This is a genomic window from Pareuzebyella sediminis, from assembly GCF_008367235.1.
In the GTDB taxonomy this organism is placed as follows: domain Bacteria; phylum Bacteroidota; class Bacteroidia; order Flavobacteriales; family Flavobacteriaceae; genus Pareuzebyella; species Pareuzebyella sediminis.
Map to the genome: position 1 here is coordinate 749,728 of NZ_VTZS01000002.1, position 57,671 is coordinate 807,398.

A 57,671-nucleotide genomic window follows, 5' to 3' on the forward strand; every position below is an offset into this window, starting at 1 on the left:
TTAGAGAATGAAGAGCTAAAAATTGACGATGAAGTTATTATGTTTACGGGTCATATGATCGATGCCGAAGACCGTAAAGAACCCCGTTTTCCGAAAGATCGTGAGGCCGAAGTGCGTAAAAAGATCAAAGCTGCCGTAGAAGCAATCCGAAAAGCTTCGCCAGAAAAGAATTTTTTGGGGATTTCCGGCGGGGCCTGTGGAGGGGATATCCTTTTTCTTGAAGTCTGCAAAGAACTTGGTATTGAAATGAAAATGTATTTAGCATTGCCCGCAGAAAAATATATAGTGGAGTCCGTTCAGTTTGCCGGAAATAATTGGGTAAAACGTTTTTACGAGCTGTATGAAGATAAAAATACCGAAATTGATATTTTGGCCGAGACCAAAGAACTTCCTGTGTGGCTTCAAGAGAAAAAAAACTATTCTTTTTGGGAACGGAATAACCTCTGGTTATTGAATACGGCCCTATCCTTTGGAGGGCGTCACCTCAATCTCGTAGCGGTTTGGGACGGAAAGGGTGGAGATGGCCCCGGGGGTACGGAGCACATGATCAAGGAGATTAAAAGACGGGGAGCCTTGAGCGAAGTGATTCAACTGTAAAACACCTAAAACCTAGTACTATGAAGCCAGAAGAATACATTGAAGACAGACTGGAGAGCCAACGAAAATGGTATAGCGAAAAAAGCAGCTTGAACAAAGATTATTATAATGGATTCAAAATAGCTACCATTGTCTTCTCAGTGCTGATTCCACTGATTGCCGGATCAATGCAATTTGCTAGTGCCAAAGGCTCTATTTCTTTGATAGTTGGAATTCTGGGTACCTTGGTGGCCATTCTGACTTCGGTTTTGGAACTTATGAAATTCAAAGAGAAATGGATCAATTACAGAACCGCTTCAGAACGTCTTAAGCACGAAAAAATTCTTTGGGAAACGAAAACATCGCCATATGATCAACCGAATTCCTTTCAAGTTTTGGTAAAAAGAACCGAGGCTATCATTAATGGCGAACATAGTGATTGGAGCGAGTATATCGTGGAGCCAAAAAAGCAATCGGAATCTTGATTCCGAAGGTTCCGATTCGGTCGGTAAGATGTTAATTCAAGCCAACCGCACAATATTTGAGACCTTAGATACAAATTTTGATCGCTTGATAAGAAATTATCGTAATTTATAGTAAGACTAACGGTGGACCGTAATAGTCGGTCAGAACAAACTTTCTGTGCCATGCAGCATAATGCCAAGCCAGCCATATACATATCATACGCCTGGGGTTCGGAAAGTGAGAATATCGCTGGTGACATAGAGATGGAATTCGAAAAAAGAGGACTGCCCATCATTCGCGATAAAAAGCATTTGGGGTATAAGGGTCGCATTAAGGATTTCATGAGACAGATTGGTCGGGCGCAGTATATCATTTTGGTTATTAGTGATAAGTATCTGCACTCGGTTAACTGCATGTTCGAACTGGTCCAGATTTTTAAGAACGAGCACTTTTATGACCGTATATTTCCAGTGGTACTCGATGAAGTAAACATAGCCGATCCTTCGGAACGCATTAAATTGATGAAATATTGGGAGCGGGAAACCGAGAGCCTTAGCAATGAAATAAAGCAATTAAAAGATCTTTCGAACATTCAGGGCCTTACTGACGATTTGAATTTAAATTCCGAAATCCGAAATAATATAGCGAGGCTTACAGATATTTTGAAAGATACCAATACCTTGAGTATCGCTCAATTGAAACTGTCGAATTTTGAACAGTTATATGGGGCAGTTCGGGAAAGAATTGAAAGTGAGGTTCAAAATGAAACTCCTGCCGTTGAAAAGAACGATGAACTTGAGAGCGACGAACTGAATGGGCATAGCGATAACATATTCGTAAAAATAAAGGCCAAACTTTTTGGGACTACTGCTTTTTTCGAGGTTGCGAATAAAAATAGAAGGAGGGTGATTAGCTTTGGGATTACCGCTATTTTAGGTGTATGTGCTTTCTTTTTGGTGCTACCTTTTTTACGAAACAGTTCGCAAGCCCTAGATGAAAATATGGAGGCGCCCAGTGTACCCAAGAATGAATCTGCTGTAGAGGAAGATACTCTGAAGGTTTTTCAGAAAGAGTCCAGTAGAGATTCAGTGTCTCATAATAAGGACAAAGAGATCGAAATGGAAGCGCCCCTATCGAATGTGATCTATGATGTCGAACTTGTAGTACCCTCAGACATGGCGCAAGCCTATGTTTTTGTTGATGGAAAACCGGCCGAAATAATTGAAAGAGGTTTGATTTCGATTACCGTTAGGCTACATAAGAAGGAAAGCAGTCACCATTTTGAAATTCAGGATGGCGATAAAAATTGTCAAACCGATAAATTAATAGCTGAGAATAATACTCGGCTGACCCTATGTAATTGATAGGTGACAGTATAGGTAAGACTAAATAATTCCCCCGTAATTTTTTATTGTTACATGACCTAGGTATATCTAAACCTAGTTGATCAGATACGTTTAAAACCAATAGTATGAGTGTTGAACCAGGCCATTTGCTACATCCTATTCGGATGTTAATTTTGACGTTCTCGTTCTGGGCGCTGTTTTTTAACAATGCGCTTGCCAAGGAACAAAACATAGCTAGTAATGACTCCATTGTTTACGTTTGGGATTTTTCGGTAAGTGACCCTTCGATCAGGGAAATCGGAACGATGCTCACCAACGATTTCGAGACCGAACTTATAAACTCAGGATTGTATACCGTTTTGGAACGACGACGCTATAACAGGGTATTGGCCCATCAAAATTTAGAGAATAAGATAGCCGATATCCAAAATTTGCCAGCCGCTTCCATTGACAGCCTTAAGGCGAATAGGGCAGGAGTGGTTATTTTTGGGGAGGTCAAGGATGATATCGACAGCGGCGTCTATGAGGTTACGGTAACCTTTCAGGGTTTGAGTGAAGTTATTTTGAGAAAGGGGAGCGTGCTCATAGGAAGAGGGTTGATCCGCGATAATCAAACCAGAAAAGAGTATATGAAAGAGTTACTCGATAAGGTGCATCGTAAAGAATTATTGGCCGCTAAAAATAGCCAATACCATACCATTTCAAAACTACTGGAGACCTATATTATTCGGGTCAAGGATGTTTCCAAAGAGTTTAAAGATGTGACAAAGTACGCCCTTGACCATCCAGAATATACAGGTGAAATCGTCAAAGTAGTAAATAACTATAATACCATATTTAATGATATTAATGGTAATGGCTCCAAATATCTTATGGAATTTGGGCAATACTGGCCCCCCACAAAAAGCCAAGAACTACAAATTATTTTTAATAATATTCTTGACGAAACACATAAGACCCATATTTTAAAACTTGATAAAATTCGAACGGCAATTTTGGAATATCAAACCCATAGCGGAAGTAAAAAAGAGAAAGAAAAAAAGAAGGCCGATATTCTTAAAAATTTAGAACGGAACATCGATGATCTTAATAGACAAGTCGATATTCTAGACCTCAGAATACATACGTTTCTCTCCCACCTTCAAACCGAAATGAACAATGAACTAAATCGTTAATCTAAAATTCAAGTACATGAAAACTTCAAACGCACTACGGATTGTTTTGGGAATATTAGTTGTAGTCACATCCATTGGCTGTGGTTCTGAGGATGTAGGCGGAGGCGTGACTTTCATCCCGACCTTCAATGCTACTTGGCCCGTTGAGGGAGATGAAGACCGCCAAATTAGTCTGCAGCCCAATGAGGACAATAAGGGGGTGGAAAAAGGAATTTTTGAAGGGGCCGAAATACTTCAAACCGATAGTGGCGAAGTACAAAATCCGCTGGCGGGCAGTTTCAACGGTTTAAATATTGAGTTCACGATTACCCGGGAAAATAATGCTAAAGTAAAGTATACGGGTCTGATGGTTCCAGTAAGTGAAACCGATCATCAAATCGTTCGTATCGAGCTCCATTCCTCCGAAGGAAACTTGGCCTTGGCATTTTAGAAGGGTAAATCAAATATGGAACGTTTTTACTTCACTGGCACCCCAAGGCTGAAAATGGCCTTTTGGGGCAATATATTTTGTCGCTGGCAGGTAAGATTCCTCCAAGGTCTCCTGTAGGGTAAGTTCTTTGAAATGTCCAGTTGAAGGGGGGAACTCAAATTAAATGCAGAGTACTGCTGTTGAGTTGACTTTTAAAACTAAGTGAAGGCATTATAAGGGGAATGATGGCGGTATGCGCGGCTTTGTTATTCTGTGAATGGTTTTGCCGAAGTAAGATGAAAGCCTTGGCAAACCCCTATTTTACCCCCTGCAAATTTTTATGGGGAAGAGGATGGGTCAGCCGTATATAGTTACTTTTATGAAGAAGTAGTGGTCGAATTTTTGGAAACATGCTGCATATAACCCATGTTTTCAATATTGGCCACATGATATCCTATTAAACGGTTCAGCGACATCAGGTAGCCCATTTCCTTAATTTCTTTGCTATGGCTATCAGTGGTGGCAATCTCATGAAGATTTTGGGTAATCTCTTGCACGATAGAATCCGTAGTGTTCCCCGGGTTGACCTTGATGGCACTGAGTTTATCGGAAGTCTCTTCTTCGTTTTGACAGCTGAACTTTACATAATTCGCCAATACGTCTTGTGATTTTTTGGAAAGGAAGCTGATGTCACTCCCATTGAAATAGGTATTTACCTGTTTGGCTATGGCATATAAGTTGCTCAATTCTTTTCCTAAAAGATCTTTTTTGGTCATGTCTTGCGAAGTTCAAGTGATAGTTCCTTCTCGCTTACTTTTTCTGCGTATCAGCGAACTAACAATATGTCTTCCTAAAATACAGCGACTAGACTTTTTTAATGCGCACATTTAAAGAAAAAAATAGCGCTATTGGTCCGATGGGAATACCCTTAGGAAGTACATCGGGACTACCAAGCTTTATTTATTGGCCAAAGCAGGATTTTCTGGAGCTGCCGTTTGGGAAACATCGACTTCCCTCACGGTCCTTCCTTTGAGAAAATAAAGTCGGATATCTTCAAGGATGAGGTAAAGGCAAGGAACGATAACCAAGATAATCGTTGTCGCAAAAACGATTCCGAACCCTAAAGAAATGGCCATAGGTATTAGGTAGAAAGCTTGACTGGAGGTTTCGAGTATAATCGGGGCCAGGCCTCCAAAGGTGGTCATGGTTGTCAATATGATAGGTCGGAACCTTCGCAAACCAGCTTCATGGATCGATGCATAGATCGCCTCCCCTTTTTGCCTACGTTTATTAGCGTAGTCGATCATGATCAACGAGTCGTTTACCACGACCCCTGATAATGCGATGACCCCCATTAGACTGACCAAGGAGAGGTCATACCCTAATAAAATGTGGCCGATGACGGCACCAACGATCCCGAAAGGTATGGCAGTCATAACGATCAAGGGTTGTATATAACTGCTAAAGGCAATGGCAAGTAAAGCATAAATCAATAACATGGCTATGGCAAAACCGGCTTTTAAGGTATTCGTGCTTTCCCTCATGTCGGCCTGGCTACCTTCAAAACTCCACGTTATCCCAGGAAAATCCGCACGTAATTGGGGCAATGTTTCCTCTTGAACCGAAGCGATCACCCGCCCCACGCTATTCGCTGGTTCTACATCCATTCCGACGTTTACGACCCGACGCCCGTCCCGGCGATTTATGCTTGTGAAAGCTTCTCGTTGCTCAACTTCAACCACGTCCAATAAAGGAACTTCGGTGCCATTAGGAGTTTGTATAAGAAAATTTTCAAGGTTTTTGATGTTCTTTCGTTCTTCACGGGGTAATTTAACCCGAACCTCGATTTCGTTCATACCCCGCAATTGGCGCAAAGCCAACGCACCAAAAAAGGCATCACGGACCTGTCGACCCACGTCGTCTGAGGTCAGCCCCAAGTTTCGACCTTGTGGTAGCAATTTGAAGTCAAATTGCATTTTTCCTTTGTTATAATTATCGGTGACATCACGGGTATTCGAAAAAGCCTTCATGCGTTCGACAAAGGCGGCACTTGCCCGTTCCAAGACGTTGATATCGGAATGACTCAAATCTATACTTATGGCTTGTCTTGCACCACCGGGCCCTCTTTCTGCTTCAAATGTGATTTGGTCTACCCCTTCAATATCCCCGATGTTATCTCGCCATAACGCAATGACTGCAGCAGCGGTAATATCCCTTTGGTCGGGGGGCAACATCACAATTTCAACGTCTATGAAACTCTGTCCCCTTACATTGGTCTTAATACCTTCTGCAACCTCATATAGATTATGTTCTTCGAACATACGCTGTGTGGCCTCAGATATATCATGAGCGACTTTTGCCGCTTGGTCGGGGGTAGTTCCAACAGGTAAGCGTACACCTGCCTCAATTTCGTCCGCAGCTACTTCGGGCATCATAATCAAACCCATGTGGCCGCTTAGTCCATATCCACCGACCATAAGCAATAGCGCCACGGCAATACTTAGTGTTATATAACGGAATCTCAGACATAAATCTAAAAAGGGGCGATACGTATTTTCTATAAAGCCGTCGAAAGATTGGGCGAAAGCACGTTGCCAACCTTCAAGTTTTAACACCCATTTGTTCTTGTTTTTTTTCTTTTTCAGGTGTCCAAGGTGGGAAGGAAGAATAAATAAAGCTTCCAATAGGGAAACTGATAGAATCACGATTACCACCGCAGGTAAAGGCTTCCAGAATTTTCCGGTTTCCCCAGGCATAAAGAGTAGGGGTACAAAGGCGATAATCGTCGTAACAATACTAAAAGTCACTGGAAGGGATACATCTTTGGTTCCTGCAATTGCCGCTTGCATTGGGCTTAAGCCTTTTTGGCGGTATTCGTAAACGTTTTCACCCACGACGATAGCATCGTCAACAACGATGCCCAGAACCACCAAAAAACCGAACATCGAAATCATATTAACACTAATGCCTATGAGGGGTAGGAGTATCATTCCACCTACAAACGATACGGTCATGCCCATCATCACCCAGAAAGCAAGTCTATACTCTAGAAAGAGTGTCAAAATCAGCAGTACTATCAGAATGGCGAGCACTCCGTTTTCCGTCAGTAGAGAGAGCCGCTGCTGATAATCTTCTGCGCGATTGCTATCGGTCCGATATTTGATTCCGGGCGGCAGTTGAAAATTATCAAGAATATTTTCTACAGCATCGGCAATCTCGAGAGGTGATTGGTCTCCTATTCTAAATATGCGTAACTCTACATAATTACTTTGATTGAATTGCCCATGAAAACCGACCTCTTCAAAACCGTCTGTAATTTCAGCAATATCCTTTAGTGCCACCTTTGCCCCGGCCTCGGATGATACAATGGTGATATTGCCGTATTCCTCGGCCCACTGCTTACGTTCTTGCATACGTAGCAAAATTTCACCGCTTTGGGTTTGAACGGCGCCTGCAGGAACATCATTACTACTCTGTCTGATAATGTTTGCGACCTGACCCAAGGTAAGGTTGTACTTTTGTAAGTTGCTTCGAGGTATTTCGATACGTGTCTCATAATCGGGTACATTGCCCAATTCAACTTGAGTTATGGCGGGATTGCTCAACAATATGGTTCTTAGACGTTCGGCCAATTGCCGCAGTGTCCAAACATCAGCGTCCCCGTACAGACCGATTTGTAACACATCCCTCTGGCGGGACTGTAATCTCACTTCCGGCCGCTCGATATCGTCTGGGAAAGTACGTATACGGTTAATGGCTTGATCGATGTCTTGAAATGCCTTCATCCGTTCGGAACCTGCTATGAGCTCTATACTTATTTCCCCCGATCCTTCTCGGGCTTCCGAGACAATCTCCTTGATACCTTGAACTCCGCGAACAGCCTCTTCCACAGGTTGTAAAACACCTTGCTCGACCTCTGCGGGCGAAGCACCAGGGTAGGCGACCGAAACATCGACGAAATCCAGTTGAAATTCGGGAAAAACTTCTTTTTGAATGGTATACATCGTAAAGAGACCACCGCCCAGAAGTATTAACATGAGCAGGTTCGTGGCGATAGAATTTTTGGCCATATAGGCTATTGCCCCCTCTTTTCTCACTTTTCTATTTTTCTCTTTAGTACCCATAGGCTATTCTTTGTTCTCTTTTTCGGCCGTTTCCAAAGAAGTACGTAGTCCTATTCCGTTGGTCACTGTACTCAAATCGGTAATAACAACTTTTTCACCGTCTTCCAAGCCCTTGCTTATGTATGCATATTCATCATCGTTCAATACAATGTCAACATTGCGTATCTCTAATTTTTCGTCTTTCATGACCCAAACGGTCTCGTTACTTCTCAGATAATCCCGATTGAGTCTAATCACGTTCGGTATCGTATCGGCCTGAATTTGCACTTCTACAAAGGCTCCGATCATCAATTTCGGCATCCCTTCCGATTCTTTTTTTGTAGCCAATGGATCTGCTACTCTTATCAATACACGGGCTAAACGTGTTTGCCCATCGAGTGCCCCGATTTGCTTATCAAGATAACCTTCCCGGTACGTATTAGGCGACCATGCGGTTCTGTTTTCGATACGTACCTTGGCTCCTTTTTCAGTATCGTTTCTCGGAAAACTTAGCCATTGCAGTTTCGAAACCGGAACAGTGGCCGTCACCCAATAATGGTCGGTGCCTACGATACGCCCCAAATCATCGCCTGGTGACACTTGAGATCCCTTGGTCACATTTTGATTTAAAATATGGGCATCAAAGGGGGCCCTAATCGTGGTTCGTTCAAGATTAAGGCGGGCTTGGTCTACTGCCGCTTTTGAGGCTCCAATATTTGCCTTTACAGCATTGAGTTGGGGTTTTCTAAGTACTAATTGCCGTTCATCTTCGGAAAGGGGGCCACCCCCAAAAAGTGAATCATCGGCAATGAGTTGTAGATCTTGTTGGGCTATCTGTTGTCTTCCCATTTCTGTGGCCAAGGTGGTTTGGCTTTGCATCAGTTCACTCTTTCTCAACTCAAGCGTGTTTCTATAATCGGAAGGGTCTATCTGTAAAAGCACTTCATTTTTTTTCACGAATCCACCAGGAGTAAAAGCAGGGTCTCTTCGGATTATCTGCCCAGAGACCAACGGGCTAATAGTGACATCTTCTACGGGCTGCACGGTTCCCGTAGCTACTATAACAGGTTCAAAAGTGCCCCGTTTTGCTGAAACCACATCAACAAGCATGGCGGTTTCGACCGTAGCACCTTCCCTTTGTGCCTCAGGTTCGGTGGAAAAAATTAGTGTAGTGATAAGGATTCCGCCCAAAATAATGGCCAAGGAAATCCATAAAATTTTTTTGTTGCTCATATAGTTGTTTTCTTTTCCCTATCAATTATCCAAATTCCGTCCCGTATCGAATCCACCTGCTAGCGCCCTGTATAGGCCAATGCGAATCTGGATTTGTCGCAATTGGGCCGCTACAAGGTCTCTTCGTAACTGCTGTTCTTGATCAAGGCCTAAAAGCACATCTAAATATGGGCTAAAACCGTTCAAGAATTCTACACGCAACTGCTTGTTGCTTTTCTCCGCAAGTTCAAGTTGTCTTGCGATGTTTTCCAATCTGCTTTGTTGCATGATATCTTGCACAAGCCCGTCTTCTACTTCCTGAAATGCCGTAAGTGTAGTTTGCCCATATTCATAGAGTCTTTGTTGCTTTATAGCTTCATTTCGATTTACCTCTGCACTCAATTGCCCCCCATATAACAGAGGTGCCAGAATATTTCCTGCTAGCGAATAGGCCCAATTGTCGAAGAGGTTGTCAAAGTTGTTAGATCGTAATTGCCCTCTGGCATTCAAAGAAATTCTTGGGTATTTATTACGCACGGCAGAGGCCATATCCCTATCGGCTGCTAGTAGAAGGGCGAAAGATCTCTGAATATCGGGCCTCCGCCTAACCAGCTCCAATGGAAGTCCTGTTTCCGGCAATTCAGGCAAAGTAGGCAACTTAGATGTATCGAAATTTATATTTTCCTGAGGTTGGCTCCCTAGTAAAACGGCCAGTTGATTCTCTAAAAGGCTGATGTTGGTACTGAAAATTATTTGTTGTTCTTTAGTACTTTCCAATAACTGGGCTTGTCGTAAAATATCGACGGCCCTTATTTGGCCACCTACAAAGCGGGATCGTATGAGACGAATAATATCTTCGTTGGTCGCGATTTGAGATTCTGTAATGCGCAATTGTTCACGGGCAGCCAAGAGGCTGTACCATGTGGTGGCAATTTCTGCGGATAACGAAATAGCGGCGGTGCGATAGTCAAAAAGGCTGGCCTCGGCCCTAAATTTCTCCGCTTGAACAGCGGTTCGTATTCTTCCCCATAAATCGAGTTCATATCTCGCGGATAAGCCCAACTGTGTATTTTCACCTCCTACAAAATCCGGTTCCGGAAGGTTAATGGCGGATTGTGCAGAAGCATCGATTTGGGGCCATAAATTCGAGGCTTCCCTAGAAACGGTCGCCTTTGCCGCCACGAACTGCTGCCAGGTTGCCGCTAAATCAAAGTTCGATTGCATGGCGCTGTCTATCAATTGGTTGAGGGTCTCGTCCTCAAAAGCGGTCCACCATTCGTCCTCAATGACTTGTGCGCCATTATAGGAGAAATCTTTGACCTCTTCTATGGGTATCGCTATGTTTGAAAATTTGGGAGAGCAATCGAAAAGCAGCAAAACTGCACTCAGAATAAAAAGTATTTTAAGCGTTTTTAGAGGTCTAACGAGCATTCTTGTTTTGGAGGATTTCTAGGTCTGTGTGGGGGGGCACATTTTACGATTCCTTCTAAAATAGCTGTTTTTGACGAATTTAAATCCTAATAAAACCTTAATTGTTGCGTTCAATCGCTTGACATTATGACCTCAAGCCGTGATATGCTATCAAAACGGGGGATAAGGGTTTGCAGGTATCGATGATAAAAAGAGTCTGTTTTCTGCTGTAGTGAGTAGGTCGATATGTATTGAACTTTCCCACTTTTTGGTAAGGGCTAGAAGTGATACAAATAGGATTTTATAAACTACCCTCCGATAACTTTCATGATGAAAAATATGGAAATGGAAAGTACCAAACAACTTATGGCGGCAAGTATATTATCTTTCTTAGTGAACTCTTCTTTAACGAGTATAAGCAACGTTTTCATACGCTATTTGTTTCCTACAAATTTCGGATGCATTCATTGGTTTTATCAAACAAATCGTTTAAAGGAACACCTATGCGTTAAGTGGCTTCGACCGGTAGTTTCATCGGAAAATGAAGTCCATTTGCCAAATATTGAGTTCGCGATTAATCGATAAATAGGTAGATTTTATCTGTTCGTAATGGTATAAGCACCATTTAACTACCTTCAAAACCTATGATTACCTATTACCTAGGGTGTGAATGGTGTTCTGCAAGGTACCTGTTATAGGATTTCCTTGATGATCTAAAAGCGAATACTTGATAGTCATTACATCGGTGGGTTGCAAGTCTTGTATACGTAGGGATAAGAGATGCCCATCCGATGTCAGGGTCGCTTTCGATATTTTCAGTTTTTTTATATCGTAGCGATCTGAACCATAGGCACTACTTCTGATCAGTCTCCAGGTTTTGATTTCAAAATTAGATAGGTCCCTAACCGCGGAAGCATTTATTTTAGGCGCAAATTTTAAGGTCACGGTTTCTGGTGTTATCTCCAAGGATGTTGGAACGGTCAATGGTTTGCCGGTATATCGAATTCGGTAGAATCCTCCGCCCCTAAGCATTTGATTGGTTCCCCATGCCGACATACCACAAGCATAGAGTTGGCCGTCTGCCGGATTGAAACGCCCCCGCATCACACCGGTTAGAAACTTAATTCCAGGTAAATCAATAACCCCGCCTTGCATCGTATTGCCTATTTTTTCGTGGAGTACCAATTGAATTTTTCCATAGCCATAGGAAAGACTGAGGAGTGCACCGTTTAAAGGTCCCCATTTCTCACTTTTTACCCAGACCAACTCCGATGGGGATCGGTCGAACTCCATATCTACCCAGGCCAAGGGAGGCTGCATTCCCGTTGCGGTACTATCCTTTGGAGGGTTATACCCCCACATATTACCATAAAACTTGCCTTTGCCCTTCACCCAATTGATTCGATTCATAGGATTCCAGAACCCTTGCTGATCTGTGACAAAAAAGCTACCATCAGGATTGATACAAACCCCATTGGCCGCACGAAAGCCTTTGGCAATGATTTCAGTAGTCGATCCATCTTTACTGACCTTTAGTAAAGTGCCGTGCTGCGGCACAAGGGCTTCACGCGCATGTCTGCCACTTTTCGCATAATATAAATTACCAGCTTTATCTGCCTGTAGCCCCATAGCAAACTCATGAAAGTGATCGGTAACCTGATGGTCATGATTGAAGCTTTCATAAAAATCGGTTTCCTTGTCACCGTTAAAATCGTGCAGTCGTACCAATTGATCTCTACAGATTACATAGATGTTGTTCTCAACGACCTTAATGCCTAACGGTTGAAAAAGACCTGAGCCTATACGTTGCCATGTGAGGGCCCCAGTGTTGTTCATAAGTCCTTTTACCATCCAAACATCACCGTCCGTAGTACATAAAACGGCTTCGTCGGGATTTTCCAAAAAATCTATGCCGCTGAGCTTCATTCGGGAAGCCCACGGATTATCAAAAGGCGGTGTTAATTGGTCCACTGCAAACGGGCCGGTATCGGTGCCTATGGTAATAGTGCTTTTAAGCTTCTCCGGATAATGGGGCACCCCCCCTGTTGTGGTATATTTTCTTAAATCCTCGGGATCGTTCTGGCTATCGATGGCATCAGATAGGTGATCGAAAGTATCGTTGGCTATAAAAAGTTTGATTCGTGATGTCTTTGATGAATCAACAATAAGCATGTGAAAGCCATCCTCTTTTTCCAAATGGGCACCATCGCCTTTAAGGGCTACCTTTTTTGATAAAGGAGCTACACGCATTTTTAATTTTGAAGTAGAAGGGTCGATATTTAAGGTTCTTATAAATATAGGTTGGTCTTTGACCATAGTTAGCCCCAACTCTTCGAGTATCGAAGACCGACCTACGGTATACGACAATATCATATGATTTTCAAAATGATAAAGGCCCTTATAGTTGGCCCATGATTTGGGTAAAGGTCCAAAAGCACGCCCGTCCCTGGCTCTAAATCGTGGGTCTTCGAAAGATCCAGAACTTGGATTCGCCCAACCTGGGCCCACCGGAGTCTCAAAATGAAGCTCTCCTATCGTTCTTGGATAGGTTTCGTGCTTGTCATTCAGTAAAATACCGTTCCAGTCAATGAATCCTTTACCCGTCCATCCACCTGCGACGCGCATGAGGTCATGATCAAAGATCATCCATGCCTTGCCCTTTGAAATGCCCCCTTCACCGTTATCCAATCGAATGGCGATTCCTTTATATGCAAAGTTATTCTTGAGATAGTTTTCATCGGGGTAGGGAGACGGACCTGGAGAATGGTACCTTGGGATACCTGTTTTCTCATCTGCCAGTTCGTAAGTGTTGATTAAAAAATTACCATAGTCCATATCGGCCCAAGGTTGATAAGGCTTGGTTTCGGGTCCTTGAGATGTCCCTTTGGGCAGACCGGCCAAATACCCGGGCGAGTTTTCGACCAACTCGACCGTTGGGTTCTTTCTGACATAATTTTCTCGAATATAGGTAATGACATCGTACTTTTCTTGTGGGGTCAATTGTGGTTGGGGAGGCATCATACCATAGCCTTTGGTAATGGTTTGGTACATAGAGTAGGCATCATTACCGGCTTTAAAGGGCTGTTCCCAAAATTTCAGGGAAGCCGGTATGGAACCTTCAACCTCTTGGGTGCCATGACAATTGACACAATTCGAACTGTAAATACGTTCACCACGTTTCAGTGCCTCACGATCCTCACGGGCTATAATGCCGGCGTGGTCGATATTCGATTCGGAGTCGGGCAAATCTTTATCACTCAATACATAATTCAACGAAGAGCGATCTATTTTTGTTGAAAGGGTCGATTGAGATACCGCAGTGAAAGGGTGTTTTTGATCACCTATAACAAGCAAGCCTTTTAGATTTGGTTCGGAGATTTTCCCTTGAAGAAAGGCCTTCTTGCCAAAAAGTTTGAAAGTAGCGTTGAGACTGTCTTTATCGAAGATAACTTCTCCTAAATCGATGGTGCCCCATTGAAAAGAAAGTAGGGTGCCCTGATACGATCCGCCATCCTTCTCAAATTTCAGGTTTCCGGTGGCCATCTCATTTCCTAAGTCGACCTCATACCTCCATGTTTCTTTTTTATCGATTTGCTGACAGCCCAAACATAAGAGCAGCACCAAGTGCATCATGAAATTGGGTAGGATACTAAAATTTAGGAACTTGGAAACTAATGATTTTTTAGAGGGTCGGGTCATCATGTGGGCCAAATATATTTTTTAAATTCCTGGCAATTCAGTGGATGGAATCCCATGAATTTACGGTTTTTCATATAATGTTTTGCAAAAAACTTCGTAGGTCGGTCCAAAATAATAATAGTAGCGGCACGTTATACGTATTTTCAATGGAGTGAACTTTTTTTATGAATCTCGTTTGAATATACTTGGGTTCGATTTTATTTTTTAACTTTTTTTAACAGTGCGCACTTGTGGACAAGTGCGACTTGACATAATTTTGGCCACCGAATGAAAAATGCATTTTTAAAATATTCCCTTCTCATCCTTGTCCTTTTAATAAGTGGATGCCAAGGAGTATATGCACATTCGTCTTCCTACAGTGATACTCCAACAACCTTAAATTCCTCATTCGACACCTTTAGTCCGACAACCAAAGGAAACGACATGTTTGAAGGTGGGCTATCGGAAATCGATTTTCGTTCCAGACTTTTAGCTGAATTTACAGAGGCGGAAGAAGAGGCCAACGGTAATGAAAAAGTTGAACTTGCCTCGAAGAAAATAGAATTAGGAGGTTTTTTGACCGTCTTTTTTTATGTGCAACTCTGTGCGGAACTCCTTAGTATACTACAACAAAATTTAAGGCGGCTTAAGCCTTATATCCTTAAAGCGCCCTTTCGGCGCTATGTTAGGTTTCAGGTCCTCCGGATTTGATACCCTTTTTGAAATAGGCGAATCTTAAGTCTATTTCATTCATTTCCTTAGTGTTATTTCAAGTTATGGGTATGGCCAAGTTCTAGTAATAATGGCTTCACATACTATTCATTCCATTCAAACCAATTTTAATTTTTTATAAAACTATGAGGACAATTCCCATGTTTATAGGCCTATGTGTACTACTTGGCCTAGCGAGCTGCCAAACTAAAAAAGAAGGGCACAAAGAAGAAACCAACTATCTTGTCAGCAGCCCTGTACGAAAAGATACTTCTATTACCAAAGACTATGTTTGTCAAATACATTCCATTCGGCATATAGAATTAAGGGCCTTGGAAAAGGGTTATTTACAGAACATCTATGTAGATGAAGGCCAGTTCGTCAAAAAAGGCCAGAGAATGTTCTACATCATGCCCAACGTCTATCAGGCAGATCTTCAAAAGGCAAAAGCAGAGGCAAGAGTGGCGGAAATCGAGCTGCAGAATACCCAACTACTGGCCGAGGGTAACGTGGTGTCGCAAAACGAACTAGCGATGGCCAAGGCCACGCTCGACAAAGCAAAGGCAGAGGTCGCCTTGGCCGAGACGCATTTGGGTTTTACCGATGTAAGGGCCCCATTCGATGGTATTATGGACCATTTAGAGGTTCGGGAAGGCAGTCTTTTGGATGAAGGAGAACTATTAACGACCCTTTCCGACAATAGCAAAATGTGGGTTTACTTTAACGTACCCGAAGCTGAATATCTAGATTATATTATCAGCAAGGATAAAGATAGTAAGAAGGAAGTGCAACTACTGATGGCCAATAATAAGCCCTTCAATCAAAAGGGTATTGTAGAAACTATTCAGGCCGAATTTAACAATGAGACAGGGAACATTGCTTTTAGGGCTACATTCCCCAATCCAGATGGTATTCTTCGTCATGGCGAAACGGGGAGCATTCTTATGAAAGTACCCTTGAAAAATGCATTGCTTTTACCTCAGAAGGCAACTTTTGAAGTATTGGACAAAAAATTTGTTTTTGTAATCGACGAGGAGAATAAGGTATCTCAACGCGAAATTACGGTGGGTGCCGAGCTGCCCCATCTTTTTGAGGTAACAAAAGGCCTGTCGGAAAATGACAAGGTATTATTGGAAGGCATCCGTATGGTGAAGAACGGGGAAGAGATTCACTACACCTTTGAAAAGCCGGAATCGGTTTTAGCGAGTTTAGAGTTGTACACCGAGTAATCTAATCCCAAAATCTTCAAAAAAGATGTTCAAAAAATTTATACACAGACCCGTTCTAGCGATTGTTATTTCCGTAATTATCGTTTTTACGGGAATACTGGCCATTAATCAGTTGCCAATATCACAGTTTCCCCAAATTGCACCCACGACGGTCAATATATTTATTGCCTATCCTGGATCTAGTGCCGATGTATTGGTGAAATCGACCTTAATTCCCTTGGAAACCTCTATAAACGGGGTGCAGGGAATGCGTTATATCGCCTCCGATGCTACGAGTGCCGGTGAAGGAACCCTAAGGGTTATTTTCGAACCGGGCACCGATCCCAATCAAGCCGTAGTTCGTGTAAAGACTCGGGTAGACCAGGTCATGCCCTTACTGCCGGAGCTGGTACAGCGCGAAGGTGTTATTATCACGCCCGTTCAACCCAGCATGTTGATGTACGTAAACTTATTCAGCGATGATAAGGATAATGATGAGAAATTTCTCTATAACTATGCGTACACGAAGATGATTCCTGAAATACAGCGTATTGACGGAATTGCCAGTGCACAAATTCTGGGTAGTCGAAAGTTTGCTATGCGGGTCTGGTTGAAACCCGATCGTATGCGAGCCTATAATGTCTCCGCTGAGGAGATATTGGAAGCTATGGAGGATCAAAGTATTCTGGCAAGGCCGGGTAGATTGGGGCGAAGTTCAGGAAAGAAGGCCCAGTCCCTTGAATACGTACTGGTCTATGAAGACCGATACAGTGAACCTGAACAGTACAAAGACATTATTATAAAGGCCAATGAAGAAGGGGAAATCTTGAAACTTGGAGATTTGGCAGATGTCGAATTGGGCAGTGAGTTCTTCGATATCTATTCCAACCTCGATGGTAAGCCTTCTGCATCTATCGTCCTGAAGCAGACTTTTGGTAGTAATGGTAGTGATGTTATCAAGTCCGTTAAGGAAAAGCTTCAAGAATTGGAGGAAGATATGCCTCCTGGAATCGATTACAAAATCAGTTATGATGTCTCTAACTTTTTGGACGCCTCGATAGAGCAAGTGCTTCATACTCTTCGGGATGCCTTTATTCTAGTAGCTATTGTCGTCTTCTTGTTTTTAGGGGATTGGCGTTCGACACTGATTCCGATCATAGCGGTACCCGTGTCTTTGATCGGGGCGTTCTTTGTAATGCAACTTTTCGGGCTCTCGATCAACCTGATTACTCTTTTTGCCTTGGTTTTGGCTATTGGTATCGTGGTCGATAATGCAATTGTGGTGGTGGAAGCCGTTCATGTAAAGATGGAGGAAGAAAACCTGACCCCGTACAAAGCTTCAGCCGCCGTTTTGGAAGAGATCGGAGGGGCTATTATCGCCATTACGCTAGTGATGACTTCGGTGTTTATTCCGATATCTTTTATGACAGGGCCAGTCGGTGTTTTCTACCGCCAATTTTCAATAACGATGGCGGGATCGATCGTAATCTCTGCAGTAGTCGCATTGACCTTGACCCCTGTACTTTGCGCGATGATGTTGAAAAACAATCACGGGAAGCAAAGGAGAAGGTCTCCTATAGACAAATTTATCGATTGGTTCAACAGGGGCTTCGAAAAACTGACCGGAAGGTATGTAGGAGTGCTTAATAAAATAGTAGCAAGAAGAGCGGTTACGTTCGGCCTACTCTTGGCTTTCTGTGCAGGTATTTTCCTTACCAACCAAGTATTGCCGGCGGGCTTCATTCCGAATGAAGACCAAGGGATGATCTATGCCATTATTCAGACCCCTCCCGGAGCTACTTTGGAGCGAACCAATGAAGTGGCCCACAAACTGCAGAAGATCTGTGAGGAAACGGAAGGTGTCGAATCGGTATCTTCTTTGGCCGGGTACGAAATTATGACCGAAGGTCGTGGTTCGAATGCCGGTACCTGTTTGATCAATCTCAAGCCTTGGTCTGAGCGACATCATTCGGTTCATGAAATCATGGAAGAATTGGAAGAGGAAACGAAAGATCTCGGGGCGGTCATCGAATATTTTGAACCTCCTGCAGTTCCCGGTTTCGGTTCTTCCGGAGGGTTTGCCATGCGTTTGCTCGACAAGACCAATGGTACCGACTACCACGAGTTCGAGCGCATCAACAATGAATTTATGGATGCCCTCAGAGAGCGTGAGGAACTGGCGGGACTCTTTACCTTTTTTGCGGCGAATTACCCGCAGTACAAGTTGAAAATCAATAATAAAATTGCGATGCAGAAAGGGGTATCTATTGGTAAGGCTATGGAGAACCTGAATATATTGATCGGTAGTACCTACGAACAAGGTTTCATACGGTTCGGACGCTTTTTTAAAGTATACACTCAATCGGCTCCCGAATATCGGGGTATGCCATCCGATCTTGAGAAACTTTTTGTCAAGAACGAAGAAGGTGAGATGGTGCCCTATTCGGCATTCATGACCATGGAAAAGCAATTGGGTCCTAATGAGATTACCCGGTATAATCTGTACAACTCGGCTGCGATCCGAGGCCTTCCTGCCTCTGGTTTTACAAGTGGGGATGCCATCAAAGCCATTCAAGAGGTTGCGGAAAGAACCCTGCCCAGAGGGTATGATATCGCTTGGGAAGGGCTATCCTATGACGAGGCGCAGCGAGGTAACGAATCATTGGTCATCTTTATCGTGGTGCTCATTTTTGTGTACCTCGTGCTTGCGGCCCAGTACGAAAGTTTCTTGTTGCCCTTGGCCGTAATACTTTCATTACCGGTAGGGGTCTTCGGTTCTTTCGCCCTCTTAAAATTGATGGGGCTATCAAATGATGTTTATGCCCAAATTGGGGTCATCATGTTAGTGGGGCTTCTGGGTAAGAACGCCGTATTGATTGTAGAATTTGCCGTACAAAAGCACCGCGAGGGGGCTTCGGTACTCGAAGCTGCCATTGAAGGTTCCAAGATGAGATTTAGACCGATTTTGATGACCTCGTTCGCCTTTATTGCAGGTCTCATTCCCTTGGTGGTCGCAACAGGCGCAGGTGCCATAGGTAACCGTACCATAGGAGGTTCGGCCTTAGGGGGCATGCTCATTGGTACCATTTTCGGTGTCTTGGTCATACCCGGTCTGTATTATGTTTTCGCTAAAATGGCGGAAGGCAAGAGTCTGATCAAAGATGAACATCACGAGCCGATGTCCGAAGAGTTGTTTAGAATCAGTGAATCTGAAAGTAAAACAAGGGCGAGGTTGCGTGAAATCAAAAAACTTTTGAAAAAACTAACGAAAAGAAATAATGATGAATCTTAATATAATAGCTGGTGTAGGGCGACATAGGGTTCGTTTGCTGGGCCTGATCTCCATACTTGCGGTGTATTCCTGTGTGCCGTCCAAAACGCTAAAGGAAGAAAATAAGTCGTTGCCCGATGCATATCATGGAGCCGTTTCGGTAGATACCATGAACACGGCCAGTCTGAAATGGCGTGATTTTTTCTCTGACCCCTATCTAGTTTCGCTTATCGATACCGCACTTGTCAACAATCAAGAATTGAATGTGATGTTGCAGCGAATCGAGGTGGCCCAAAATGAAATTAGGGCCAGAAAGGGAGAATACCTCCCCTTTGTAGGCTTTCAGGCTGGTGCAGAGGTAGAAAAAGTGGGTGAGTATACCCGAAACGGGGCAGTGGAGAAGAATCTTGATATCATGGAAGACAAGGAATTTCCCGAACCCTTAACGGATTATTCATTAGGGTTGGTTGCCTCGTGGGAACTCGATGTGTGGAAGAAGCTGCGTAATTCAAAGAAGGCCGCCGTATTTGAATATTTGTCCTCTGTCGAGGGTAAAAACTTTATGGAGACCAACCTGATTTCCGAAATAGCCGATTCATATTATGAACTTTTGGCCTTGGATAATCAGCTCGCACTAATAGAGCAAAACCTGAAAATTCAGGAAAATGCATTAAAAATGGTTCGCATCCAAAAACAAGCGGCCCGTGCGAACGAACTTGCCGTACGAAGGTTCGAGGCGGAAGTGGCGAAAAACCAAAGCCATAAATTCGAGGTAAGGCAGCAAATTGTAGAGACCGAGAACAAACTTAATTTTTTGGTAGGAAGAACGCCTAGGCCCATAGCGCGGGTATCGAATAATTTTTTTGAAAGTGTAGTAGATACGATATATGCGGGTATACCGGCCCAATTGTTGCAAAACCGTCCGGATATACGACGTGCCGAATATGAGCTGGCCGCCAGTAAATTGGACGTAAAAGTGGCCAGGGCCAATTTTTATCCCTCATTCGGTATCAAGGCCGGAGTAGGTCTACAGGCATTCAACCCGAAATACTTGACCGAGACGCCGGCATCCCTATTATATTCTGCGGTAGGTGATATTGTCGGCCCTTTGATCAATAGAAACGCGATCAAGGCAGAGTACAACACGGCCAATGCGAGACAGGTTGCGGCTGTCTATGAATATGAAAAGGCCATTTTAAACGGATATATCGAAGTGGCCAACCAACTTTCGAATATCGAAAACCTCAAAAACAGTTATGGGTTGAAAGTGAAGCAGGTGGACGCTCTTACCGAATCGATAGACCTTTCTACACGCTTGTTTCAATCGGCACGTATCGAGTATATCGAAGTTTTGTTTACCCAGAGGGAAGCGTTGGAATCTAAAATGGAACTTGTCGAAACCAAAAGAGATCAACTCATGGCCCGAGTGCACATGTACAGGGCCTTGGGTGGGGGTTGGAACTGACAACAGTAAGGATTTTGCCCCAAGCCTGAAGACCGCGTTGCCCTTGCAGCGCGGTCTTTTTTATGGTTTCCATTGTGATTCATTTTAAGGAATCGTATTTTTAGAGGATGGGGCAGGCAAAAAAGAAAATACGTATCTTATCTTTGGACGGGGGAGGAATTCGTGGTATCATTCCTGGTATCATTCTTTCCTATCTTGAAGATGAACTCAAAAAGAAAACAGGGAATCAAAATGCCACAATCGGCCAATATTTTGATTTCATGGCAGGTACGAGTACCGGTGGAATTTTGTCATTGGTCTATCTTTGTCCCGATCGGCATGGCAATTTTAAATATGGGGCTCGGGATGCCCTTAGCATGTATATTGATCTGGGGAATGATATCTTCGACCTTTCTTTGCAAAAACAGATGCAGAGCCTGGCCGGTCTTATCGATGAGAAATATTCAGAATCTGAACTTGAAAACATACTTGCCCAATTTCTGCAGGAGATCAAACTTAGTCAAGCCTTGAAACCTTGTTTGATTACTAGTTATGACATTCGTAATCGTAAAAGTTTCTTCTTTACAAGCGCCGATGCCGATAGCAATGTTTATGATTTTTTGATGAGGGATGTGGCGCGGGCCACTTCGGCCGCCCCCACCTATTTTGAAGCGGCCCGCATCAAATCGCTTTTTGGTAGCCCTTATGCGTTGGTCGATGGGGGTGTCTTTGCGAACAACCCTTCTTTATGCGCATATGCCGAAGTACGTGGTATCGATTTTGGCACCGTACTGAACGACCCTGACAAACCGAACAAGCCAAGTGCAAAAGATATGCTAATGGTATCCATTGGAACAGGGTCGGTGAAGCGACCCTACACCTATAAGGAATACAAAGACGCCGGGGTCATTAAATGGATAAAACCTCTTATTGATATCATGATGAGCGGCAATGCTGAAACCGTAGATTTTCAGTTACGGAAAATTTATGAGACACTTTCTAAAAAGGATTGTGGCGATTATTATCGAATACAACCTAAATTGATCAACTCTAATCCGGATATGGATAAGGCGGACGCAGCGAATATTTTAGCCTTACAGGAAGACGGCCTTTTGGCGGTTGCAGACCACAAAGTGCTTCTCGATGAGATCGTAGATAAATTGATCGCGAACGAATGATATGCATCGTCAACCTAAAAATTCATTTTTTAAATGGGGTGACGCATACTTTCCTTGTTGAAAACTATGGGAAAGGATAAAAGAACTTTTGGGTCCGATTAGAAGTATTGAGGTAAGCTTATCCTTGAAACAATGACAAAATGTATTGTCCGGGCCAATTCTTTATCGACCCGGACAACGCTAAACAAACAACTCAAATGATTTAAGAATAGCACATACAAAGGGTCGATCTACTTGAACGATCCTTCCTCTAGGGCAAGGCCCCTAAAATCGAAAGGATACCCCCACCGAGAGAAAAGCAAAACCATATCCTGCTTCGGCAAAAGCGGCTATGCCATCGGTGAAGAACCAGCGTGCACCTACAAAACCTGAGGCTCCAGGCCGACTCCCATAACTCCCTGTTGATCCATTGTATGAAAGAATTCGATAAGATACCATGGCACCACCATAAAGGTCGAGATTCTCAACGTTCAGTCCGTTGTAATGGTAAGCACCGCGGACTCCAATAACGGTATAGCGCCAACGATCTCTTCCTCCTACATAATCGTAATCATAGGTCTTAAAACCGAGAAAACCTCCGAGGCTTACGACTCCGGGTCCGGGAACCTCCCAAATGCCCCTTTCGTAGCTGGCACTTAAACCTATACTTTGTGATGAGGTGGTATAACTACCATAGGCACCTCCAAGACCGATACCGGCGTTGATTACGTTTGTTCCCTTTTGAAACTCTTGGGCCGACAAGGTGGTAATTGTAAAAAATAAGATGGCGAAAAGAGTACTGTGTTTTTTCATGTTTCAAATAGTTTTAAGTGATGTGTAGTTTTAATTTATTCGGAATTCAAAGATTTCGGAGTTTGCACTATTGCCCTCGTTATCGATTGCCCTCACCCGCCAATAGTAGTCGGTGGCCTGCTTCACAGATATGTCATGGCTTTTTTTCGTAACTGTAGCCAATAAGGTAACATTTTTTGCTGTTGTTCCCAGATAAATTTCAAATTCCTTGAGGTCATTGTCGACATCATTCGCACTCCATTCCAGGGTAACCTCGCTTGTAGGGTCAAGGGTACTTCCTCTTTTTGGGGAAATTGCTTCCGGTGGAAAAGGCGCATAATTTTCTATTCCTGGACCTTCGTTGAAAAAGCGCCATTTCATGCTCTTGACATTTCCACTTTCATTTCTCGATTCTACAAACCATTCATAGGGCGTACCGCGCATTAGTCGAAACATTTTTTCAGTACCCCTTAGCGTCTCGGTTTGAACCGTATTGCTCGAAAGATTGATAACCGTTATCGTGTAGGAATCCGTATTTTCAGAGGTACTCCAATTGAAGGTTACTTCACTTTCGGTTACACTTACTATAGACCCTTCGTTACATTCGGTGTTATTCTCCGGAAATAATAGGGTGCTAGCCTCGGGTACTTTTGGGGTAGGTGTTGGTGCTGGGGGCCCAGAAGTACCTCCATCGTCTTTTCCACAAGAAAAGATAATGAACATCGATAGTAAAGGGATAAAAAAATGGGTCGTTTTCATCTTTTTACAATTTTATAGTTTGACCATCGCGAGCCTGAGCGGAGATGTAAAAAGTGCACACCTGTGGTTAGATTGCTAACATCTATTGAAATCGTACCCGTGGCGGTTTTGAAACGCTTCGCGAATTCCAGTACCCCTTCAGGGTTAAAGATGGAAGCTTCTATTGATTCGTTCTTGAGGGGAGTACCCATGACCACGGTCAACGGTTCATCGGAAACAGGGTTAGGGTATACAATGGCATCCGAAGCAAGTACGATGTGCTCTTCATAGGTTCCTTGGCACCCTTTATCCGTAAAAACGGATAACGAATTGACTGCTTCGGTAAGTGGTAAGGTGATTTCCGAACGATCCGTATGATAGGTTTGGCCATTCAAAGCTACTGCATACCTTTGCGCCCCGGACATGTTCAAAGTAATCTCTTTTCCCGTGATACTCAGTTTCGAAGCGACGGATAATGCTTCCGGTTCCTGAATCGTCACATTAAAGCATAGTTCGTAGTCGGACTGACCTTCAACGGTAATGCAGAGATCATAATCGTCCGCGGAAAGGTTTTCAAAAGAGGTGCTATCCGTAAAGTTATTTATTATGTTGCCTGAATTACCGCTCAACGTGGCAACGTACCCCATTGCATTTTCGGTGCTAATGGCTATGCTTCCGTCATTCGATGCGATACATGATTCCCCTACGGTTTTCACAATAAAGTTATCGGCCGGTAAGGAGAATATCTCACAACCATTGAGATCGACGACGGCTCCTACAGGTGTTTGTGGGCAACTGTCAACCTCGTCGTTTACGCCGTCATTATCGGTATCGTTTTCACAGATGTCTCCTATTCCGTTATTGTCCGCATCGGTTTGATCCGTATTGAAAGTAAAAGGACAATTATCGACTTCATTTAATATGCCGTCACCATCATCATCGTTCGGGTTTTTAAGAACGGTTACTTCTGTACAAGGAGAGATAACCGTTTCTTGGCCCAGGGTAATCCGTACGGCATAGCTGCCACTGATCAAAGGGGTAAAACTACGACCGGAGGTAGCTGTGCCAAAGATAGTATCATTGATACAATCGAACCATTGATAGATGGCAGCGGTATTATTGAAGTTTGCAGTAAGTGTCAAGTCGTTTACGGTTATGGAATTATCGATCCCATCCGAAGAGATATTGAAGTTCTTCTGATCATAGAGGCCCCATGTGCCGTTCGCTGTACGAACCCTTATATATACCGTATGTGCGCCGATTGCCAAATCGGTAGTGGGAAGAAGCAGCGGATGCTGAAAATTTTGGTCGTCGGTATCGAGGGCTATTTCAGTACCTTTCCCCAGACCGGGATCGGTGTCGAAAAAGTATTCGGCGAAGGCTATCGGCTCATTTTTGTCGGCGATGGCCCCGATAAAAAATATCGTCCGATCATAAAGACTCCAAGCACCTTCGGCATTTTGGGTTCTCATATAAAAGCTATGAAAGCCCGGGCCTAGCCCCGTTAAGGGAATTGTAAACTCGCTTTTTAAGGTGCCGGTGTTGGTGTTCAATGCCAGGGAAGTGCCGTTGCCTACACCTGGGTCGGCATCAAAAAAGTATTCTGCTTTGCTTATCGATTGTGTGACCTCAGAAAAAGAACGGATAAGAAAGATAGTCCGATCATAAAGGCTCCACTGACCGTTTATGGTTCTAGAGCGGACATAAAGGCTATGGAAACCTTCCGAAAGACCATCGGTCGCAATCGATGAAGTTTGTAAAACGTTCCCCGAATTGGCGTCGACGGTGATTGCATTTCCATTTCCGACCCCAGGATCGCTATCGAAAAAATACTCGGTAGCCACAATAGTCTGGGCACTCGTAAAGTTATACGATAGCATCGTAATAATGAGCAAGAGCATCTTTTTCATGCCACTAGTGGTTTGTAGTGCTAATTATTACATTCAGGTTTTGCCCGGGTTCCACAGTGGTGCTAATAGCCTGTATGCTTACGGTGGGAATACCATTGCTGAACCCTTGGTTGTTGAAGATGAAACTTCCCCCCCCATAAAGACCGATATCTTCTCCGTTAACACCTGCATTTAAGGCGGGAGAACTCGATTGTAAGCGGTAGTCGTCAATATCGGGTTCAAAGGTGGCATTGTCATTGTCTTCTACGAACAGTGGGTTTTGGTTGTTTAAGTTGTCGGTACCGTTCAAAGAGGCGACATTTCCGGATCCATTATTGTATGCCAAGCAATTTTCAAAATTAACCCCGTCGAAATTTGGGTCGAAGGTAGAATTACTGTCGAAGTAAAATATATTGTTTTGTACCGTAACACTTCCGTTGGTGGCTGAATAATTATATATAGGGCTACTACCCACTGGGTTCAAGAAAATATTGTTCTTGACCGTAATCGATTGATAGTTAAGAACGACCACCTCCCTTAAGATGAGATTATTTGTAATGAGAGCATTCGAATAAAGGGATGTAGTTCTTGAGAATCCGACGTAGTTTAGAATATTGCCGCGTATAACAATACCATCGGCCCCGGCATTGGCAAAATAAAGTTCTTCTAGAAGACAGTTTTCTACAATTAGACCGGTGAGGGGAACCGTGTTGTTTTTCACATAGTAGCTATCCGTTACTACCAAACCCGTTATTCTAGTATCATCGGCTCCTGTAGTCAGGGTAATACCATCGACCATTGTCCTTTTGTTCTTGTCACTATGTGCGAAACCGATTAGGGTTAATTTTTTTTCTATAGTGATGTCCCCATAATTTGTTTCTGAAGGAATTATGTGAATTATATCCCCGGAACTGGCTGCGGATATAGCACTCTGTAAGTTATTGAATTGGGCATTGCTGCCTTCCCCATTATCTACGGTAATAATATTTTGTGCGTTCGTTGCTACCCAGAGACCGAGCAGCATGGCCACTAAAGAAGTAATTTTTTTCATTTTTTACCAGGTTATCGTTTGTAATTATTCAATTGTCGGTACAACTTGCTTTCAACAAGGCAATATCCGCCCTCGTATCATCGTCGAGATAGGCCCTGCAATCCCTTTCCAGTTTTTCTAGTTCCTTCACTAGTTCGGAACAGCTTAAATCATCATCGTTATTGCTGAGCCTCGATGCCGTTTCGATGCATGCGAGCCCATCAAGGGCATCAATGGTTTCTTTTGCTTTTGAACAACCCGATACGGTTAAAAGAATACTTGAAATGAGGAGTACTGTTTTTTTCATTTTGAGAGTGATTGGTTATGTTATATAAGTTCAATACCAAACCTAATCGAACCCTACTAATAATTTGTACGGTTACCCGTAACAGTTCTTAAATTATGGGGTTTTTCGGTGAAGTGTGATATAAAGTCGACGAGCAGGTATGTGAGTATGACTCCTTACATCATATCTGGGTAGACACGGAGGTTTCCATATTTTGGTAGTATGATACTATAGGTAAGGTACACTTCGGCAATGAAAACAACTGGCCCTCATATCACGCTGAACGAGTACCTTTATAGGATTTCGGTATGCTTGAAGTACCGGGTCTAGGATTTCGAGGTACCCTGCGTTCTAATACCAGCCGTTTACATTGTATTTTACAATGGGTTGAGGTCGGTTCTTGGCGTATTCGAGCAGCACATCACGGGCGTATTCCGTCGATTGAATGTCGGCATCTACCTCTTTATAGGTTAGGTCCCATTCCTTATCGCTAATCTCCTTAACGCCCGCAGCAATTTCCATATACAAAGCTTTTAACTCGTCTTTACACCAAGCACGAGGTTCAATTTTGGCCAAAATTTCACCCGCTTCGTTGGCCCCTGCAAGAGATTGGTTGGCATACCAAACTGCTTTGGCGGCGTTGAGTTGCTGCCGACATTTCTGGTCTAAATAATTTTGGTAAAAGATGCCGATATCGTGTTCGTTCTTTGCGTAGCATTCACTTGAAATGGGAATATTGGCGATAATCTTCACGGCATCTTCGGTTTGATCCTGGGCTTTTAGGGCATAGGCCTTTTTCTTTACCTCTTCGCAATGTTGGTCGTAATAGGTAATAATCTCCTTTTTTACATTTTCCAAAAATGAAATTAGTTTCGGGTTTTTTGGGGCGATACTTTTAATGGCGGCCATATAGGCCTTTTGCTCGTTTTGCCCCACCCCTTTTAAATTGACAAACTCTGTATGAAAAAGATTTCCTTTTTCAGTTTCGTTATCCCCGATAATTAAGGTCATTTCCAAGTTCAGTACTACTCGGGAGGGAGCGGTACCCAACACCTCCTTGTCCAACACGGCAATTTTAGGAACTACGAAAAAGCGCGGCCTTAGAATATTTCCACTAATACCGTTTGCCGTGACCAATTGAATCATTCTGGTATGCAATAAGTTTCGGGCGTTACCCGGAAGGTTTTCGGCCTGTTCTGGAATATATACCCCCAATAAGATGTCGTTATTATCCTCTTGTCCGCGGGTAGAAAGTAGTACGAAAAGAGCCAATAGAAATGTGATGTTTTTCATAATAAGTATAAAATTTATCTGCTGCCAAGTATTAGGGTGACCTTACCCAGGCCCTCGGTTTCCAGTTTGTTGGGGATGTTATATGATGGTCCACTCAGTTTTTTGCTCAGGTCCCTAAAAAAGTTTCGTGCGGCCAAGGCTCTTCCATTATCGTCGAACAATGGCATTCTCACCTGATCGAAGAGGGCATAGGTACTGGTCACATCCGTGGTCGAAAAACGTCCTTCCACACAGTTGGCATCCAACCAATCTTCAATTTCAAAGCTCAGGTCGTCGAGATCACCGCTCCAATCTTCCCACGTCAGAATCTGAAGGGTAACCTCCCTGCCCTTATCGAACATATCTTCAAAATGTTGTTGCAGGGTATAGGTGAAATCGTCCATATTTTCAATGACGGCCTCTTCCAATAGAACCGGTAGTTCGGTACTGAAAGAGGGATTACCTGTACCTGCCGCAGTAGCGACTTGCTTGAACGTATAGGAATCCAATCCCTGGAGGTTATAGGTGATGGAGTTTTTAGGCCCCTGTTTATTCTCCGTCCAAGTGAGTTGGATAATGATATCGGCCTTGGCCGTCTTTACGATTTGGTCGAGGGGCGATTCGTTGATCGATGCACCTGTATCCCTTGAGGTACGTACTATATTTCGTGCACTCGAATTTTGAAGTCCTTTGAGTACCGTTTCCAAATTGATAAGCGGAAATTCCCGTTCTGCCATCAGACCATTTATTTTACTAATGACCAACAACAGGTCGGTATTTTCCTGAAAAGCTTTTGTGTAGTCGGGCACTTTCGTAGCGATACCTTGGTTGTCATAATGCTGTACGTACCCGTGTTGCACGCACCAAGCATCGCTTGGCACGACCATTAAGGTTGGCTTTTTGGCATTTTGCCCATGGACTGCAGTACACGTGAGCAACAGTAGGACGGTGAATCGTGAAATAACTTTTTTCATATTAAAAACCTTTTGCCAGTGCGTTGATGATACCTTCTTTTTCCAAGTGTTTTCGAAGCTCGTCGGTGGCGACGGTGACTACGACACCTATTTTGTATTGGTAGAACTTTTCCTTTTTTTCCTTTTTGTTCCGAACGAGTTTTTGCACCTCGGTACCCCCTTTGGTATCAGTGGCGTAGGTGACGAAACGGGCATAGCCCCCATCATCCAGGAAGAAATCCCTAAAAAAGTCTTTGTACTCTTTGTCGGTCATGTCGCGATTCATTAGAGGACGCGAAGATTTGCATCCGCGTCCATCACCGGTAAACCCTTTGAATATGATGCCATGTACGGCGTTCTTTTTGGCTTGGGAAGTGGCCACGCCCCGCTCTTTCGAGTACGACCATACCTTCACCAATTTATACCCCTGTTTGGCCGTGTTTCCGTAGCACTCGATATTGTATTCCCAATCATAGGTGTCATTGTCCGCTTTTTTCTGTTTGCCTTGGGCAAATATGGATGTGCCCAGTAAAAAGAAGAGTAAAAAAGGTACTGTTTTTTTCAAGCCATTGTCTTTCATTTGAATATGTTTTGGTTTCGTTTGAACCGTATCAGCATACCAGGGTATAGATTCTTGGCATTGCCTTTAAAAACGGTATATTTTAGTTCTGATTCCGGTGTTTCCTCGGGCATATATGAATTGTCCCAAATCTGGTCATGATCCACGGTGATTTCGGCGACTTTTTCGTAGTCGATTGTTCCATCATCATAGACCAGCTGTTCGAGCACCTCGAATCGGTCCCCTTTGACCAACCCTTCCTTACTGCCAATTTCTGCGGCAAGGGGGTCAACACTGATCAAGGGGGTTTTTGTTCGAAAGACTTCAAACTTCCGCTCTAATTTTGAGATTGCCGCATCGGTCGCTTTGACGGTCGCTCTAGCAATAAGTTCTTCATCTGATTTTAAGGTGTATTTGGTCGATTGCACGTCTGCCCACGAATCTTGTCGACCTATATACTCCAATTTGAAAAGGTCGGTAGTATCAAAAGAGTCGGCAATCCCTTTGTCAAAAGTTTCTTCGGTTACCCATAATTCTTCATAGAAGGTGGCAGCTGTGGCCTCATCCCAAACCAACCGATATAAATAGGAAGTCGCCTTGATGATGTAGCCCTTGGCAAGAATATCTGCGGCTTGGGCGGTTGTACTCCGAGAAGCCCTACTGCCGAAGAGGTTCGAAACATCGTTCAGCAGTTCCTTTCCTTTTGAAACCACCTCTTCTTTATTGGTGTACTTGTAATCATTTACGATAACGAAGGTATTGCCTATCAAATGTTCGCCCGCATCTTCGAGCATAGCATTACCACGTAATGTTTTTTTTGCAATTTCACGATCAAAGGCACTGGCATTATAGAGCCCCCTTTGCTTGATCAACTCTAGATCGAACGTACCCTTTTTACTTCGGCCGAACCATTTCGAAATCATCCTTTTGGCAATGCCCGCCTCTTTCAATTTTTCCGAGAGGATGTCGGAATGGTCCGCCGCTTCACTTTTCAGGGCGATAAACGAAACATCGAGGCTATGGTCATTGAACTTATCGGGAATGCCGATTTCTTTGAAAGTACCTTTAATAGTGTTCAATTTTTCCTTTTCAGGGGTTTCTATCATTAAAGTCAACAGGGAACTGCGTTTAAAATCTTTAATCTCGGATGAAAAATCCTCCTTTCGGAGCAACTTTTTTTCTTGTGCCTCCGAAGGTTGAATGAAGCCGTAAAAGATAAGGGAGTATAAAAATAAAGCTCGCCCTATTCTCATGTATTTTGACATATATATCTATAAATTTTTTTGCACTATGTCTCACACTGGGAATTTGGAGTGGGGCGCCCTAAAACTCGTTGGTGTTCTTGTGTTCAAACATACTAAATAGGGGGTTGAATAGGATACGGTTTCCCGTAAATTTCCGATTTATTGTCTGTTACATAAAAATTAAATTCCATAGTTAAGAATATGTAAAAATATTTTTCAGATTAACCCTACATCTTTGGCGTTGGCGACCAGATGAACATTGTTGTTCGCCTGAAAAATGTCTTTTAATTTGTTCAAGCGTTTTTCTATAGAGCTTAAGCTACTCGGTGATACCCCCTTCGAAGTAAAAAGGTTGGAAATCTGCTCTTGGGTAAGGCCGTTGGAAAGATAGATCAATAAAGAGACATCATATTCTTCGATTTCGAAGAGGTTTTTGCTATGCACCAACCGTTCAATTTTTGCGGAAAGAAATCTTTTGCCTTCAAACGCGGCCCTCACCGAATTTTTAAGGTCTTTAAGTCCATCACGACCCTTGAGCACATAGGCCGATATTTCACTAATTTCGATAAGGCGTTTGACCATATCGGGTTTTTCTTCGACCGAGCAAACGATGATAGGTATGTTTTGATCTTTTGAACGTATTTTATCGATCAACGATTTTCCTGAGGGTATGGTGAGGGGTCTATGGTCCCGTTGAAAGGAAAGATCCGTGATCAAAAGGTCGAAAGGGTCATTTTTCATTCGTGCCGCCTGCCATTTTGCATAGGCCTCATCGCAATATTGGGTCAGCACTACCTTTTCGATGTGCAATTCATTATTAAGCATGGCGGAGATACCGTAGCCTACCGTATCCAAATCCTCCACAACCAAGACTTTTTTAAACATATCAAAGGACTTAAACGGGAATGGAGATTTTTATTTTGGCCCCAGACCCTTGTTTGGATTCAAATATAATGGTACCCCCCAATGCCTGAATACGGTTTTCCGTATTCATAAGACCGATACCTCTTTTGGTCTTCTGGGTAAACCCGACTCCATTATCGGTATAGATGATTTTAATCTGCTTCTTTTTTTGTTCGAATTGGAGGGAAACCAAAGTTGCTTGGGAATGTTTTTTCATATTGACCAAAAGTTCTTGTACCGATCGATGAACCACAACACATTTATGTGTTTCGAGATGGGCCCAGTCAATGTTGCTCAAGCCTTTTACCAATATGACCATGCCATGATGTTGATAGTTGGCGATTAAACCATTGAGCTCTTCTTTGAAGTCTGGCCCCGTGCGTATTTCTGAATTTTCATGGGAGATCAGCCTCGTGGTCTGATATAGTTTTTCTAAATGGTTAATGATTTCGCTATCTTTTTTCTCCTTGTTTTGCAATTGGGTCATAAGGCCGAAAATATCATTGGCAAGACCATCGTGAAGATCTTGACTTATTCTTTTCTCGGTATTGTAGACTTCCTCTAATTTTTCTTTTCTGTGCCTTTGCTGAAGCAGGTATAAAAAGGCCGTACCCCCTAAAAGCAAAAATCCGGCAAGCGAGATCAAAATGATCTTTTGGGTCTTTTGCTCGGCAAGTTCTGCTCGGCGCAGTGATGTCTCCGCCTCCAATGCCAGAATCTTTTCTTTTTCTTGTTCATCGTCATATTTCATTTTGGCGAACTGGGTCTTCACCTTAAGTTCATTAGTGTACATGCTATCCTTAAGAAAAATATAACGATTTCGAAACGCTAAGTTTTCAGGAGCTAAGTTCATAAGTAGGTGTAGGGCATCGGCTTCGGCTTTGGGGGTTCGTAATTGTCGTGAAAGTTGAATCACGGTATCCAGATATTTTTTTGAAAGCTGAGGTTTTTCTTGTCCGAGGTATTCCCCCAAATGAGAGAAACTGGCAATCTGTCCCCGTATATCCTTATTTTCTTTGCGTATCTGTAGGGCCCTATAAAAAGGGGCTTCAACATCATTGTCACCGTTTTTCCAACGGGTATAGGTATAGTTATCCAAAATCCTGGCGTAGGTCGTCGATTTCCTGTTCAATGCGTTTTCTTGAATAATTTCTTCAAAAAGAAGGATAGCGCTATCGTAATCCGACATGTCGGTGAACAAGGTGGCCAAATTGTTTTTGTACTTAATGGCTTTATTCGGGCTATTGGCATTTTCGATAGCCCGTTGATAATACGTCACGGCATCTTTATAGTTTAGCAGTTTTCGATGGTTGGTAGCGAGCTCATTGTATATGGAAGCCCTTGACGTATCGTCGTTCGAAATGCTGATGGCTTCAGTAAGAGTCTCTTTGGTCCCAAAAAAATCATTCTGGATACTTTGCAAAATGGCAATATTTTCAAGGACTTCGAAAAGCCCCTTTCGATTTGAACTTTTTAAATAGGAATTTTTGGCTTGTTGATAATAAAAAAAGGCACTATCGGGTCGATGGGTCAACTCGTCAAAATAATAGCCCAAATTGAAAGAAGCTTTTCCTAATAGGTCTTGGCTGCCGTTCGTTAGGGCTATTTTTGCAAGTTCTTTGTTGGTATGGTAGAAGTTATCGATTTGGCCCGAGCTATAGTAGATCAATCCTTTGGCATACAAAATTTCCATTTCTAGGGAATCTTGGGCGGGGAAAGGCAATTTTAGAAGGCTACGGGCTGTATCTAAATAAGCCAAGCGCTCTTTATAATCAAGTTTTCTGTTCTTACTACGTTGTATCAGACCTTCTATTTGGCTGGTCACCGTAAGAGTGCTGTCTTCTCCGATAGGCTCAGAACAACCAAACCACATCAAAATAAGGGCTGATAATATTGTAACGGACCTTATATTCACCTTACGCATTTGAGCCGAAATATAGGAAATATATAATACCGATGTGTCATCCGGTGAACCCATCACCAAGTTTTTTCAACCGCGTATGGATCTTCCGAAACCCAAGAGAAAACAAAAAAAGACGGGCATTACACCCGTCTTCCATAGAATGGTATCTGAAATTAATCGCCTCCGGGCTCATTTTTATCTTTTTCATCATCACCTTCGGTTGCGACAGTTTCGATTTGGAGCTCATCTTCGGCCAAGTCTTGTTTGGAGCATGCGGTAAAAGTGCTTCCTACTACAAAACTCATTAAAATAATTCGCATCACATTTCTCATTTTTCTCTTGATTTAATGGTTATTAATTCAGTTAAAAAATGAGGGCCCTCAATTTGTAATCGTTTGCTTCGCAACGTCTTACGAACTAATTACACCACAAAGAAAGGGTATGAAGGCCAGTGGTTTAGGACATCTTGCAATGTCTGGGACATTACCCAATGTCTCCCTTCGTTATAATTTTTTTTATAGCGCTTAATTTTTAAATTTGGGACTAGCCAAGAAAGATGACCAAGGATAGTTTTATCGCTTACCTCTATTTGATGGAAAAGATTTTTCCGCCCGGAGCATCCCCAAAACGCAACTTGAAGACCAAAAAGTTGTTAGAAGACTATTACGCCCAACACGATCAAGAGGCCAGTGGTAAAGATTTTCGCAAAACTATCGATAGAAATCTTAACTATGTTGAGGCAATCCGTATAGGTTCCGTTAAGCAAATCTATAGTCCGAAACCGGGGTCGCTACAAGGTTTTATTGCGTACTGTAATGCGAAGGACCTGAGTGAACGGCCCATTTCACTGGACGATCTTACAGGGAAATCAAATTCGATTGGGGACTATACTTTGCAAGAGCCCCCCACCGAAGCAGTGATGGAGCGATTGTTTCCGAAACTGCCTGAAAAGCTTGAAGGCATTGAGAACCGTATTTCTAGAATTGAACAGTTTATAGCCAACAATGATAGTTTCGTAGAAAAGTTGTTAAACAAACAGAACGATGCATCAAACCCTACAACAGCCTATACGGATCAAAAACTTTCGCTCGATTTCTTAAACTTTCTTCAACAGGAGTTATTGGAGACCAAAAAGCAATATCAACGTGCCAAATTTCTTTATAGAAATTTAGGAGCTGTGGGGCTGTTTCTTGTTCCCTTAAAATATGCCCTATCGGATGACGCTTCTATTTTAGGGGGAATGCTTGAGGCATATCCGGATTTTGATGACGATTTCTGGGATGATTGGATTTAATCGAGACCATGGATTTAAAAACAGAGCAACTTATAAAAAGTAGACTTGGCCTAATATTAAAGGTACTATTGATTGCCGTGACGTTGTTCAAGTTGTCCGAATATATTTTTACTTACCATGGAAATACTTCCACTATGCCGGATACCCAGCCTAACAAATCCGCAATGGTCGATACCGTGAACGTGACAGATACATCTCAAGATCGTTCTATAATTGAAAAAGGTGAACCGATGCCGCACTCTGCGGGTGTTTACATATTTGGCCCTTCAGGACTCGACCGTCAAGCCAGCCGCCACATAGGCGATACTTTTTTTAAAGAATATAAGAGAATGGCCATACCGTCTGACTTACAACATGAAGCCTTGTTGTCAGGGAATTTTGAGTCGGCCGCCAATACCGAATGGGTGTGTGTGGGGACGATAGATTACCATTTTGATAACGACGGACAGAAAACGACCTGTGAAGTACGCTTGAATTTCGATACCTATAGTGCCCTGACCGGGGAAAAAGTGCAGGGCCTTTCCCAATCGATACTGCGTTATGGTATCGGCTTTTCGAATTCCCAGGCCAAAAGTGTCGCTTTAGAAAAGATACACCCGTAGTAAGGCGTAAATCAAAGTTTTCCGAGGCGCTGTGCAATATTGGCGTTCATCGGCAGGGTTCCGACGCTACCGGCAAACTGAAGGGCAGTTTCCGTGTCCAGTACTTTTACCCGAAGCCGTATTTCCGAATTGAAAATCGTATAGGTGCCTATCACCAAGGCATCGGCAGCACTTATTTTTCCCAGCTGTTTGGTCGTCTTTTCATCGATATAGCCCTCTGCATTTAAGCGGTGTTCCTTCAATATAACAGTAAGGTGGTTCCGCTCGACAACGGCAAAGCTCTCGGAATGGTTCACGAGATAGATAGAAAAATCGTCTGTCAAAAAATTACCGAAGTCGTTCTGTTGATTGTCTTCGGAAAGGAATCCCCAAACGGCCACCTTACTTATATTTTTGGTGTCTATTTTTTCTGCAAGCGCTTGGGCCATGGCTTCAAGCTGGGTGTCAAAATCTTGCGCATTCATTCTACTTTCCGAGATAAAGAGAAGAAGAACAGGAAGTACGATTCTAAGTTTCATGGTAGATTGTCTAATGGTTCGAAACGGTACAAGGTCTGTATTTTAGAAGTGAATCGCAAGTACTTACGGTAACCCTTACCCATTTTGCCAACATCACTGCTATGGGCAAGCGTTTTTTCCTTCGCGATTTCTCCATTCGTCCCCTAATACTTCCCTTTCGTCTAAATAAACCATAAATCTCCTGTTCATTGTGGGTAACCGTAAAATGAACTGGTGGGTTCGATTTAGGTTTGTGAGGTAGGCAATCAGAATCCCGATAAGGGACCAAAACGTGCCACGGCCTTGACAAGATACCGGCGCGTTCCATACGTGGAACAAAAGGGTAGGGAGCGAATTTTATACCAATTATATAATTAATGACTAAAACCAAAAAAGATGAGAACACGAAAAATCCAACTAATTGTACTGTTTATAACCTTGTTAGCTGTAGGATGCTCCAAAGATGACGGTCCCTCCCGAAACGAAACCAGTATTATTCCACCCACCTTTCAAGATCGCGATAATGAGAATTTAGGCACGATTACCTTAGAGAATCGGGAAATTATTATTTCAATATGGGACCATGGTAGAATCGATGGGGACATCGTATCCATTTTTGTAAACGGGAAGGAAGTCATCACCGAACGAACTTTGGAAGGCCCCGCAAACACCTATTCCATCAGTACTACCCTGGAGTATGATGGCTACAATTACGTGTTGCTCTATGCCCATAACGAAGGAAGCATTTCACCGAATACGGTCTCTATGTCGATCGACGATGGCAGTAATATCAAAGAGTTTGTACTAGAAGCCAATTTACTAACGAACGGGGTCGTGGATCTTGTAGTGAACTGATGAAAAGACTAGGGTGCGGCTGTAGGGCGAATACCGCTCCCAATGCTGCGCGGGCATCTTCAAAATCTAGTTTTTTAGGGAACAAGGCCCTAAAAATGCCCAAGGGGATTTACAGAACAAAATGCCTATGTGTTAATGGACAAGGTTTTGGAACTCATGGAAAAATAGGATACGCCCAGGGAGCTTACATCGGGGTAGAATATCTTAGCTCGGGGTCGTTTTCGAATCAGTATCTTTATACCCTCTGTTAATGCTGAGCTATGAAGCCCGAACCCCTACGTCTGAAACTTCCCATCAAAATATCCTATACGGTCTTACGGCAATTGATGGATGTGAAACTTATGGGCATGGAATTAGGGTCGAAAGACCGTAAATATGCCAAAATCATAGGCATCCAATTGGAGGTTAGTCCCCTTCCGGATTATGATGTAGTACTCGGGTTGCGTATCGCCCTGCATCGCAAAATAGTAGGTTTTAAGGAGATGCCCATATACTTACATGGATCGTTGCAATACGATTCGGTTACGGAACAACTCTCGATCGGTACTTTTAAGATGGATTCCAAGAGCCGGAATTTTTTATTGGACAAAGCCTTGGAAGCCTTCGCCAATAGATTGTACTATCGTAAGATTCTAGATGCGGCCTCGGTCGATATGAAGGAACTGATACGACCCCAATTAGTCAAGTTGAACCAAAAGCTTGAAACGGGGGTGTCCCTCGTAAAAGGAACCCAACTTTATGGTGTATTGGAAGGCCTTTCGGTAGCTGCTTTAGAGTCATTTAACGACCATATTACGGTACACGTACTGGTTTCCGGTACCGTCGAAATGACCTTGAAGGAACTACCCCCAAGGGATTTTGATTAAACTGGATACTCCGAGTGTATTGAAAAGGCATTTGAAAGAAGTAGTGGAGAATTTTGTCCCATTTTGTATACGTTCGGAATATCGGTTTTCGAAGAGTAGGGCATGAAGTGCGCACCGAAGGGGTTGTTTTGAACTATTTTGGAAGGCTTTGTACTCTTTTTTAATTACTCCTTTTTTTCTTTGGGTAATTTTTCTTTCGTGCTATACCTCGACACTGCTCTTCGCCTTACTTTATTTTGAAACACGGTATCGATTACTTCTTTGGTAGTAATATAATCGTCCAGAATACGTTGCAAGGTGTTTTTGACCGACGCGTGTTGATTGATCATGGCTTCTTGATAGCGAACGGCGGGTTCGCTCAGTAAACGGGCCAAAGGAGGCTGAATGACACCCCATTTGGGCAAGTCATAGGCCTTATAGGCTCTTAGCGCCGCGTCGATGGAATCATTATGCAGCGCTATGCGTTCCATCAGGTCCAAGGGTTCCGGTATCTCCCCGTTTAACGCGTTTTTGACCTTTTCGTAACTGAGTTTATGGGGCATCATGATCAGTTCGACGGCATAGCCGCGTGCCCTTATTTTCTCCAAAATGAAACGGGGTAGTTTATCGATGGACGCTACCGTGCCGATAATCGAACCGATTTCGCTCGCATCATTGATGCTTTTCGGTTTGAGGCCGTATTCCTTTACTTTTTGGGCAATATAGAAATCCTCGGAATTGATGATATTGATGAAGACGGGGTTGATCTTGGTTGCATAAGCTTCTGCAGTATCCCGTATGATTTCGTCGAAGACCTCCAAAGGACTTAACATGCCCGAATTATCGAAATAGCCGCCGTCTAAATAACTGCCCTTCGTACGTATTTTGGCAGTGGGACTAAAAAACGGGAACCGGTTGGTCGTAGAGATGGCCCCAAAATAAGTCAGGGTGCTATCGCTCAGGTTATCCTTAAATTCGTTGATAATCCGTGCTCCTGCGAAGGTAGTCTCAGGAAACTGTACGGATACGGCCAACCCTTGTTGCCCACCGACGGCAGTGGTATTGATAATCAATAAGGGAAAGGTGCTGTCTCGCTTCTCGAAGATATCTAACCAATATTCATCAAAGGCAAAGGTGTTGTATGCTTTCATTCCCGTGTTCTTTGCATGTTCCTCCATGCTTTTATAAGAGCGGTCCCGGCCCTCGTAATTCGAAAAAGGGAAGTATTCCCGAACCAGATCGCGACCCAGCAGATAGGTCAATTCGTTGGACAGTACATTGGAATTTCCGATGTTGTCAATGCCCTTGGCAATGGCCAAACTATCATGCTGTTCATAGAGCAGGGAGGCGAAATTACCGATACCTACGGCACCGCCGGAAACCCCGGAAAGGACCAGGGTACGATTCAAAAATTCTTTGTTCGAGGCATTCTCCAATCGATTCAACAGCAAAAGGTTCCAAAGATTGGCTTTCAAGCCTCCACCGTAAGAACCTACCAAAAAGTAATTTTCGGTTCCTCCTCGGGGTATATGCTTGGTCATCGTATTGAGGTAGGTCTTATGGGAAAGCGGATTCGGTTTTGTGCGCGCTACCAATGTCAGTTGGTGCAGATCATTGGGAAACATAGCGGTGAACACCATCCATCCCAACAGAAAAAAGAAGGCCAGGGGAATACCGTATTTGAAAAAGTTACGCCCTTTGAAGTTGCTTTCCGGCCGCCTATGGTAGTAGAGCACATGTTTAAAAATGATTACGAAAAGGGAATAGAAAAAAATGATATAGAGCAATATTATAACCAGCGGATTAAAAAAAGTAGCGACCTCGAAAATCGAATTGGCGAGAATCAGGGAAAAGAAGGAAAGGAGACCACAGATTTGCATTAGCCGAAGGTATCTGACGTTATCGCTAAGCTTTCCGATAAACTTACCCATTTTCGTATCGCCGCGCGTAGCGTTCGGATCGTACTTTTCGAAAAGTTTCATGGTAGTATCACTGTACATCTCGGTATGATGGGTTTTGAGCGATTCCCAGCGGTACACATATTTAAAGAATGTACGCGCAATTTTGAACATCACATATAGGAATACCTGAAATCCTGCCGAAATCAAAAAAAGTACGATCGTCCATCGGTTCCAGTGTAAAAAATGGGCAACAAGGGCGGTAATAAAGACCAAAAACGTACTGATGACGAAGTATTTGGGGAACCAGGTGACGTAAGAGACGATCTCTTTGACCGTTTTTTCCTTGATCGCTTCCGATACCTTTTTGTCCGCCAGTGTATCCTTCCAATTATCGTATTTTTTACCGTCCAAATAGTACTGGAAAAGCGTCACGACCAATACGAAAACGGTCAGGGTGAGCACATCGAACTGTACTTCAAAAAATTGGGAGACAACGCTGAACAGAATATTAAATACGGCAACGTATAACAGAATGCCTAAACTTCTGCGCATCGCCTTTACCATTTCATTGTCGAAGGAACGGTTCAATGCATCCTTTCCCGAGATGCGTTTATAGTAAATAATTCCGAAGCCTAGAAAACGTAGCTTTTTGTCCATTTCTAAATTCACACAGGTGTTATCGCCATTCATCCAGATATCGGAGTATACGGGGTAGTGTGAAATCATAATGGCCAAAAAAGCCAATAAAAAGAAGAGAATAACGATATTCGAGGGACTGTAGAACAAGTCTACAATAATGGTTCCACCTTGGGGCATCATGGTGATCAACAGATAGATAAGCACCAAAAATAGGATACTGAAAAGGGAGGTCCACACAAAGCGTAAGAAGGATTTCAAATGGGGAAGAACGTATTTTTTCAGCCACCAATACATCAAAAAGGACAAGCAGATGGCGTAGGCCAGCATTTTTCCGATATATATAGCTTCAAGGTAGCGGCCCCAATAGAAGAGATAGCAAAGCCCTTCGATGCAATCTAAAAGAAAGGCGAGGCCCGCAAAAAAGATATAGAATTTGGCGGCCGAGGTTTGATACTCTTGATAATTCAAAAGATTATGGCCCTTTTCATCCTTTACCGAATACCCGATGATGAGCAGCAAGTAGAGTCCCCAGAAAAAATCCAATACAAAGTAAATACGATAGGGGATGAGGCTTTCTTTCTTGATGATTTGGGATACCGCATCGAAGTTGTCGAACAGGCCATGTTGAGGGGTGGAAATGTAATCGTTGATCCAGAAAAAACCGTTACACACCAGAATCAGAAAAGACAGGATAATCCATATGGCAATAAGAAAGTTTATTCCTTGGTTGAACCATTTGTTAAACATAGGGTTGGTTTTCGGTTGTAAGAAAATAGTTGTGGGGAAGTGGTTTAAAGATAGTTAAAAAATAAAGTGGTTTATGAATTAGGCACGAAGGTTCTCGTACTGATTTTTTTTCGATTATTTTATTAGGGTGGAGCTATAGTCAATAAGCCAAGAATTCAACATCGGTATAGCCTACCTTTTAGTTTACCAAAAATCATCTAGAAAATGGATTTGGAGCCTTAATGGTAATCGCCACGATATCGTTCTGGCTTTATTCCATTGCATATACCTCTTCATAAGAAGGCTTTGGAATATCTTTCTGCACAAGTTGAGGTAAAATAACCTCTAAAGGTTTTCCGATGTGAGGTGACATCCATACCCCCGTATAGTATTTGATCGTATCGTTCCGATTTTCAGAGTACCAAATAATAGGCGTGTCTTTTCCGATCATGAGGGGATGGGCACCATCGATCGGAAGCTTTTTTAAATCTAGTAGGTGGTGGTGCCCAGGGCATGTAGTTTTTGTTCGAACCATGGCGGAGGGCAGTATATTATTGGCAAGTACAATATATAGGGTGTCGGCGAAAGGGATACATTCCTTATGCATGGCGCTTGAATACACATCCTCCTGTATATTTCTTCCATTTAAAAGAATTGAGGCCAGGGTGGCTAGTAGTATCATACTTCCCACGCTTTGCATCGAACTGTGCAGTATTGCTGATTTTTCTATCCGCTTTGTTTGCTTCGTTAAACCTGCTTTCCGTGGTTGATGTCTGACCCAATAATCCTGGTAGTTCGCATACCCCAAATACCTACATAGGTATTCGATACTTTCGGCCTGGGGCCGTCCATACTTCTTTTTACCGCTCACATAGCTGTCATAAACTCGTTCAAGGGTTTTCGAACTCAGACCGATCCGATCACTAATATGCGTAGCCAATGCAAACCGTGTATGCGAGGCATGTTCTTTTTTGGCTTTTTCAAATGCCTCTCGAACTATTCTTCCTATGATTTTCTGATCCATATTCTTTAGTATTCAGATTTTTCAACGTGCCTTTTTCAGATAGGGTAATAGGTAACCCTAATCTCAGATCAGACCGTGTCTATAAGATGTCTATAAGATGTCTATAACAAGTCGAATACGTGTCTGCGATCGTTGCCCTCACATGAATTTATTTTACCCAAAGATTGATGGCCGCTATACTTTACTAACATAGCCCTTCTTGAAGAATCTTTCTTACGGAATTCCATAATGCAGTCGGTAAATGATCCGATAGGGAAGTAGGTCATACACCACTGCAACGGGAATTCTACTTCTCAAACTTGGGGGAGACGTCCCCTCTTTTAGTGCGATAAAGTATCGCCAAATACACGGAATAATAACCTGGACAGCCACAGGTACGTCCAAAATTCAAAAGAAATGAAAAAAATAGTTATCGCCGTTATGGCCATAGGATTGAATACGTTTTTGTTATCGTGCAGTGACGATTCTATCACCGAAACAGATGGAATCTATACGATTCATGCCACGGAAGGGGATGATGCCGATCCGCCTCCACCGCCACCGGGTGGCTAACCCTTAGTGAGAATAATTTTTGTTACTTTGAGCTATGCTTGACGGCATAGCTCATTTTGTTTCAATCATTAGGTGCCTTGCTTTGAGAAAACTGCTATTATTATTTTTTATCTGCTTGTGGGTCTCCTGTGAGAACCGTCAGGACCATGACCTCTCTCAAAACGATACACGTGGTGATAGTGTAGGGGTGTATCTCGACAAGGCCAAAGATAAGACCCTTCCCTTGAACCTAAGAAAGAAGGCCATTGATCGAGTCCTAGTACTGGTGGAGAAGCAACCGCTTGATACCATGTTTCCCCTAATACTTTACCAAAAAAGCCTGATTCATTTTTCCGCTGGGGAATATGACAGCCTCCTGAACTGCCATCAAAGGTTTATCGACTTAACTCCTCAACACCAAAATGACTCCATCCTTGCCGAGCAGCATTATTTGATGGGCTATTACTTCAATGAGATTACCCATTCCGATAGCAAAGCGGTATTCTATTACACGAAATCAAAGGAATATTTTGAACGCATCAAAGATAGCCAAGGCATCGCCAAAAATCTATTAACCATTGGAACCATTCAAAAGGACAAGAACGATTTTTTCGGGAGCAAGGAAACATTGGTAGAGGCCCTAAAGTTTTTGAATGTCCGGAAAGATCGTAATCTAATGGCCTATGCGTACAATGTATTGGCTACGGACCATAGAAAGCTTTTAAACCTTTCGGACGCCATTACCTATTACAACCGGGCCATTGCCACTACTGATTCTGAAAAAGACAAACTACTCTTTAAAAACAATTTGGCCGTAACTTATATGGACGATAACAGTTACGATAAAGCTATCGCTACACTGAGCGGCATTCAAGAAGATTCGTTATGGCTTGATAACCAAATTGAAAAGGCGCGGGTGTTGGACAATCTGGCCTATGCCCGTTGGTTGGCCGGTCATGCTGTAAGTGCGGAAGACTTCAAGGTACCCTTGCATCTACGAAAGCAAAATAAGGATCGTAGGGGCCAGATTGCAAGCTATACTCATCTCGGGGAGTATTACGCCCAAAGTAAACCTCCCCTTGGTAAACGCTATTTCGACTCGGTTATTCAGTTGTCAAAGCTCTCAAAGATACCTCGGGCTGAAAAGGATGCGCTAAAGTTTTTAATGCGTTTGGAACCCGACAATGTACAGTTTCACGACCGATATATAGCGCTGCAAGACAGTCTCTATGCGCAGGAATTACAAGTGAAAACACAATTCGCCAAGTATAAGTACGATGATAGGATCAAACAGGAATCCATTCAAAGCTTGGAGCTGGAAAACACGCAGCGGGCCATGGAAGCCAGTCGGCAACGTGCGTATAAAATCATGTACCTAGGCGGGGTCTTTTTCATGATATCTGTCTTAGGGTTCACTTTTTTCATCTTTGTACAGCGCACCAAACGCCTAAAGCAGGCCAATAAGATCGCACGATTAGAGGCGATTCATGATACAGAGGCCGAGCTTTCCCGAAAGATTCACGATGATCATGGTGCGGAGCTCAACAAGGCCATGCTAATGGTTCAGAACGATGTAGATAAATCGGTAGTGTTGGATAGTTTGGAAAAATTGTACCATCGCAGTAGGGACCTCGCCCGGGAAATCAATGAAGTCGATACCGGGCCCCATTTTTGGGAAGGGCTGGTGGCCATGCTTACGTTTCGAACCCCGAATACGGTAAAGTTGTTTTTAAGTGGCGGGAAGGAAATCGATTGGGCTTCCGTAGCGGGTCCTACGAAGACGGTACTGTATAAGGTACTGCAAGAATTAATGATCAATCTCGCACGACACAGTGACGCCAATGCGGTCGCCATTACGTTTCAGATTCACGAAAAAAATCTTTTGGTCGGGTATGAAGATGACGGAGCCGGGGCGACCCAAGAAGCGTTGGTTATGAAAAATGGACTCCGGAATACAGAAAAGCGTATTCAAGCCATACATGGAAGTATTATTTTTGATACGGAGAAGAACGGTGGCTTTAGGGCCGAAATTCAAATTCCTATCAAATAAATGTCCCATTATGTTCAACAAAGTATTGATTGCCGAAGATTTTCAAGATACTAATCTGGGTATCGTTGATACCTTGCGCCGTGAATTGAAGATCGGCGATATTCAAGAAGAGCTCTATTGTGACCGGGCGATGAACCGGCTCAAAGTGGCGCTTGCGACTAAAGCCCCCTTTCCGCTTTTGGTCACTGACCTCTTTTTCAAGGAAGATCATAATGTGCGCAAGCTTACGTCGGGCAAAGAACTGCTACGTGCCGCTAGGGCCTTGCAACCTTCGATAAAGGTGATCGTAAATTCAATGGAAGATGATCCTAAAAAAATACAGTCGTTATTCGAAGAAGAGGGCATCAATGCCTATGTCTGTAAAGGACGTTATGGACTAAAGGAACTGATATCGGCGGTCGAACATGTCTATCGGGGAGAAACCTTTGTGTCGCCCCAGATTCAATTTCAAAACGGAGAGAACGTATTCGAACTGGATAATTTTGACCTTGATATTCTCAAGGACTTGGCCAGTGGGATGACCAAAAAAGAGATTTCCGAAAAGTTGAAAGGCAAGAATATTACCCCTAATAGTGAGAGTACCATCGATAAAAAAGTCAGTAAGTTATTTGATGAATTTGGTGCGAGGAACACCAATCATTTGATAGCCAAACTCGTGAGGGAAGGTAGAATTTAGAAGTGAATAAAGGCCTTCTCCATTTTGCGCGATTACGGATATCTGTAAGGGATTTTCTTTTCAAGGGCTTAGGTTTGAAACCAAATCAAACGCTAGTCAATGACCGTGAAACATATTCCAACAGATGAGGTACATAGGGGTTATATCGGTGGAAATACAGCCTGTGGCATTGATATCACCAAGCATCCCAGTCATTGGATACTAACAAAGGAAGAAGTCACCTGTACCAAGAGAGGATGTACTTCGTAATGGATCGACCGACTATTTTGGTATTGATCACAAATAGCGCGGTAGAGATAGATCGTACTTTTTAGGGCTAAAAGAGAAACCATTACTATAACTATAAACAGAAAGGAGAACGGCAAAAAGCCGTTCTTTTTTTATGGAATATAGTGGAGGAGCCCTACGAAATTTTATCTCAGGCAATTTTCGTGGGGGTCAAGTGGGGTATTTAGGTGGGCTTTTGACCTCATTCTACTTCCATAGTACATTAGAACATGGTACCATAGCATTACCATCAACAATTCAGGGTAATGGGTCAACCTACAGTAGGGTTTTTGTTTATGTTATGATAACAACTTCAAACAGTTGGAAAGAAAGACAATAACATATAAATCGAATAGTATGAATGAAGATGTAAAAAGAATACAAAAAAGACTGCAAGAGGTCATTGAAAAAAATGAGGATGCCATCAAGGGGTTTCAAAAAGCAGCGGAGAATGCCGAAGACCAAGGAATCGAAAGATATTTCACGGGCCGGATCGAAAAACGAAAGCAATTTTTGGTACAACTTAAAAATGCGGCAGTGGAATTAGATTTGGGTGACAGTGATATCGATGGAAGTACCAAAGGCAGTATGCACCGTACTTGGATGGATATCAAAGCGTTTTTCTCCGGTGACGATGACGAAGCCATGCTCGAAGAAGCGATACGGGGCGACAAGGCGGCTATCGAAGAATACAATGAAGTTTTGGGCGACACCCATGTGCCCGCCCGGCTAAAGGAAATATTAAGGGAACAGCGCGATGCCATTCGCAACGACTTGGAGACGTCTAATGTGCTTGAAGATTTTAGGTAAAATAAAAATAGAGCATGGAAATCGCTATTGCGGTTTCGCTTTTCAGGTATTAGAAAAGCTACCCAAAAAGGGGTAGCTTTTTTTATGGAGCCTTGCGTACCAGAACCTAACGCTGAAACCGCTAATAAACTATGGCTTTCCTGGGAGAATTGGAGGTCATCGCGTTAACCGGTATCCAAGCCCAGAAACAGCATGTGTTGCTTCAAACCGGGTTTTGGCGAGGTGGAAGGCCGAAATCAAGGTTGTGCCAGATAAAAACGCTTACTCCCCATAACTCATTCGATCCCGAATCTCCCCGTTTTCCCGATGAATAATGACATCGGCCTTATATTTTTTAGCTAGGCTTTTGGCCTTACGAATCGCGGTGCTCTGTTTACGGTGCTTGCTAGTGATCCGCTGATTGCCTTCACGGCGTACGGCCCAACCTTCTTCATAAGGCACCACATGTTGGTGCCAAGTTCGGCCTCTTTGATTCCTTTGAGCGCTGTTGAAAAAGACTTCGACAAGATCAATAAGGGCACGTAACCATGATTTAGCTGTTGACATAGGTGGTGTTTACTGTTTTTCGAAGATATCAATATTTCTGCTTCCCTCCGTTTTATAGAATGACCCTATAGTGTTCTCCTCACTTTATAGGGTACCTTCTTTTTAAATATACCCTTCGATAGTTATAGATATCAATGGCGTATTCAATTTTCTCAAACGTTTCTACATGTCGATAATTCATAGAGGATATCCATTGCCAAGAAAGTGGTCTTTTGATTTCAAATGGTGATATCATGGGCAGTGAATCGGAATCGTATTTATTCTAGGCGTTTTTCTTTAAAGAATACTAAAGGGAAATATGACATTTACTGTGTAAAAATCACCATCTATAAAGGCTACCATACCATCTACACATTCCTTAAGAATTACAAATGCAATATTCAATAAATTATGGGAAATTACCTTACCCCAATGAACCTTGTAGAAATTGAGAAGGGCCTCAAACCGTTCGCCTCTTATGAAAGGAATATGACTTCCAAAGTCTCCGACATCTTGGAGAAGTGTGAACGCTCTGAAAATTTAATGATTGGTATTTATTTGATTGAACATGACCACTTTTTGTATGTCAATCAAAACCTAAAAAAAATGCTGGGAGAAGGTGCGGGAAGATTATTGCAAGAAGGATGGCCTTTCTGGCTTTCTCGAATTGACCCCGAAGAAAACGGTTGGATTGAAGACCGCATAGTCAATTTCTGGTCGTCGCCATTGAATAACAACCCACTTTCAATGCGGTATCATATTACTTGTCTTAAGAAGAAACGCGTTACGATTAAGCATGAAATCATAGTTCATAGGTTGAACGGGCTCAACTTGGCCATTAACTATTTCTTTGATGTCACGGACATTGAACGTATTGAGGGGTGCTTCTCTGTAGGTAAGGATGCGAATCCGAATATATGTTCAAAAAACCGTTGCACTACTATTTCTTCACGGGAAAGGGAGGTGCTACATCTCGTCGCAGATGGATTTTCTTCAAAGCAAATTGCAGATATGCTTTTTATCAGCAACCATACGGCCATATCGCACCGTAAAAACCTTATTGAAAAGTTTGGTGTTAAGAACACGGCCCAACTGATAAAAACAGCTTCGAAGGTTATGGATCTATAAAGATCTGTCTTCAAAAGGAATAGGTGGTTTTATAAATCCCCATTTTTAGGGATTGCACTGTACGTAATTTCTTTAAAACTTGTTAGTGCGTTTAATTTGGTCCTCAATACTTTGTGCAAGACCTAATGTCGCCCATAAACCACTCCCCCTTTTTTTAAATAAATCATTCTCATATGATCGGTAAAGCTTTGTCATTTATCGAAGAACAGACCAATTTATATTTTCAGGGCCTGCTGGGTGCCTCCACTCAAAAATATGCCGTGCTCGGAAATATAGCCAAAATCATGGACGGCGGAGAGGGAGGTGAAGGCGAAGAAAGTACCGGTGTCATCATTACCTTAGTAAATATAGAAGAAGACCGCATTTCGAAAAACCCTGACGGTATGTACCGGCAGGTAGATACCGTGATAAGGTCTAATCCTAAAATACTACTAAATCTATATGTATTGTTTTCTGTGAACCTAAGTGTCTACGATACCTCGCTCAGCAGAATTTCCAATGTGGTACAATGCTTTCAAAGCAACAACTTCTTTACGCAGGCCAAATTTCCCTCACTTGATCCTAACATAGAGAAATTACATCTAGAGCTCTATACGATGAATTTTGAACAGGTAAACCACCTATGGAGCACCCTAGGTGGAAAATATATGCCTTCTGTATTGTATAAAATGAGAATGGTAGTCATTGCAGATAAAGCTAACCAAACAGAGGGTGGTTTGATCACTGAAATCGAGATGAAAAAAAGCAGCCTAGCAGGCCCTTTACAAACAAGTTAAAATTGGTTACATAATGAAATATAGTCCGGTATTTACAATAGAGATCGAACACGATTATTTTACCGTGACTAAACCCGGACTGCTCCGTATTGTACCGACCCGAGCTACCGAACGCATTATGAATGGCGCAGGACTCATAGCCAAGTTTTTTCAAAATAAGCTCTATGTGCTGGTAAGGCATTTGGATGCTACTACACCTCAGTTACAACTTGCCAATGATTTTAAGCTGCAATTTTTCCTTGAAGTGATTGGATATGATTTTACAAGGGTAACCAACTACAAGACCACCGATCCTTACAATACCAAATTATTTTTTAGCAATACCAATTCTATTCTGGACGGTAGCGACAAAGAAATTGAGAATGAATTGTACCTCCATGAAAAACTGCCCCAGTTCAATGCGGCCAATGAATACAGGTACAATGATTTGGTAAGAAGTGGCTCCGATACGGCGTATGAGTGCCTGGTTAAGGTCGATGCCGGTACCGGTAATTTAAACAATGGGGCTCAGTTTAGAACTCTTGAAAAAGTAAGCTATGTTACCGAGGCAACGAGTTTGGTATTTACCGGAGCTGAAAAAACGATGCCGTTGCAAGTACCTTCGACCGGAGTTGACATTAAATACTTTCAGTATGATCCGTCAACACAATTATTTGACAAAGAAGTAAAGAATACGATTATCGGCCCAGCCGAAAACCCTCAGAATGAACTTATAACAAATGTGCCCTTGAAATTTTATGATGAGGGGAACATACCCTTCTCCGAAGGTATTTACCGGGTAACCCTAAACACGCAGGAAGAATTTCTCTATTTCAGGTTGACAAACGATTACCAGCCTTACCTGGGGTTGATCAACATTCATAATGATGCGATGGCAACGGAAGCCAAGTATCGTTTTTTACAAGAAGATGGGTCCTTTTATACCGTTGCCCCTGACCATATTGAAATTGAAACCCGAAATTATAAAATTCGATTTGCTCCGGCACAGTACCTTTTAAAGTATGTGTGCAAAACCAATACGGTAACCGACATTTCCGACGATGATGGAACCATAGAATTTATAAAGCTTCCGGTAGCGGGAACTGAATTTCAGAGCAGATTCCCCGTTCGGATGAACGAAAAACCCATCGACACGATTACGGTCTCCCTTTCTGGTTCGGATGATTTGCAGCACACAAGAATACCTGGATACAGCGACCTGTCGGTAACTACCGATGCGAACAAATACATAGTAAGTGAAACATTTTTGAATTTATAAGAACAAGTAAAATCAGATATTATGGCCAAAGTTTTTAAAACACCGGGAGTATATGTTGAGGAGATTCCGAAACTACCTCCCTCCGTTGCCCAAGTAGAAACCGCAATTCCTGCCTTCGTAGGATATACTGAAAAAGCGGAGAAACGAGGGGAATCCCTTCTTTTGAAACCCACTCGTATCTCTTCCTTATTGGAATTTAGGGATTTATACGGGGGCGACCACCCGATAGATACTATATCCGTGGTTTTGGACGAAACTAACAACTATGCTGTTGAGAGTGTCAGTATTGCCAATACTGAGCGTTACCTTATTTATGATAGTCTTCGATTGTTTTTTGACAATGGGGGCGGGGATTGTTACATAGTTTCCGTTGGCCTTTACGGAACCGCACCTGCATATGGTGATGAAAACGCTACTCCCCCTACAGGATTGAGGGCCGGTGTGAAAGCCCTTGAGAAGTATGATGAACCAACAATTATCCTTTTTCCCGATGCGGTCAATGTGGTTACCAGTGGAAGCGACGATGCCAACTTCTATAGCTTACAGCAAATGGCGCTCGAACAATGCGCCAAGTTACAGGATAGGGTGGGTTTGTTTGATTTAAAAGAGAACATTTCCGGCAATGATTTAGATATTGCCATCACAAATTTTAGGAACAACATTGGTATCAACAATCTCAAATACGGTGGGGCATATACACCTTATGTCATAACCACGTATCCAAGAGAGATAAACCTTGAATCATTTGCTGATAATATTGATGATTCTTCCGGGGATATTACGCTAGATCAATTGTCTTCTGACAGCGAACATCTGGATTTAATCAATAGCTATAATGAAGCCCAAAGTGAAGCTGATCTTGTAGAAGCCACTATTACTTCTATCAAGCGTGCCAATACCTCAGACGGCATTTTTGATGATTCGGTGGCAGTTGCCGATATGCCCGCAACGATCAAGGAGAAGTTTCTTGGGTATAAGACTAGTGTTGACAATGCCGCTGACTCGGCTACTGTACTTCCGGCCATTCAAGGGTTATTTGAATTTTGCAGGAATGCAATAATGAGTTTTCAAGACCTGTACACCGACCCCAATGTGGTAGGAACAAAAATAGCACCTGATATCAATACTTATGCCTTGTCGAGTAGCATGTGGCGCGGAGCCATAAGGGGCATCGTAGCTATTGAAAAAAATGCGGACGTCTTCCCCTTGAACGGCCTTACAGGGGTAACTGATATTTATCCCCTATACCAAGATGGATCCGGTGCGGCACCAAGCACAATTTGGGTGGATTCCGCATTATCGGGAATAGCGGCTGGTACTAAAGATTATGGAGACCCGAACGATGCGAATGAGCATCCGACTATGGCCAGACAGGTGGCAAATGATGTTTTGAAGGAATTTGAAAAACTCATTGCCTATGCCGATGCCATTTCCGGAGCAGCAACAGGGTATAAAAAGGCGGCACAAGATGCACTGTATGAAAAACATCCGGTAGTCAGCAATATTGTCAAGCACATTACAAAAAGTATTAATACCGTTCCGCCCAGTGGTGCTATCGCTGGAGTGTATGCTAAAGTAGATGGTTCTCGTGGGGTATGGAAAGCACCTGCCAATGTGAGCTTAAATTCGGTAAGCCAACCTTCCGTTGTTATAAGTCATGAAGAACAGGCCAATATTAATGTGGATGCGGTTGCCGGTAAATCGATTAACGCGATACGCACCTTCATTGGAAAAGGCACCTTAGTGTGGGGTGCTAGAACCTTGGCCGGAAATGATAACGAATGGCGTTACATCAGTGTTCGACGCTTCTTTAATATGGTTGAGGAAAGTTGTAAAAAAGCGACGGAGCCTTTTGTTTTTGAGCCGAACGATGCCAATACCTGGATCAAGGTACAGACCATGATCGAGAACTTTTTGACCATTCAGTGGAGACAGGGTGCTTTACAAGGTGCCAAGCCTGAACATGCCTTTTATGTGGCCGTCGGTTTGGGAAAAACAATGTCGGCAGTTGATATTCTAGAAGGTAGGATGATCGTGGAAATAGGAATGGCCGTTGTTCGACCTGCTGAGTTCATTATCCTGCAGTTCTCCCATAAACTTGCTGAATCATAATAGCTTGAATGTAAATAGTCACATATTAATTCATAACAAAAAGAAGTATCATGGAAACATATCCATTAACAAAATTTCATTTTAGGGTAGAATGGGGCGGAAGCAAAATAGGATTCACAGAGGTTACCGGTCTTGATTTTCAGGTAGAGCCGATCGAATATCGTGAAGGGAGTAGTCCCGAATACCATAAAATTAAAATGCCGGGCATGCAAAAGTTTAGCAATATCACTTTAAAGCGGGGTACGTTCACTGGCGATATCGAATTCTATTCATGGATGAAGACCATAAGTCTTACCAAAGTTGAGCGTCGCGATATCACAATAAGTCTCTTGAACGAAGAGCATGAGCCTGTCATGACCTGGGGCATTAAAAAAGCTTTTCCTATAAAAGTTCAGGCTAGTGATTTCAAATCAGATGGTAATGAAGTGGCAGTGGAAACCCTAGAACTAGCCCATGAAGGACTAAAGATTATTGAATAAGGGCTAACCGCTTAAGTACCAATTGTGGCTAAAGACGATTTTCATACTGCTGGAGGGTACTACCCGCCCGTTGGCTTTCACTTTAGAGTAGAGTTCATCAATGTCGGTAACGACAATGATGTGCGCTTCCAAAGTGTGGGCGGACTCAACATGGAGCTAGAGGTAGAGAATATCAAGGAAGGGGGGCAAAACCTTTTTGAACATAAAATTCCTGGCCGAAGCAAATTCTCCGACCTATCATTGAAAAGGGGGCTTCTTCTAGATTCTGACGTTATCAAATGGATCAAAAGTGCTTTGTACGACCGTGAATTCAAACCAGCCAATATGAATATCAGCCTGTTGAACAGCGAACATGAACCATTACTTACCTGGCAGGTATTCAAAGCATGGCCGCGAAAATGGAGCGTGAGCGATCTGAATGCCACCGAAAATTCAATTATGGTCGAAACTCTTGAAATAGCGTACAACTATTTTACCGTACAAAAAGGATAATATGAGCCTAAAAATCAATAATCTAAAAGTGAACGTTACCGTAAATCAACCTAAATCCGAAGGCGGCGAAGGAAGCAGTACCCCGGTTTCTGAGCAGGATGCAGGTAAAAAGGGCGATTCCGAAAAAGTAGCCAAAGATGTTCTGGAGCAACTGCTACAAATACTAAATAATAAAAGCGAACGATAATGGCTCTCGGTAAAATTGAAAAGTTACGAATCATTGCATTTAAAAATGCAGATTATTCCGACCCACCCGCAGATCAGGTAACCTATACCGCCATGTTAAATCCGGAGAGTTACTCGCTGGATTACAAGGTAGAATACCAAGATGGGCAAGGACAGGGAACCAGCAGTTCTCAACAGCGCTTTTCAGTCGTAAAACCAGGAGAATTTGCATGCGAATGGCTTATAGACAGTACCGGAATTATTGATGATAACCCGAGGGAATCCATAGAAGATGATATTACCGAACTCCGAGATCTACTATTAAAATATGAAGGTGACATTCACGAACCCAAACACTTTCAGATACTTTGGGGAAGTCTTTTGTTCAAAGGGCGCTGTACAGGATTGAATATCAATATAAAACTGTTCAATCCCGACGGAAAACCTATCCGTGCACTCTGTAAAGTAACGTTTACCGGTAGTGTGGAAGATAACCTAAGAACCGCCGAGGAGCGAAGGGAATCCCCCGACATGACCCACTATCGCTTGATCCAATCCGGAGATACATTGCCTATGTTGTGCTATAAAATTTATGGAAACTCCGGTTACTACTTACAGGTAGCCCAAGTAAACAAACTATCCAGTTTTAGAAAACTGGAGCCCGGAACAGAACTATTTTTTCCACCTATTGAAAAAAACACCCCTGTAGCATGAGCGAAGTACACACTATACCTAGTACGGCACCAAAATCGGTCTCCACCTTTACCATATTGTTGGACGGGAATAAAATGTCAGATCAGTTCAAGGTCATGAGCATCGTGGTGCAAAAGGAAATCAATAGCATTACGAAGGCGACCATCTTATTGCAAGACGGTTCGGCAGCAGAACAGGGCTTTACCACCAGTAATACTGAAGAACTCATCCCGGGAAAGCAAATTGAAATTCAGGCAGGGTACCAAAACGATGAAGAAACCATATTTAAGGGAATAACCATAAAACATAGTATCAAAGTACGAAAGAACGTCTCAGTATTAGTGGTCGAATGTAGGCACGAGGCCATCAAAATGACCACAAAACTCAAGAACAACTATTTCCATGATATGAAAGATGACGAGGTAGCAGACCAATTATGCCGAGACCACGGTCTTAATTTGGAGAGCGATACCGCGCGATTTACACACAAAGAACTGGTGCAATTCAATTGTACGGATTGGGATTTCATCGCTTGCCGTGCCGAGGAAAACGGGTATTGGATCACCACTTTTGAAGGCACAAAAATTGGATTTAAGGCACCGGACTTCGCTCAACAACCTATACTGACCCTCGCCTATGGTGCGACAATCAAAGAGCTTGATGCCGAAATAGATGCAAGAAACCAATTTGAAGCACTTAAATCTGTAAGCTGGAACCCCGCCGATCAAGAAACCATTAATACTGAAGCACAAGATCCTGGTGTGCCGGCAATTGGAAACATAGAGGCGACCGACTTAGCCACGGCCACGGCGAATAGCGAATTGGAGCTAAGGCATTCCGCCTTGCAAGAAACAGAACTACAAACTTGGGCCAACGGTATATTACAAAAACAACGCCTTTCCAAAATTAGGGGGAAACTTAAAATAGACGGTATTCATTCCCCCCTGCCTGGTCAGTTGATCGAGCTTCAGAACGTTGGCGAACGCTTTGAAGGAAAGGTAATGGTGACCGGGGTACGTCACCATATCGAAAAAGGGAACTGGGAAACTTTTATCCAGTTTGGGGAGTCTACCGAGCGTTTTTCCGAAAAATTCAAGTTAGAACAGCCTTTGGCTGGCGGATTATTACCCGCTGTTCGAGGTTTACAAATAGGAGTGGTCACAAACCTTGAAGACCCCGACGGCGAAGAGCGCATTCAAGTAAGATTGCCTATGGTACATGAGAGTGATGAGGGTGCTTGGATGCGCCTGTGTAGTTTGGATGCCGGAGAAAATCGAGGATGGGTTTTACGCCCGGAGATCGATGATGAGGTCATCGTTGGATTTCTAAATGCCGATCCCCGTTTTGGGGTAATTCTTGGCAAGGTGCATAGCAGTAAAAATACGGCACCTTTTACAGCGACAAACGATAATCATGAGAAGGGATATCAATCGAGGGAAGCATTAAAACTGGTATTCAATGACGACAAAAAATCGATTTTACTCGAAACACCGGGGGGGCACAAATTTAGTATGAGCGATGATGAAGGAAGTATTTCTATGGAAGATAGCAATGGCAACAAATTGGTGATGAACAGTGACGGAATTGAGATAGAAAGTATAAAGGATATCAAGATGAATGCATCCGTACATCTTAAAATGGAATCGGGGGCCAATGCTGAAATCAGTGGCGGTGCCATGGCGAAATTCGAGGGTAGCGCCGGAGCGGAGCTGTCCTCAGGGGGCGCAACCACGGTGAAGGGAAGTATTTTACAATTAAACTGAATGAAATGGGAGCACCAGCAGCTAGAGTAGGAGATTTTCATGTTTGTCCGATGGTAACGGGCGTCGTTCCTCATGTAGGAGGCCCGATTTCTATGGGAAGTACGGTTTTGATTGCCGGTATGCCGGCAGCAAGGGTAGGTGATATGTGTACCTGTATAGGGCCTCCTGATACCATTATTGCAGGCTCGTCGACAGTGATGATAGAAGGTAAACCAGCTGCTCGAATGGGGGATTCAACAGCACATGGAGGAACTATTGTCGCAGGGGCTCCAACGGTTTTAATAGGATAAAGAAACAAATATGGATACGGCAAGAGATTTTATTGGGATAGGATGGAGTTTTCCTCCAACGTTCAACAGGGAAACCGGGAAAGTGGAAACCACAAAGCTATACGACGATATACAAAAGAGTCTGGAGATTCTTCTGACCACCCGTCCCGGAGAAAGGGTAATGCAACCCAAGTATGGATGTCATATGGAACCCTTAATATTTGAATCATTGGATACCGGAACAAAAACCCTCATTAAGGAACGCATACGGACCGCAATACTTTATTTTGAACCGCGCATCGAAGCCAAGAAAATTACCTTTGACGATTCAAGACAGAATGAGGGCGTCTTGTTGATCTCTTTAGAATATATAGTAAGCGCAACAAATAGTAGGTTCAATTTTGTGTTCCCTTTCTATAGTACGGAAGCCACAGAAATCAATATTCTGACCACCAACCACCCATTAGCAGTTTAGAATGAGCGATTGTTCCGAAAATAGAAATCCATTGGTTAGAAATGGCACCAGTCAAGGGCAGCGGGCGTTGGATAAATTGAGTCCGACTTCAGTTGAAATTCTGGATAAATCTACCGAAGATTGGATGGTTTGGGCCAGTCTGCTCTCCGACCATATTTCCTATACTTCTTTAAAGAATACGCAGGTCGGTACCATGAAACCGTTCTTTGCTTCTAATGTGAGCTCAAAATTGGCGATGGTGGCAAGCTATCCTCCCGAAATTTTAGCGCAATCCATTCGAGAATTATTGTTTTACATTGAAACAGAGGATACTCTTTTGGAAGAAAAATTCAGTTATCTCTTCGATATTATTTTATCCTATTTCTCTATCATCGATGCATTGGTCAAAGCCACTGTGACCGACAAGGAGTATCATACCCTTCTTTTGAACCATATACGAGCCAAGTTGGTTCCCTTGACCAATAGAACTTTCAGTTACTACAAAACAGCACTGCTAGAAGTTCCACTTCCAAAACTCGTAGTTGATAGTAATGGCCTTGACCTCCATATTTTTCTGCAACCCGTTACCGCACATCAAGAACTGGTAGCCAGCAATTTGAATGGTTTAGCGGCATTTTGGTATCCCAATGCCCCGGATTTCGGTACCTATTTCAGTAGCATACCCGAAGATGACACCATTTTTGGAGGTATGATAAGTATTGGTGACCGAATTAAGTATGTGGCGCAACACAACTTTTTTACCAGTATTCTAGATCAATTGGTCGCATCGTCAACTTTTGTGACACAACTATCCAAAAAATATATCGACAAATACCTAACGGATTGGCCCCACCATGAACCCAATTACGCGCTGTATCTTAGTTGGTTGCAGTTGCTGAAAGGAACTAAGGCACATTTGAACGAGCTTACCGGTAGGCATTTGGATTTTTATTACAAACAGGTACTGCAGCTTAAACCCTTGGCACAGCAACCCGATAGTGCCTTTTTGGCAATGGAATTGAATAAGGTAACCGCCTCGTACGTTCTTAAGGATAATACGGTCTTTATGGGGCCTAAAGATGAGAACGGTGATACCATTACCTATG

Annotated in this window: 52 protein-coding genes (2 of these 52 only partly in view); 31 read left to right on the top strand and 21 right to left on the bottom strand. The window is 43.0% G+C overall.

Translation table 11 applies throughout. The features are described from left to right. The 5 genes from F2B13_RS09855 to F2B13_RS09875 form a co-directional block, all read left to right on the top strand. A protein-coding gene (locus F2B13_RS09855; protein ID WP_149274912.1) for a tetratricopeptide repeat-containing protein crosses the window boundary here: on the top strand, positions 1-597 show its end. Its footprint begins 1,407 nt before the window's first position; 597 of the gene's 2,004 nt are visible here — the last part of the coding sequence; its start codon lies beyond the left edge, outside the window; the stop codon is at positions 595-597. Between the two features lie 20 nt (positions 598-617). Continuing rightward, complete coding sequence (locus F2B13_RS09860; protein WP_149274913.1) at positions 618-1,061, top strand: DUF4231 domain-containing protein; 444 nt, start codon at positions 618-620, stop codon at positions 1,059-1,061. Positions 1,062-1,223: 162 nt separating this feature from the next. Continuing rightward, positions 1,224-2,405: a toll/interleukin-1 receptor domain-containing protein gene (locus F2B13_RS09865; protein ID WP_149304081.1), complete on the top strand. Its 1,182-nt coding sequence runs from the start codon at positions 1,224-1,226 to the stop codon at positions 2,403-2,405. A 107-nt stretch (positions 2,406-2,512) separates the two neighbouring features. After that, positions 2,513-3,562, top strand: coding sequence for a hypothetical protein (locus F2B13_RS09870; protein WP_149304082.1), 1,050 nt, complete (start codon positions 2,513-2,515; stop codon positions 3,560-3,562). A gap of 16 nt (positions 3,563-3,578) precedes the next feature. Continuing rightward, positions 3,579-3,992 (top strand): hypothetical protein, encoded by a 414-nt coding sequence (locus F2B13_RS09875; protein WP_149274916.1) that lies wholly within the window; start codon positions 3,579-3,581, stop codon positions 3,990-3,992. A 356-nt stretch (positions 3,993-4,348) separates the two neighbouring features. Here F2B13_RS09875 and F2B13_RS09880 read toward each other — a convergent pair whose 3' ends face one another. The 5 genes from F2B13_RS09880 to F2B13_RS09900 all read right to left on the bottom strand — a co-directional run bounded on the left by F2B13_RS09880 (position 4,349) and on the right by F2B13_RS09900 (position 14,329). Then, positions 4,349-4,747: a hypothetical protein gene (locus F2B13_RS09880; RefSeq protein ID WP_149304083.1), complete on the bottom strand. Its 399-nt coding sequence runs from the start codon at positions 4,745-4,747 to the stop codon at positions 4,349-4,351. Positions 4,748-4,927: 180 nt separating this feature from the next. Next, complete coding sequence (locus F2B13_RS09885; RefSeq protein ID WP_149304084.1) at positions 4,928-8,095, bottom strand: efflux RND transporter permease subunit; 3,168 nt, start codon at positions 8,093-8,095, stop codon at positions 4,928-4,930. Positions 8,096-8,098: 3 nt separating this feature from the next. Next, a complete protein-coding gene (locus tag F2B13_RS09890) occupies positions 8,099-9,307 on the bottom strand; it encodes an efflux RND transporter periplasmic adaptor subunit (RefSeq protein ID WP_149304085.1) in 1,209 nt (402 codons plus the stop codon). A 21-nt stretch (positions 9,308-9,328) separates the two neighbouring features. Beyond that, complete coding sequence (locus F2B13_RS09895; RefSeq protein WP_149304086.1) at positions 9,329-10,717, bottom strand: efflux transporter outer membrane subunit; 1,389 nt, start codon at positions 10,715-10,717, stop codon at positions 9,329-9,331. Between the two features lie 627 nt (positions 10,718-11,344). Further along, on the bottom strand, positions 11,345-14,329 hold the full coding sequence (locus F2B13_RS09900; RefSeq protein ID WP_149274921.1) for a DUF6797 domain-containing protein: 2,985 nt from the start codon (positions 14,327-14,329) through the stop codon (positions 11,345-11,347). A gap of 333 nt (positions 14,330-14,662) precedes the next feature. Here F2B13_RS09900 and F2B13_RS09905 point away from each other — a divergent pair, with 333 nt between their 5' ends. From F2B13_RS09905 to F2B13_RS09925, 5 genes are all read left to right on the top strand, one after another. Beyond that, positions 14,663-15,085, top strand: a complete 423-nt coding sequence (locus tag F2B13_RS09905; RefSeq protein WP_149274922.1) for a hypothetical protein — start codon at positions 14,663-14,665, stop codon at positions 15,083-15,085. Positions 15,086-15,231: 146 nt separating this feature from the next. Then, the gene (locus F2B13_RS09910; protein WP_149274923.1) at positions 15,232-16,314 is read left to right on the top strand and encodes an efflux RND transporter periplasmic adaptor subunit; all 1,083 of its coding nucleotides are present in this window, start codon (positions 15,232-15,234) and stop codon (positions 16,312-16,314) included. Between the two features lie 25 nt (positions 16,315-16,339). Next, positions 16,340-19,585, top strand: a complete 3,246-nt coding sequence (locus F2B13_RS09915) for an efflux RND transporter permease subunit (protein WP_149274924.1) — start codon at positions 16,340-16,342, stop codon at positions 19,583-19,585. Then, a complete protein-coding gene (locus F2B13_RS09920; protein ID WP_149275450.1) occupies positions 19,575-21,029 on the top strand; it encodes a TolC family protein in 1,455 nt (484 codons plus the stop codon). Before F2B13_RS09915 ends, F2B13_RS09920 begins: the two co-directional genes overlap by 11 nt. Positions 21,030-21,136: 107 nt before the next feature. Then, positions 21,137-22,186, top strand: a complete 1,050-nt coding sequence (locus tag F2B13_RS09925) for a patatin-like phospholipase family protein (protein WP_149274925.1) — start codon at positions 21,137-21,139, stop codon at positions 22,184-22,186. Between the two features lie 264 nt (positions 22,187-22,450). Here F2B13_RS09925 and F2B13_RS09930 read toward each other — a convergent pair whose 3' ends face one another. The 12 genes from F2B13_RS09930 to F2B13_RS20410 form a co-directional block, all read right to left on the bottom strand. After that, the gene (locus F2B13_RS09930; protein ID WP_149304087.1) at positions 22,451-22,978 is read right to left on the bottom strand and encodes a hypothetical protein; all 528 of its coding nucleotides are present in this window, start codon (positions 22,976-22,978) and stop codon (positions 22,451-22,453) included. Between the two features lie 30 nt (positions 22,979-23,008). Beyond that, on the bottom strand, positions 23,009-23,716 hold the full coding sequence (locus tag F2B13_RS09935; RefSeq protein ID WP_149274927.1) for a hypothetical protein: 708 nt from the start codon (positions 23,714-23,716) through the stop codon (positions 23,009-23,011). Further along, entirely contained in the window at positions 23,713-25,605 is a 1,893-nt protein-coding gene (locus F2B13_RS09940) for a thrombospondin type 3 repeat-containing protein (protein ID WP_149274928.1), read from the bottom strand. The genes F2B13_RS09935 and F2B13_RS09940 overlap by 4 nt, the downstream gene beginning before the upstream one ends. A 4-nt stretch (positions 25,606-25,609) precedes the next feature. Next, positions 25,610-26,635, bottom strand: coding sequence for a right-handed parallel beta-helix repeat-containing protein (locus tag F2B13_RS09945; RefSeq protein ID WP_149274929.1), 1,026 nt, complete (start codon positions 26,633-26,635; stop codon positions 25,610-25,612). Positions 26,636-26,663: 28 nt separating this feature from the next. Next, complete coding sequence (locus F2B13_RS09950) at positions 26,664-26,921, bottom strand: hypothetical protein (protein WP_149274930.1); 258 nt, start codon at positions 26,919-26,921, stop codon at positions 26,664-26,666. A 330-nt stretch (positions 26,922-27,251) separates the two neighbouring features. Then, positions 27,252-28,193 carry a hypothetical protein gene (locus tag F2B13_RS09955; protein ID WP_149274931.1) on the bottom strand — a complete coding sequence of 314 codons (942 nt, stop codon included), beginning with the start codon at positions 28,191-28,193 and terminating at the stop codon, positions 27,252-27,254. A gap of 14 nt (positions 28,194-28,207) precedes the next feature. Continuing rightward, a complete protein-coding gene (locus F2B13_RS09960) occupies positions 28,208-29,146 on the bottom strand; it encodes a DUF6175 family protein (protein ID WP_149274932.1) in 939 nt (312 codons plus the stop codon). Between the two features lies 1 nt (position 29,147). Next, entirely contained in the window at positions 29,148-29,705 is a 558-nt protein-coding gene (locus F2B13_RS09965; RefSeq protein WP_149274933.1) for a hypothetical protein, read from the bottom strand. Further along, positions 29,702-30,937 (bottom strand): hypothetical protein, encoded by a 1,236-nt coding sequence (locus F2B13_RS09970; RefSeq protein ID WP_149274934.1) that lies wholly within the window; start codon positions 30,935-30,937, stop codon positions 29,702-29,704. The genes F2B13_RS09965 and F2B13_RS09970 overlap by 4 nt, the downstream gene beginning before the upstream one ends. A 207-nt stretch (positions 30,938-31,144) precedes the next feature. Further along, positions 31,145-31,813 carry a response regulator gene (locus F2B13_RS09975; protein WP_149274935.1) on the bottom strand — a complete coding sequence of 223 codons (669 nt, stop codon included), beginning with the start codon at positions 31,811-31,813 and terminating at the stop codon, positions 31,145-31,147. 10 nt (positions 31,814-31,823) lie between these two features. Next, a complete protein-coding gene (locus F2B13_RS09980; protein WP_149274936.1) occupies positions 31,824-33,809 on the bottom strand; it encodes a tetratricopeptide repeat-containing sensor histidine kinase in 1,986 nt (661 codons plus the stop codon). Positions 33,810-33,907: 98 nt separating this feature from the next. Beyond that, positions 33,908-34,066, bottom strand: coding sequence for a hypothetical protein (locus tag F2B13_RS20410; RefSeq protein ID WP_198439733.1), 159 nt, complete (start codon positions 34,064-34,066; stop codon positions 33,908-33,910). 224 nt (positions 34,067-34,290) lie between these two features. Here F2B13_RS20410 and F2B13_RS09985 point away from each other — a divergent pair, with 224 nt between their 5' ends. Together F2B13_RS09985 and F2B13_RS09990 are read left to right on the top strand one after the other, a co-directional pair. After that, positions 34,291-35,028, top strand: a complete 738-nt coding sequence (locus F2B13_RS09985) for a hypothetical protein (protein WP_198440102.1) — start codon at positions 34,291-34,293, stop codon at positions 35,026-35,028. A gap of 8 nt (positions 35,029-35,036) precedes the next feature. Further along, the gene (locus F2B13_RS09990) at positions 35,037-35,630 is read left to right on the top strand and encodes a hypothetical protein (RefSeq protein WP_149274938.1); all 594 of its coding nucleotides are present in this window, start codon (positions 35,037-35,039) and stop codon (positions 35,628-35,630) included. An 11-nt stretch (positions 35,631-35,641) separates the two neighbouring features. Here the strand turns inward: F2B13_RS09990 and F2B13_RS09995 are convergent, their stop codons facing one another. Further along, on the bottom strand, positions 35,642-36,148 hold the full coding sequence (locus F2B13_RS09995; protein WP_149274939.1) for a FlgO family outer membrane protein: 507 nt from the start codon (positions 36,146-36,148) through the stop codon (positions 35,642-35,644). A 375-nt stretch (positions 36,149-36,523) separates the two neighbouring features. Here F2B13_RS09995 and F2B13_RS10000 point away from each other — a divergent pair, with 375 nt between their 5' ends. Then, positions 36,524-36,982, top strand: a complete 459-nt coding sequence (locus F2B13_RS10000) for a hypothetical protein (RefSeq protein ID WP_149274940.1) — start codon at positions 36,524-36,526, stop codon at positions 36,980-36,982. Between the two features lie 260 nt (positions 36,983-37,242). After that, positions 37,243-37,848: a DUF4403 family protein gene (locus F2B13_RS10005; protein ID WP_149304088.1), complete on the top strand. Its 606-nt coding sequence runs from the start codon at positions 37,243-37,245 to the stop codon at positions 37,846-37,848. Between the two features lie 164 nt (positions 37,849-38,012). Here the strand turns inward: F2B13_RS10005 and F2B13_RS10010 are convergent, their stop codons facing one another. After that, positions 38,013-41,114 carry a hypothetical protein gene (locus F2B13_RS10010; protein ID WP_149304089.1) on the bottom strand — a complete coding sequence of 1,034 codons (3,102 nt, stop codon included), beginning with the start codon at positions 41,112-41,114 and terminating at the stop codon, positions 38,013-38,015. Positions 41,115-41,364: 250 nt separating this feature from the next. Beyond that, the gene (locus F2B13_RS10015; RefSeq protein ID WP_149274943.1) at positions 41,365-42,117 is read right to left on the bottom strand and encodes a hypothetical protein; all 753 of its coding nucleotides are present in this window, start codon (positions 42,115-42,117) and stop codon (positions 41,365-41,367) included. 396 nt (positions 42,118-42,513) lie between these two features. Between F2B13_RS10015 and F2B13_RS20415 the strand changes: the two genes are divergently transcribed. The 5 genes from F2B13_RS20415 to F2B13_RS10030 all read left to right on the top strand — a co-directional run bounded on the left by F2B13_RS20415 (position 42,514) and on the right by F2B13_RS10030 (position 46,451). Continuing rightward, complete coding sequence (locus tag F2B13_RS20415; RefSeq protein WP_198439734.1) at positions 42,514-42,669, top strand: hypothetical protein; 156 nt, start codon at positions 42,514-42,516, stop codon at positions 42,667-42,669. A gap of 82 nt (positions 42,670-42,751) precedes the next feature. Then, on the top strand, positions 42,752-44,698 hold the full coding sequence (locus F2B13_RS10020) for a hypothetical protein (RefSeq protein ID WP_149304090.1): 1,947 nt from the start codon (positions 42,752-42,754) through the stop codon (positions 44,696-44,698). Positions 44,699-44,708: 10 nt separating this feature from the next. Further along, positions 44,709-45,374, top strand: a complete 666-nt coding sequence (locus tag F2B13_RS10025; RefSeq protein WP_149274945.1) for a DNA-binding response regulator — start codon at positions 44,709-44,711, stop codon at positions 45,372-45,374. 99 nt (positions 45,375-45,473) lie between these two features. Beyond that, positions 45,474-45,623: a hypothetical protein gene (locus F2B13_RS20420; RefSeq protein ID WP_198439735.1), complete on the top strand. Its 150-nt coding sequence runs from the start codon at positions 45,474-45,476 to the stop codon at positions 45,621-45,623. A 375-nt stretch (positions 45,624-45,998) separates the two neighbouring features. Further along, positions 45,999-46,451: a ferritin-like domain-containing protein gene (locus tag F2B13_RS10030; protein ID WP_149274946.1), complete on the top strand. Its 453-nt coding sequence runs from the start codon at positions 45,999-46,001 to the stop codon at positions 46,449-46,451. Between the two features lie 261 nt (positions 46,452-46,712). Here F2B13_RS10030 and F2B13_RS10035 read toward each other — a convergent pair whose 3' ends face one another. After that, positions 46,713-46,997 (bottom strand): DUF2188 domain-containing protein, encoded by a 285-nt coding sequence (locus F2B13_RS10035; RefSeq protein WP_149274947.1) that lies wholly within the window; start codon positions 46,995-46,997, stop codon positions 46,713-46,715. Between the two features lie 390 nt (positions 46,998-47,387). Between F2B13_RS10035 and F2B13_RS10040 the strand changes: the two genes are divergently transcribed. The 12 genes from F2B13_RS10040 to F2B13_RS20425 form a co-directional block, all read left to right on the top strand. Then, on the top strand, positions 47,388-48,104 hold the full coding sequence (locus F2B13_RS10040; protein ID WP_232622941.1) for a response regulator transcription factor: 717 nt from the start codon (positions 47,388-47,390) through the stop codon (positions 48,102-48,104). 173 nt (positions 48,105-48,277) lie between these two features. After that, a complete protein-coding gene (locus tag F2B13_RS10045) occupies positions 48,278-48,880 on the top strand; it encodes a DUF4255 domain-containing protein (RefSeq protein WP_149274948.1) in 603 nt (200 codons plus the stop codon). A 13-nt stretch (positions 48,881-48,893) separates the two neighbouring features. Then, positions 48,894-50,138: a hypothetical protein gene (locus F2B13_RS10050; protein ID WP_149274949.1), complete on the top strand. Its 1,245-nt coding sequence runs from the start codon at positions 48,894-48,896 to the stop codon at positions 50,136-50,138. A gap of 21 nt (positions 50,139-50,159) precedes the next feature. Next, positions 50,160-52,250, top strand: coding sequence for a phage tail sheath family protein (locus F2B13_RS10055; RefSeq protein WP_149304091.1), 2,091 nt, complete (start codon positions 50,160-50,162; stop codon positions 52,248-52,250). A gap of 50 nt (positions 52,251-52,300) precedes the next feature. Further along, on the top strand, positions 52,301-52,729 hold the full coding sequence (locus F2B13_RS10060; RefSeq protein ID WP_149274951.1) for a phage tail protein: 429 nt from the start codon (positions 52,301-52,303) through the stop codon (positions 52,727-52,729). A 24-nt stretch (positions 52,730-52,753) separates the two neighbouring features. Then, on the top strand, positions 52,754-53,221 hold the full coding sequence (locus F2B13_RS10065) for a phage tail protein (RefSeq protein WP_149274952.1): 468 nt from the start codon (positions 52,754-52,756) through the stop codon (positions 53,219-53,221). A 1-nt stretch (position 53,222) separates the two neighbouring features. Continuing rightward, positions 53,223-53,408, top strand: coding sequence for a DUF5908 family protein (locus F2B13_RS10070; protein ID WP_149274953.1), 186 nt, complete (start codon positions 53,223-53,225; stop codon positions 53,406-53,408). Then, positions 53,408-54,100, top strand: coding sequence for a CIS tube protein (locus F2B13_RS10075; RefSeq protein WP_149274954.1), 693 nt, complete (start codon positions 53,408-53,410; stop codon positions 54,098-54,100). Before F2B13_RS10070 ends, F2B13_RS10075 begins: the two co-directional genes overlap by 1 nt. Then, positions 54,097-55,842: a type VI secretion system tip protein VgrG gene (gene vgrG, locus F2B13_RS10080; RefSeq protein WP_149304092.1), complete on the top strand. Its 1,746-nt coding sequence runs from the start codon at positions 54,097-54,099 to the stop codon at positions 55,840-55,842. The genes F2B13_RS10075 and vgrG overlap by 4 nt, the downstream gene beginning before the upstream one ends. Before the next feature lie 5 nt (positions 55,843-55,847). Further along, on the top strand, positions 55,848-56,132 hold the full coding sequence (locus F2B13_RS10085) for a PAAR domain-containing protein (RefSeq protein ID WP_149304093.1): 285 nt from the start codon (positions 55,848-55,850) through the stop codon (positions 56,130-56,132). 10 nt (positions 56,133-56,142) lie between these two features. Then, positions 56,143-56,586 (top strand): GPW/gp25 family protein, encoded by a 444-nt coding sequence (locus tag F2B13_RS10090; protein WP_149274957.1) that lies wholly within the window; start codon positions 56,143-56,145, stop codon positions 56,584-56,586. Position 56,587: 1 nt separating this feature from the next. Beyond that, positions 56,588-57,671: the 5' portion of a baseplate J/gp47 family protein gene (locus tag F2B13_RS20425; RefSeq protein WP_198440103.1), read on the top strand. Its footprint extends 2,666 nt past the window's final position; the window shows 1,084 of its 3,750 coding nt (coding positions 1-1,084); it begins with the start codon at positions 56,588-56,590; the stop codon falls past the right edge of the window.

Bases quoted from the DNA above. Each gene is read 5' to 3' on its own strand.
- F2B13_RS09905 (WP_149274922.1), top strand. From the start codon at position 14,663: ATGAAAAATGCATTTTTAAAATATTCCCTTCTCATCCTTGTCCTTTTA.
- F2B13_RS09890 (WP_149304085.1), bottom strand. From the start codon at position 9,307: ATGAGCAACAAAAAAATTTTATGGATTTCCTTGGCCATTATTTTGGGC.
- F2B13_RS09870 (WP_149304082.1), top strand. From the start codon at position 2,513: ATGAGTGTTGAACCAGGCCATTTGCTACATCCTATTCGGATGTTAATT.
- F2B13_RS10040 (WP_232622941.1), top strand. From the start codon at position 47,388: ATGGGAAATTACCTTACCCCAATGAACCTTGTAGAAATTGAGAAGGGC.
- F2B13_RS10005 (WP_149304088.1), top strand. From the start codon at position 37,243: ATGAAGCCCGAACCCCTACGTCTGAAACTTCCCATCAAAATATCCTAT.
- F2B13_RS10060 (WP_149274951.1), top strand. From the start codon at position 52,301: ATGGAAACATATCCATTAACAAAATTTCATTTTAGGGTAGAATGGGGC.
- F2B13_RS10035 (WP_149274947.1), bottom strand. From the start codon at position 46,997: ATGTCAACAGCTAAATCATGGTTACGTGCCCTTATTGATCTTGTCGAA.
- F2B13_RS09900 (WP_149274921.1), bottom strand. From the start codon at position 14,329: ATGATGCACTTGGTGCTGCTCTTATGTTTGGGCTGTCAGCAAATCGAT.
- F2B13_RS10075 (WP_149274954.1), top strand. From the start codon at position 53,408: ATGGCTCTCGGTAAAATTGAAAAGTTACGAATCATTGCATTTAAAAAT.
- F2B13_RS10000 (WP_149274940.1), top strand. From the start codon at position 36,524: ATGAGAACACGAAAAATCCAACTAATTGTACTGTTTATAACCTTGTTA.
- F2B13_RS20420 (WP_198439735.1), top strand. From the start codon at position 45,474: ATGACCGTGAAACATATTCCAACAGATGAGGTACATAGGGGTTATATC.
- F2B13_RS10045 (WP_149274948.1), top strand. From the start codon at position 48,278: ATGATCGGTAAAGCTTTGTCATTTATCGAAGAACAGACCAATTTATAT.
- F2B13_RS20415 (WP_198439734.1), top strand. From the start codon at position 42,514: ATGAAAAAAATAGTTATCGCCGTTATGGCCATAGGATTGAATACGTTT.
- F2B13_RS09955 (WP_149274931.1), bottom strand. From the start codon at position 28,193: ATGAAAAACATCACATTTCTATTGGCTCTTTTCGTACTACTTTCTACC.
- F2B13_RS10030 (WP_149274946.1), top strand. From the start codon at position 45,999: ATGAATGAAGATGTAAAAAGAATACAAAAAAGACTGCAAGAGGTCATT.
- F2B13_RS09970 (WP_149274934.1), bottom strand. From the start codon at position 30,937: ATGAGAATAGGGCGAGCTTTATTTTTATACTCCCTTATCTTTTACGGC.
- F2B13_RS10055 (WP_149304091.1), top strand. From the start codon at position 50,160: ATGGCCAAAGTTTTTAAAACACCGGGAGTATATGTTGAGGAGATTCCG.
- F2B13_RS09880 (WP_149304083.1), bottom strand. From the start codon at position 4,747: ATGACCAAAAAAGATCTTTTAGGAAAAGAATTGAGCAACTTATATGCC.
- F2B13_RS09975 (WP_149274935.1), bottom strand. From the start codon at position 31,813: ATGTTTAAAAAAGTCTTGGTTGTGGAGGATTTGGATACGGTAGGCTAC.
- F2B13_RS10090 (WP_149274957.1), top strand. From the start codon at position 56,143: ATGGATACGGCAAGAGATTTTATTGGGATAGGATGGAGTTTTCCTCCA.
- F2B13_RS09925 (WP_149274925.1), top strand. From the start codon at position 21,137: ATGGGGCAGGCAAAAAAGAAAATACGTATCTTATCTTTGGACGGGGGA.
- F2B13_RS09930 (WP_149304087.1), bottom strand. From the start codon at position 22,978: ATGAAAAAACACAGTACTCTTTTCGCCATCTTATTTTTTACAATTACC.
- F2B13_RS09885 (WP_149304084.1), bottom strand. From the start codon at position 8,095: ATGGGTACTAAAGAGAAAAATAGAAAAGTGAGAAAAGAGGGGGCAATA.
- F2B13_RS09860 (WP_149274913.1), top strand. From the start codon at position 618: ATGAAGCCAGAAGAATACATTGAAGACAGACTGGAGAGCCAACGAAAA.
- F2B13_RS10050 (WP_149274949.1), top strand. From the start codon at position 48,894: ATGAAATATAGTCCGGTATTTACAATAGAGATCGAACACGATTATTTT.
- F2B13_RS09950 (WP_149274930.1), bottom strand. From the start codon at position 26,921: ATGAAAAAAACAGTACTCCTCATTTCAAGTATTCTTTTAACCGTATCG.
- F2B13_RS10010 (WP_149304089.1), bottom strand. From the start codon at position 41,114: ATGTTTAACAAATGGTTCAACCAAGGAATAAACTTTCTTATTGCCATA.
- F2B13_RS10070 (WP_149274953.1), top strand. From the start codon at position 53,223: ATGAGCCTAAAAATCAATAATCTAAAAGTGAACGTTACCGTAAATCAA.
- F2B13_RS09935 (WP_149274927.1), bottom strand. From the start codon at position 23,716: ATGAAAACGACCCATTTTTTTATCCCTTTACTATCGATGTTCATTATC.
- F2B13_RS09875 (WP_149274916.1), top strand. From the start codon at position 3,579: ATGAAAACTTCAAACGCACTACGGATTGTTTTGGGAATATTAGTTGTA.
- F2B13_RS10025 (WP_149274945.1), top strand. From the start codon at position 44,709: ATGTTCAACAAAGTATTGATTGCCGAAGATTTTCAAGATACTAATCTG.
- vgrG (WP_149304092.1), top strand. From the start codon at position 54,097: ATGAGCGAAGTACACACTATACCTAGTACGGCACCAAAATCGGTCTCC.
- F2B13_RS09910 (WP_149274923.1), top strand. From the start codon at position 15,232: ATGAGGACAATTCCCATGTTTATAGGCCTATGTGTACTACTTGGCCTA.
- F2B13_RS09945 (WP_149274929.1), bottom strand. From the start codon at position 26,635: ATGAAAAAAATTACTTCTTTAGTGGCCATGCTGCTCGGTCTCTGGGTA.
- F2B13_RS09980 (WP_149274936.1), bottom strand. From the start codon at position 33,809: ATGGGTTCACCGGATGACACATCGGTATTATATATTTCCTATATTTCG.
- F2B13_RS09965 (WP_149274933.1), bottom strand. From the start codon at position 29,705: ATGAAAGACAATGGCTTGAAAAAAACAGTACCTTTTTTACTCTTCTTT.
- F2B13_RS09985 (WP_198440102.1), top strand. From the start codon at position 34,291: ATGACCAAGGATAGTTTTATCGCTTACCTCTATTTGATGGAAAAGATT.
- F2B13_RS09995 (WP_149274939.1), bottom strand. From the start codon at position 36,148: ATGAAACTTAGAATCGTACTTCCTGTTCTTCTTCTCTTTATCTCGGAA.
- F2B13_RS09915 (WP_149274924.1), top strand. From the start codon at position 16,340: ATGTTCAAAAAATTTATACACAGACCCGTTCTAGCGATTGTTATTTCC.
- F2B13_RS09990 (WP_149274938.1), top strand. From the start codon at position 35,037: ATGGATTTAAAAACAGAGCAACTTATAAAAAGTAGACTTGGCCTAATA.
- F2B13_RS09960 (WP_149274932.1), bottom strand. From the start codon at position 29,146: ATGAAAAAAGTTATTTCACGATTCACCGTCCTACTGTTGCTCACGTGT.
- F2B13_RS09940 (WP_149274928.1), bottom strand. From the start codon at position 25,605: ATGAAAAAGATGCTCTTGCTCATTATTACGATGCTATCGTATAACTTT.
- F2B13_RS10085 (WP_149304093.1), top strand. From the start codon at position 55,848: ATGGGAGCACCAGCAGCTAGAGTAGGAGATTTTCATGTTTGTCCGATG.
- F2B13_RS09895 (WP_149304086.1), bottom strand. From the start codon at position 10,717: ATGCTCGTTAGACCTCTAAAAACGCTTAAAATACTTTTTATTCTGAGT.
- F2B13_RS20410 (WP_198439733.1), bottom strand. From the start codon at position 34,066: ATGAGAAATGTGATGCGAATTATTTTAATGAGTTTTGTAGTAGGAAGC.
- F2B13_RS10015 (WP_149274943.1), bottom strand. From the start codon at position 42,117: ATGGATCAGAAAATCATAGGAAGAATAGTTCGAGAGGCATTTGAAAAA.
- F2B13_RS09865 (WP_149304081.1), top strand. From the start codon at position 1,224: ATGCAGCATAATGCCAAGCCAGCCATATACATATCATACGCCTGGGGT.
- F2B13_RS09920 (WP_149275450.1), top strand. From the start codon at position 19,575: ATGAATCTTAATATAATAGCTGGTGTAGGGCGACATAGGGTTCGTTTG.